A 57,155-nucleotide genomic window follows, 5' to 3' on the forward strand; every position below is an offset into this window, starting at 1 on the left:
GCCGCGACCTTCGCGAGCGAGCCGCCGAATTTGCCGACCGCGGTCCGCGCGGCCGATACGATCACTACGTCCGTCATGTTCAGTTCCTGCATTGAAATCAATGGGTCGATCCGTATCGCGTGCCGGTGCCGGTGCCGGTGCGACTTGGCGCAGCCGACGGCGGCGCATGAGCGCCGCGCGGCCCGGGATGCGGCTGCACGCTCGCGCTCCTGCGCGCCGCACATCCGCATGTTCCGGCCGTACCCGGCACGCTGCGGCGAGCCGGACGTTCGCCGATCGCCACGCGGCACACGCGGCGGCCGGCGCCCGCCGGCGCCGTTCAATCGTGTCGCGCCTGCGCGCGACACGCGGTCATGCAGCCGATTCGCGCGAAGCGGTTTCCTTGCGTGCGGCGGCTGCCGTCTGCTTGGCACCGCGCGCCGTCGTTTCGCTGACCGCCTCGAAACCGCTTTGCGCAGCCTCGATCGCCTGCCCTGCCGCAGCGCGCACGGAGTCGGCCGCGGCGCTCGCCGCGGACAGCGCCGAGTTAAACGCAGCGACCACGGGGGCCGAACCGGCCGGCGCATGCTTCGTCAGCTCGCCGAACACGTCCTTCACGCGCTTGTCGGTCTGCTCGTACTGAGCCTGCGCGACCTTCGCCCATTCGGTCTGCGTCGACACCGCGATGTCGAACAGATGGCGACCGTACGCGACGGCCTTGCCGGCGGCTTCCTGCGGCGCAGTGACCTGCTGCGCGAAACCCGCGGCCGGGTTGCTCACGTTGAACGCGTTCTTCAGCTTGTCCTCGTACTCCTCGAGCGCCGTCTTGGCCGCTTGCAGGTTGAGTTCGACGACGGCCTCGAAACCGCTGATCGCCGGACGGGCAATCGCAAACCAGGCAGCGATTCCGGACTGATAATCGGCGGTGAGTTTTTCGGGGGCAAATACGGACATCGGCACGCTCCTGTTAGCAATGCGAGAGACGACAAAAAAATGGAAGCCAGTTCGACGGCCTGCTTCCTTATTGACATCCCGCAGACCCTATTGAATGCGAGAAGTTGAGGATAGCCATTCTAAATGGATTAATTGTCAATTAAATGGCATTAATCCTAGGTGAAAACCCTTATTGAACGAATTGACCGCTACTCCACGGAGGCCACACGCACTGGGGACCTTGCTGTAACGCCCTGTCCAGACATGGCTTTTACCTTTTTACAGCATGACCCGCCAACCCCCTGCAACATTTACCTCGTCATTATTCCCGTCATTAGAAAAGAGGTACGCATTGAAAAACGGAGCGGCCGCCGATGTAATCGTTTTTCCAGATTTATTTTGAAATCGTTACCGGGTTTATTAATGAACGATTCAATGATCGTATAAATTTCCGGATACGACGCCAACACTCTCACCCGACCAGCTCGCGATGCAGCGCGCGAAACTCCTGCGCGAGCTTGTGCGCCGGCTCGAGATGGATCACCGGCTTCGACTGCTGATGCGACTCGCGGATCTTCACCGACGCCGACAGCCGCGACGCCAGCACCGGCAGCCCTTCGTCGACGAGTTCGTCGACCAGCCGCTGCGGGAGGCTCGCGCGCGGCTGGAACTGGTTGATGACGATCCCTTCGACCTCGAGCGCCGCGTTGTGGTCCTGCTGGATTTCCTTCACGTTCTCGAGCAGCGTGTACAGTGCGCGACGCGAGAAGTCGTCGCAGTCGAACGGAATCAGGCAGCGCTCGACCGCGATCAGCGCCGAGCGCGTGTAGAAGTTCAGCGCGGGCGGCGTGTCGATGTAGACGGCGTCGTAGGCATCGAGCTCGTTCAGCGCATCGCGCAGCTTGTAGATCTTGTAGCGCGACTCGAGCTTGCCGTGCAGCGCGTCGAGGTCCGGATGCGCGGGCATCACGTCGAGCCCGTCGAACGGCGTCGGATGGATGAACGACTCGACGTCGACCGGCCGGAAGTTGAACGTCAGCGCGGTCTCGAAGAATTCGGCGGCGCCCGGATGCGCGTCGGTCGCGCGTTCCCCGAGCAGGTAGCGCGTGGAATTCGCCTGCGCGTCGAGGTCGATGACGAGCGTGCGCAGCCCTTCGCTCGCGCTGATTGCCGCCAGGTTGCAGACGATCGTCGACTTGCCCACGCCGCCCTTCTGGTTGAATACGACCCGCCGCATTGTGTCTCCTCACTCGAAAACGTCGAAACAAGAAGCTTAGCCGGTCAATAATGGCTGTCGCGTGACGCAGGTCGAATTGTGCGCAATTGGGCGCGATGTGTATCAACGGCGCATCACCGGCCCCGATACATACCGGTTGCCCGGCACGCTCCACCGCCACGGCAAATCCTTGCCGACGCGAATGCCGATGCGCGGCCCACCCGCCAGATCGGTGGGCGGCGCGACACCATCGTCGACGATCGCGAACCCTTCGTGCGCGCCGATCAGGTCGACACCATCCTGCGCGCCGGCGATCCCCATCGCCTGGGTCAGCCGCGCCGGCCCCCGGCACAGGTCGCGATCAAGCGTCTGCGGCGGCCGCGCCGCACGCATTTGTTCGAGCCCTAGCAGCGGCTCGAGCGCACGAATCAGCACGCCCGTTCCCGTGCCGTCCGGGCCGCACACGCAGTTGCAGCACCAGTGCATGCCATAGGTGAAATAGACGTACAGGTGCCCCGGCGGCCCGAACATCGTCGCATTGCGCTGCGTTTTGCCGCGATAGGTATGCGCAGCCGGGTCGATCGCGCCGGCATAGGCTTCCACTTCGACGATCCGTCCGGCCCGGCCGTCCGCGGCCGCGAGGACCTTGTTCAGCAGTTGCGGGGCGACGTCGGTGGCCACGCGGTTGAAGAACGCGCGCGGCAGCACGGTGCCCGGCCACCGAGGCGCGTTTTCATGGTGACGCATCCCGCCCCTCCAGTTGAAGACCGGACCCGGCCTTCGCCTGCAAACGAAGCTGACGGTATGCGTCGACCAGATCGTCGAGACCGAACGCGAGGTTTCTCCCGCTGGGATTGGGCAGCACCCAGACCCTCGCCCCCTGCATACGGGCCGGTTGCAGCCCCCACTCGACTTCTCGCTGCCCGGAAAGCACCGCGTACGCCGCCTTGCCGAGAAATGCGACGAAGCGCGGCCCGTAACGCCCCACCTTTTGGTCGAACGCCGCAGACGCAGCGAGGAATTCCGCGCGCGAAAGCTGATTGGCACTCGCGGTCGGCCGCTTCACCACCGCCGTCAGGCCGCAACCAAACCGGAGTATCGCGTGATCGTCCTGCGGCGAAATTTCCGCCGGCGTGAAGCCCGCGAGATGGATCACGCGCCAGAAGCGGTTGTTTCTCCCCGCGAAGTGATGCCCGGTCGCGGCCGCGGTCAGGCCAGGGTTGATCCCGCAGAACAGCACGTCGAGATTCGGAGCGATGAGGTCGGGAAGTTCGTCAGCCACGTTTTACCTGGCGCACAAGGAACATTGACGTAAACGGAAAAGGGCCCGAAGACCCGGGCCAAGCGGTCGGCTTGACTCGGACATTCAGGCCCATCGTGATGCTGGATGCCGACTTGCCGATCAGAACGGGATATCGTCGTCCATCTCGTCGAAGCCGCCACCTGCCGGCGCGCTCGGACGGCTCTGGCCGCCGCTTGCGCCACCGCGCGGTGCGCCGCCGGCACGACCGCCGCCACCGCCGCGCTCCATCTGTTCGCCGCCACGACCGCCGCCGCCACCAGCGTAGCCGCCGCCATAACCGCCTTCGTCACCGCCGCCACCGCCGCCGCCCGCACCACCGCGGCCGCCGAGCATCTGCATCTGGTCGGCGACGATTTCGGTCGAGTAGCGATCCTGGCCGTCCTGGCCCTGCCACTTGCGCGTGCGGATGCGGCCTTCGATATAGACCGACGACCCCTTCTTCAGGTATTCGCTGACGATTTCGGCGAGACGGCCGAAGAACGCGACGCGGTGCCACTCGGTCATTTCCTTGAAATCGCCGCTTGCCTTGTCCTTGTAGCGATCGGTCGTCGCGAGACGGATGTTCGCAACCGCGTCGCCGCTCGGCAGGTAACGGACTTCAGGATCGGCGCCGAGATTGCCGACGAGGATGACCTTGTTGACGGATGCCATGTGTTTCTCCAGTAAATTCGATGCCGGGCCGCCCGCGAATGTCGTCGGAGCGGCCCGCCGGACAGGCCGGCGAGCGCCGCCGGTGCCTGCCCGAAAAGAGGTTCAGGCCTTGCGCGGCGGCGCTTTCATGCTGGCCGCGATTATAAGCCACGCGGCAACGAGCCCCGAGCACGCATAGAAGACGGTGTTCGCGCCGCCGTGCTTCAGCAGCCAACCGCCCACGATGCCGCCGAGCGCGAGCCCGATCGATTGCGTGGTGTTGTAGACGCCCGTGGCCGCGCCCTTGCGCGAACCGGGCGCGAGCTTCGACACGAGCGACGGCTGCGACGCCTCCAGGATGTTGAAACCCAGGAAGTACACGAACAGGATCGCCGCCACAATGAGGATGGTATGCGGTGCGCTGCCGAGCAACAATTGGCCGATCAGGATAGCCAGAATGCCGCCGAGCAGCACCGGCTTCATCTTGCCCCGTTTTTCCGCGACGATGATCGCCGGGACCATCATCACGAACGCGAGCCCCATCACCGGCAGGTAGACCTTCCAGTGCGCGGCGACCGGCAGCCCGCCGTCGACCAGCAGGCGCGGCACGACGAGGAACAGCGCCGTCTGCGTCGCGTGCAGCACGAGCACGCCGAAGTTCAAACGCAGCAGCTCGCCGTTGTGCAGCACCTCGGCGAACGGCGCAGGCACGTGCACGGGCTTCGCCGCGTCGGGCACGATCCACACGACGACGCCGATCGCGAGGATCGACAACACGCCGACGATCGCGAACAGCCCGCTCATCCCGACCCAGTGGAACACGATCGGCGCGCCGACGATCGCGACCGCGAACGACACGCCGATCGAGCCGCCGACCATCGCCATCGCCTTCGTGCGGTTCTGCTCGGAGGTCAGGTCGGCGATGAACGCGAGCACCGCGGACGACACGGCACCCATCCCCTGGATCACGCGGCCGACGATGATCCACGTGATGTCGTGCGCGAACGCGGCGACGAAGCTGCCGAGCGCGAAGATCAGCAGGCCGGTGGCGATCACGGGCTTGCGCCCGAACTTGTCCGATGCCCATCCGTAGAAGATATACAGCAGCGACTGCGTGACGCCGTAGGCCCCGAGCGCGATGCCGACCAGCAGCACGTTGTCGCCGCCCGGGATGGTTTTCGCGTAGACCGAGAACACCGGCATGATCATGAACAGGCCGAGCATGCGCAGCGCGAAGATCGCCGCGAGCGACGTGGTCGCGCGCAATTCGGGCGCACTCATGCGGGAAGACGTGGCGGACGGATTGGACATCGGGAATGAATTTCGAATGATCGGAATGTCCGCCCGGCGGCGGGCGGCGGAAGATCAGGGCCACCGGCCCGGCACGCCTGGCAGGCGCTTTCCGGGGCCGCTTTCCGGGACGTCCCGAGGCAGCCCGCGGGCAGCCCGGAGCCGTGCGGCGCGGCCGCTTTCCCCGGCGTGGGCACCGCCTTGCTGCCAGCTGCTGCAAAGGCTGGGGCCCCCAACGACGGCCTCGAAAAGCCGTTATAGTAGCAGGTTTGGTTCCCTCCATTTTCGCCAGGTTCATGGAACAGATCCGTATCCGTGGGGCACGCACCCACAACCTGAAAAACGTCAATCTCGACCTGCCGCGCCACAAGCTGATCGTGATTACCGGGTTGTCCGGGTCGGGCAAGTCGTCGCTCGCGTTCGATACCCTTTACGCCGAGGGCCAGCGCCGCTATGTCGAAAGCCTGTCCGCGTACGCCCGCCAGTTCCTGCAGTTGATGGAGAAACCCGACGTCGACCTGATCGAGGGCCTGTCGCCCGCGATCTCGATCGAGCAGAAGGCGACGTCCCACAACCCGCGTTCGACCGTCGGCACGGTCACCGAAATCCACGACTACCTGCGACTTTTGTTCGCACGTGTCGGCACGCCCTACTGCCCCGACCACGACATCCCGCTCGAGGCGCAGAGCGTGTCGCAGATGGTCGACGCGGCGCTCGCGCTGCCCGAGGAAACCAAGCTGATGATCCTCGCGCCCGTCGTCGCGAACCGCAAGGGCGAGCACGCCGAGCTGTTCGAGGACATGCAGGCGCAGGGCTTCGTGCGCTTTCGCGTGCGCTCGGGCGGCGGCACCGCGAACGAAGGCGTCGCGAAGATCTACGAGGTCGAGTCGCTGCCGAAGCTCAAGAAGAACGACAAGCACACGATCGACGTCGTCGTCGACCGCCTGAAGGTGCGCCCGGACATGAAGCAGCGCCTCGCGGAATCGTTCGAGACCGCGCTGCGCCTCGCCGACGGCCGCGCGATCGCGCTCGAGATGGAGTCCGATCACGAGCACCTGTTCAGCTCGAAGTTCGCGTGCCCGATCTGCTCGTACTCGCTGCAGGAGCTCGAGCCGCGCCTGTTCTCGTTCAACAACCCGATGGGCGCGTGCCCGGAATGCGACGGCCTCGGCCAGATCACGTTCTTCGACCCGAAGCGGGTCGTCGCGCACCCGTCGCTGTCGCTCGCCGCGGGCGCCGTGAAGGGCTGGGACCGCCGCAACCAGTTCTACTTCCAGATGCTGCAGAGCCTCGCGGCGTTCTACGATTTCGACATCGACGCCGCGTTCGAGGATCTGCCGGAAAAGATCCGCAAGGTGCTGCTGTTCGGTTCGGGCAAGCAGACGATCCCGTTCTCGTACATCAACGAGCGCGGTCGCACGACGATCCGCGAGCACGTGTTCGAAGGGATCATCCCGAACCTCGAACGCCGTTACCGCGAGACCGATTCGGTCGCGGTGCGCGAGGAACTGTCGAAATACCAGAACAACCAGCCGTGCCCGTCGTGCGACGGCACGCGGCTGCGCCGCGAGGCGCGCCACGTGCGGGTCGGCACCGGCGACTACGCACGCGGCATCTATGAAATCAGCGGCTGGCCGCTGCGCGACGCGCTCGGCTATTTCGACGGGCTGACGCTCGACGGCGCGAAGCGCGAGATCGCCGACAAGGTGATCAAGGAAATCGTCGCGCGCCTGACCTTCCTGAACAACGTCGGCCTCGACTACCTGTCGCTCGAGCGCAGCGCCGAAACGCTGTCCGGCGGCGAGGCGCAGCGGATCCGGCTCGCGTCGCAGATCGGCTCGGGTCTGACCGGCGTGATGTACGTGCTCGACGAGCCGTCGATCGGCCTGCACCAGCGCGACAACGACCGCCTGATCGGCACGCTCAAGCACCTGCGCGACCTCGGCAACTCGGTGATCGTCGTCGAGCACGACGAGGACATGATCCGCACGGCCGACTACGTCGTCGACATGGGCCCCGGCGCGGGCGAGCACGGTGGCGTGATCGTGGCCGAAGGCACGCCGAAGCAGGTGCAGTCGAATCCGCAGTCGCTGACCGGCCAGTACCTGGTCGGCAAGCGAACGATCGAGTATCCGGACGAGCGGCTCGCGCCCGATCCCGAGCGGATGCTGCGCATCGTCGACGCGCACGGCAACAACCTGAAGCACGTCGATCTCGAGCTGCCGGTCGGCCTCTTGACCTGCATCACCGGCGTGTCGGGTTCCGGCAAGTCGACGCTGATCAACGACACGCTGTATCACGCAGTCGCACGCCACCTGTACGGCTCGTCGGCCGAACCGGCGCCGCACGAAGCGATCGAAGGCCTCGAGCACTTCGACAAGGTGATCAACGTCGACCAGTCGCCGATCGGCCGCACGCCGCGCTCGAACCCGGCTACCTACACGGGCCTGTTCACGCCGATCCGCGAGCTGTTCTCGGGCGTGCCGGCCGCGAAGGAGCGCGGCTACGATCCGGGCCGCTTCTCGTTCAACGTGAAGGGCGGCCGCTGCGAGTCGTGCCAGGGCGATGGCGTGCTGAAGGTCGAGATGCACTTCCTGCCTGACGTCTACGTGCCGTGCGACGTGTGCCACGGCAAGCGCTACAACCGCGAAACGCTCGAAGTGCAGTACAAGGGCAAGAACATCAGCGAAGTGCTCGACATGACCGTCGAGCACGCGTACGAATTCTTCAGCGCGGTGCCGGTGATCGCGCGCAAGCTGAAGACGCTGCTCGACGTCGGCCTCGGCTACATCCGCCTCGGCCAGTCGGCCACGACGCTGTCGGGCGGCGAGGCGCAGCGTGTGAAGCTGTCGCTGGAGCTGTCGAAGCGCGACACGGGCCGCACGCTGTACATCCTCGACGAGCCGACCACCGGCCTGCACTTCCACGACATCGCGCTGTTGCTGGAAGTGATCCACCGGCTGCGCGACCAGGGCAACACGGTCGTGATCATCGAGCACAACCTCGACGTGATCAAGACGGCCGACTGGGTGATCGACCTCGGCCCCGAGGGCGGTGCCGGCGGCGGGCAGATCATCGCGCAGGGCACGCCGGAGCAGGTCGCGAAGACCAAGGCGAGCTTCACCGGCAAGTACCTCGCTCCGCTGCTCAAGCGTCCGACCCGCAAGGCGGCGGCCGGCTGACAGCTTTCGTTCCCGCGCGCGGCTGCCGGCCGCGCGCCCCCGCCGCTCGCGGCGGCGCCGGTTTCCTCGTTTTCCCTTCTGCGGTTTTCCCCTCTACGTTTACACCACGAGCCAAACAGCCCCGTGGCGGACCATAATGGCAGCTATACTTTACGGTCGTAAGGTTCGCCATCCGCACCAACCCGGTGCGACGCCGGGCGACCGCCGTCCTGCCGCCCACCGCGCGGCACGACACACGAACGACAGGAATCCACGATGGAGAAGCAACAAGAGTCGCGCGACGCGCAGAACCGCGAGCCGCACCTGCGCAGCGTGCGGCTGACGAGCGACTTCAGCCTGCCGAAGCTGTCGGCGATCGAGATCGGCAGCTATCTGTTCGCCCTCATCGCGATGGTGCTCGTCATCGAACTCAAGCTGCTGGGCGGGCTGCTGGCCGGCATGCTGGTCTATCAGCTGATCCACACGATCGCCCCGGTGATCGAACGCCACACGACGAGCATGCGCGCGCGCTGGGTCGCCGTCGTGCTGCTGTCGATTGCGATCGTCGGCGGGCTCACGGGCCTGACGATCGGCATCATCGAACACTTCGAGCACACGGTGCCGAACCTGCAGAGCCTGCTCGACCAGCTGATGCAGATCGTCGAGCAGACCCGCGCGCGCACGCCTTCCTGGATCGCGAACCTGCTGCCCGTCGACGTCGAACAGATGAAATCCAAGGCGGCGCTGCTGATGCACTCGCACATGGATCAGCTCCAGCAAGGCGGCAAGAGCGTCGCGCGCGGCTTCGGCCATGTGCTGTTCGGGATGATCATCGGCGCGATGATCGCGATCGGCGTCGAGCACGGCAAGGTGCGCCGGCCGCTGTCGACCGCGCTCGTCACGCGCGTGTCGCGCTTCGCCGAGTCGTTCCGCCGGATCGTGTTCGCGCAGATCAAGATCTCGGCGATCAACGCGGCCTTCACCGGCATCTACCTGCTCGTCGCGCTGCCGCTCTTCCACCAGCGGCTGCCGCTGTCGAAGACCCTCGTGCTCGTCACGTTCATCGTCGGGCTGCTGCCGGTGATCGGCAACCTGATTTCGAACACGCTGATCGTCGCGGTGTCGCTGTCGGTCAGCATGGGCACGGCGATCGCATCGCTTGCGTTCCTCGTCGTGATCCACAAGCTCGAATACTTCCTGAACGCGAAGATCATCGGCGGCCAGATCGAGTCGCGCGCGTGGGAGCTGCTGCTCGCGATGCTGATCATGGAAGCCGCGTTCGGGCTGCCGGGCGTGATCGCCGCGCCGATCTTCTATGCATACCTGAAGCGCGAGTTGTACATGCTGCGGCTGATCTGACGGCCGCGCCCCCGCCCTGCCCGTCACACGCATCACGCGATAAAAAAACGCCGCGCCCCGTGAAGGGCGCGGCGTTCTTGTTTGCAGCAATCGACGGCCGGCACAGGCCGACCGACGCAACCCGCGGATCAGCGGAACACGACGGTCTTCGTCCCGTTCAGCACGATCCGGTGCTCGACGTGCCACTTCACCGCGCGCGCGAGCGTCACGCACTCGACGTCGCGGCCGATCGCCGTGAGCTGGTCGGGCGTCATGCTGTGGTCGACGCGCTCGACTTCCTGCTCGATGATCGGGCCTTCGTCGAGGTCGGTCGTCACATAGTGCGCGGTCGCGCCGATCAGCTTCACGCCGCGGTCGAACGCCTGGTAGTACGGCTTCGCGCCCTTGAAGCTCGGCAGGAACGAATGGTGGATGTTGATCGCGCGGCCGGCGAGCTGCTCGCACATGTTCGGCGACAGGATCTGCATGTAGCGCGCGAGCACGACGAGATCGGCCTGGTGTTCGTCGATCACGCCCAGCACGCGCGCTTCCTGCGCGGCCTTCGCCGCATCGGACGACCCGCCGACGAGCGGAAAGTGATGGAACGGGATGTTGTAGCTCGCGGCGAGCTGGTAGAACTCCTTGTGGTTCGACACGATCGCCGGGATCTCGATCGGCAGCTGGCCGGTGCGATAGCGGAACAGCAGGTCGTTCAGGCAATGGCCGATCTTCGACACCATGATCACGACGCGCGGCTTCACCGCCGCGTCGTGCATTTCCCAGCGCATCGCGAACTGCTCGGCGAGCGGCGCGAATTCCTTGCGAAGCGTGTCGAGCGCCGACGCGGCATCCGCGCCGTCGGCATCCTGCTCGAAGTGCACGCGCATGAAAAACTCGCTGGTGCGGCTGTCGCCGAACTGCGCCGAGTCGAGGATGTTGTTGCTGCGCTCGAACAGGAAGCCCGAGACCGCGTGAACGATGCCGTGCCGGTCGGGGCACGACAGTTTCAAGATAAAGCTGTGATCGGTCGACATGACCGCTACTCCCTTCGTTTCGGTATTCGTCAAATAGGCCGTTCAGCGCGTTACGCGGCCGGCGCGAACAGCGCGTCGATGCCCGCGGCTTCCGCCGCCGCGAGCCAGCGGTGGCGCAGCAGCGTGTCGAGCATCGCGAGGCTCGCATCCATCGTCGCGCGGCCTTCGCGCAGCCAGCCGATCACCTCGGGCACGCCGGCCAGCAGGTGCTCGGCCACTTCGCCGTCCTGGTTGTGCGGCGCGAAGTCGCGCGGCAGCGGCAGGTCGTACACGAAGATCAGTTCGGACTGAGTGCCTTCCGGCAGCGAGCACAGCACCTGCACCGCCCGGCCCGCGATCGCGCGCGCCGCCAGGTCGTCCGGCATGCCGGCCTCTTCCCAGCACTCCTTCGTGAGCGTCTCGTGAACGCCCAAGCCCCAGCCGATGCCGCCTGCGACGACGTTGTCGAGCATGCCGGGGTCGGTGGCCTTGGTCACGCTGCGGCGGCCGAGCCACATCTGCGGCACGGCGGGCGAACCCGGCGCAGCCGCATATTCTACGATGCCGTTCAGGTGCACCGCATAAGTCTGCGTGCCGAAGAAGCGCGACGCGGCGCGCTCGATATACGCGAGCGGCGGATCGTCGAAGCGGTTGCGGATCGCATAAATCTCGTCGCGCCAGCCGGGAATCGCACCTTCGGCCGCCAGCGCGCCGATCGCGCTCGCGAGCGCCATGCTGCGCGCGTCGACCGTGTCGTAGCGCGCCGACAGCACGACACGCTCGTCCGTCAGCTCGAACACGTCGGGCCAGCGGGCGAGCTTCGCGACGTCCTGGCGACGCACCCAGCCGACCTGCTCGCCGGCGATCTCGAAACGCAGGTGCGCGGCCGGATCGAAGCGGCGCGCGGCCGCAATGCACGGAAACGTCATCGGGTTCAGTCCTTCAGCGCCACGCGGATGCCGATCGCGATGAAGGTCGCACCGGCAATCCGGTCGAGCCACACGCCGGCCTTCGGGCGGCGCTTCAGCCATGCGCCGATCGCGCCCGCGCCGATGCCGAACAGCGAGAAGATCGCGGCCGTCTGCAGCATGAACAGCGCGCCGAGTTCGAACATCTGCAGCGTCACGCCCTGCACGCCGTGCGGATCGACGAACTGCGGCAGGAACACGACGAAGAACAGCGTGACCTTCGGGTTCATCAGGTTGCCGATCACGCTCTGCCGGAAGATCGCGCCAAGCGGCTGCGGCTCACGCGCATGCGCATTCGCAAGACCCTGGCTGCGCAGCGCCTTGATGCCGATCCACACGAGGTACGCGGCGCCCGCGAGCTTCAGCGCCTGGAACGCGACCGGCGACGAACGCAGCACGGCCGCGACGCCGAGCGCCGCGAGCGTCGTATGGAACAGGATCCCGGCCGTGAAGCCGAGCGCGGCGACGAAGCCGGCCGCGCGGCCCTGCGAGATGCCGCGCGCGAGCACCTGCAGGTTGTCGGGACCCGGCGCGAACGTGATCGCGATCGACGTGGCGAGAAACAGCATGAAGTTGGGCATCGTGACCTCGCGGCGAGGGCCGGCGTTCAGTGGTTCAGTGGCCGGAGAATTCGGTGACGGTATAGACGGGCAGCCCCGCGTTGCGCAGCAGCGCCGAGCCGCCGAGATCGGGCAGGTCGATGATCGCCGCGCCTTCGACGACGACCGCGCCGAGCCGCTGCAGCAGGTTGCGCCCCGCCATCATCGTGCCGCCGGTTGCGATCAGGTCGTCCATGATGATCACGCGGTCGCCGGGGCGGCACGCGTCTTCGTGGATCTCGACCGTCGCGCTGCCGTATTCGAGGTCGTACGATTCCGAGCGCGTCTTGTACGGCAGCTTGCCGACCTTGCGGATCGGCACGAAGCCGACGCTCAGCTCGTACGCGACGATCGGCGCGATGATGAAGCCGCGCGCGTCGAGCCCCGCGACGTAGTCGAGCTTCGCATCGACATAGCGTTCGACGAACAGGTCGACCAGGATGCGCAGCGCCTTCGGGCTCTGCAGCAGCGTCGTGATGTCGCGGAACATCACGCCCGACTGCGGCCAGTCGGGCACGGTGCGGATCTGGCTGTGAATGAAGGCGACCGGATCGAGCGGTGCGCCCGACGACGAATGCGGCATGAAACTCTCCGAAAAAAACGGTGCGCGAAGATCGGGCACCGTTTCGAATAAATACGGGTCAGGTTATCGAATCGCGACTCAGGCGACCGCGGCCGGCGGCTCGCGCCGATGGCGCGACAGCCGCTCCTCCGCAAGCGCGAGCGCTTCGGGCAGCCCGCGCAGCACGACGATGTCGCTCGCGCGCAGCTTGGTCTGCGGATCGGGTTCGACGCCGCGGATCCCGTGCCGGCGGATCGCCGTGACTTCCAGCCCGAGCGCATACAGCCCGAGCTCCTCCAGCGAGCGCCCGACCGCGTCCGCGCGCGCGTCGACCGGCACCGATTGTAGCCGCACCTGCTCGTGATCGTCGTCGTCCGCATCGTCCGCGCCGCGGAAATAGCCGCGCAGCAGGCTGTAGCGCTCGTCGCGCATCTCCTCGACGCGCCGCACGACCTTGCGCATCGGCACGCCGACCAGCACCAGCGTGTGCGACGCGAGCATCAGGCTGCCCTCGACGATTTCCGGGATCACCTCGGTCGCGCCGGCCGCGAGCAACTTCTCGAGATCGGCGTCGTCGACCGTGCGCACGATCGCCGGCAGCGTCGGCTCCAGCTCGTGCACGTGGTGCAGCACGCGCAGCGCCGACGGCGTGTTCGCATACGTGATCGCGACAGCCGCCGCGCGATGGATACCGGCCGCGAGCAGCGACTCGCGCCGCGCCGCATCGCCGAACACGACCGATTCGCCGGCCGTCGCGGCCGCGCTCACGCGATCGGGGTCGAGGTCGAGCGCGACGTACGAAATGCCTTCCTGCTCGAGCATGCGCGCCAGGTTCTGCCCCGCGCGGCCGTAGCCGCAGATGATCACGTGGCCGCGCTGCTTGAGGCTTTGCGTCGCGATCCGCGTCATCTGCAGCGACTGCTGCATCCATTCCGTCGACGACAGCCGCATCACGATCCGGTCGGCGTTCTGGATCAGGAACGGCGCGGCGAGCATCGACAGCAGCATCGACGCGAGGATCGCCTGCAGCAGCGTCGAATCGACGAGATGCCGGTCGAGGATCAGGTTCAGCAGCACGAAGCCGAACTCGCCGGCCTGCGCGAGCCCGATGCCGGTGCGCATCGCGACGCCCGGCGTTGCGCCGAACAGGCGCGCGAGCCCGGCGATCATCGTCCCCTTGAACAGGATCTGCCCGACGAAGAAGCCGAGCACGAGCAACGGGTGCTCCCAGATCACGCGCGGATCGAGCAGCATCCCCGTCGTCACGAAGAACAGCCCGAGCAGCACGTCGCGAAACGGCTTGATGTCCTCTTCCACCTGGTGACGGAACGGCGTCTCGGAGATCAGCATCCCTGCGATGAACGCGCCGAGCGCGAGCGACAGGCCGAAGCGGTCGGTGATGAACGCGGCGCCGAGCGTGACGAGCAGCAGGTTCAGCACGAACAGCTCCTGCGAGCGGCGCCGCGCGACGACGTTGAGCCAGCGCGTCATGAAGCGCTGGCCGACGATCAGCAGCAGCGCGAGCGCGATCACGATCTTGACCGCCGCAAAGCCGAGCGTGATCGCGAGATCCTTCGACGACTCGGCACCGAACGCGGCGATCACGATCAGGAGCGGCACCACCGCAAGATCCTGGAACAGCAGCACGCCGAAGATGTTGCGGCCGTGCGCGGTCTCGATCTCGAGCCGCTCGGCGAGCATCTTCGACACGATCGCCGTCGACGACATCGCGAGCGCGCCGCCGAGCGCGACGCTGCCCTGCCACGTGATGTGCATCCAGCGCTCGAACAGCGCGCCGAGCACGACCGCGAGCACGAGTGTCGCGACCACCTGCAGCAGCCCGAGCCCGAACACGAGCCGCTGCATCGCCCTCAGCTTCGCGAGCGAGAACTCGAGGCCGATCGAGAACATCAGGAACACCACGCCGAATTCCGCAAGATGCTCGGCCCGCTCGAGGTCCGCGGCGATGCCGAACGCGTGCGGGCCGACCAGGATGCCGACGGTCAGGTAGCCGAGCATCGGCGGCAGGTTCAACGAGCGAAATACGACGACGCCCACCACCGAGGCCAGCAGCAGCAGCAGGGTCATTTCGAGCGGGGAAATCACGGGCGAAGCGTCCTCGTTCGTCGGGGCCACGGCAATGCGGGCGCGGGTGGTGGCGATGGACAGGCGTCCTCGGACGAGTCCGAGAGCCCGGCGCGGCGAACAAACGCCTTTGCTATACTCCGCGCATGATAGCGAAAATCAATGATGATCGGGCGCTCGCGCTCGCCCGCGACGTGCTCGACATCGAGGCGGACGCCGTGCGCGCGCTGCGCGACCAGCTCGACGGCGACTTCGTCCAGGCCGTCGCGCTGCTGCTCGGCTGCCGCGGCCGCGTCGTGGTATCGGGCATCGGCAAATCGGGGCACATCGCCCGCAAGATCGCGGCCACGCTCGCGAGCACCGGCACGCCGGCCTTCTTCGTCCACCCGGCCGAGGCCAGCCACGGCGACCTCGGCATGGTTACGTCGGACGACGTCTTCATCGGCATCTCCTATTCAGGCGAGTCGGAAGAACTCGTCGCGATCCTGCCGCTCGTCAAGCGGATCGGCGCAAAGCTGATCGCGATCACGGGCCGTGCCGAATCGAGCCTCGGCACGCTCGCCGACGTGAACCTGAACGCCGCGGTGTCGAAGGAAGCGTGCCCCCTGAACCTCGCGCCCACCGCGAGCACGACCGCCGCGCTCGCGCTCGGCGACGCGCTTGCGATCGCCGTGCTCGACGCTCGCGGCTTCGGTTCGGAAGATTTCGCGCGCTCGCACCCGGGCGGTGCACTCGGCCGACGCCTGCTCACCTACGTGCGCGACGTGATGCGCTCGGGCGACGACGTCCCGTCCGTCGGGCTCGACGCAACGCTGTCTGACGCGCTGTTTCAGATCACCGCGAAGCGCCTCGGCATGACCGCCGTGGTCGACGCCGACGGCAAGGTCGTCGGCATCTTCACGGACGGCGACCTGCGCCGCGTGCTCGCACGCGACGGCGACTTCCGCACCTTGTCGATCACCGAAGTGATGACGCGCGACCCACGCACGATCGCACCGGATCACCTGGCGGTCGAGGCCGTGGAACTGATGGAGCGCCACCGGATCAACCAGATGCTGGTCGTCGATGCCGACGGCGCGCTGATCGGCGCGCTGAACATGCACGACCTGTTTTCGAAGAAGGTGATCTGATGAGTGCAGCGCTGACTGCGGCCGAACGCGCAAGCCGCGTGAAGCTGATGATTTTCGACGTCGACGGCGTACTGACCGACGGCGGCCTGCTGTTTACCGCGGCCGGCGACGCGATGAAGTCGTTCAATTCGCTCGACGGCCATGGCGTGAAGCTGCTCGGCGAAGCCGGCATCGCGACCGCGATCATCACCGGCCGCCGCTCGGAGATCGTCGCGGCGCGCGCGAAGGAAATGAAGATCGCGCACCTGTTCCAGGGCGTCGAGAACAAGCTCACGGTGTTCGCCGACCTGATCGCGTCACTCGGCATCGGCGCCGACGCCTGCGGCTACATGGGTGACGACTGGCCCGACCTGCCGGTGATGCTGCGCTGCGGCTTCGCGACTGCGCCGGCCAACGCGCACCCCGAAGTGATCGCCCGCGCGCACTGGGTGGCCGAGGCCCGCGGCGGCCAGGGCGCCGTGCGCGAAGTCTGCGACGCGATCCTGCGCGCGCAGCGCCGCTACGATGCGCTGCTCGCGGCTGCCTGCGGAGCCTGACGGATGAACACGCATTTCCGCTGGACCCAGCTGCTGCCGCTCATCGCGGTCGCCGCGCTCGCGGGCATCACGTGGTGGCTGCTGCAGGCGACGCTGCCGCCGCCCGGCGAAGGCACCGTGCAGCCGAAACGCCATACGCCCGACTATTTCGCGGACAACTTCTCGGTCACCGAGCTCGACCAGTCGGGCACGACCCAGTACCGGCTGACGGCCGCGAAACTGGTCCACTACGAAGACACGGAAAACAGCGACCTGACCGATCCGGCCATGCGCGCATTCCAGCCCGGCAAACCGGTCGTCACGACCACCGCGAAGCGCGGCACCGTCAACGGCGACGTGTCGATCGTCGATTTGTACGACGACGCGCGCATCCTGCGCGTGGCCGGCGGCGGCGATCCGCAGATGCAGGCCGATTCCCAGCATTTCCGGATCTTCGTCAATGACGATGTGATCCAGACCGAAAAGCCGGTTAAACTTCAGCGCGGCCTGTCGCTCGTCAACGCGACCGACGGCATGAAGTACAACAACGTCACCCGGGTCATCGAGCTTTACGGCAACGTGCGCGGCACGATCGCCGCGGCGGACACGTCCGGCGGCTCGAAAGGTCAATCCAGGTGACGCATCCCTCACGTGACTGCATGAACGAACCGTTCCCTCGACAGAATTCCGGCGGCGCTGCGCGCGCCGTCCGCGCCGCGCTCGCCGCGACGCTCGTGGCGCTCCCGCTCGTCGGGCTGGCGCCGCTCGCCCATGCCGAGAAGGCCGACCAGAACAAGCCGATCAACGTCGAGGCGGACAACCTGACCTATGACGACCTGAAGCAGGTGACGGTCGCGACCGGCAACGTCGTGATCACGAAGGGCACGATCATCATCAAGGGCGATCGCGTCGAAGTGCGCCAGGATCCGGAAGGCTACCAGTACGCAACGTCGTTCGGCAGCGGCAAGAAGCACGCGACGTTCCGCCAGAAGCGCGAAGGTCTCGACGAATACATCGACGGCGACGCCGAGCGCATCGACTACGACGGCAAGCAGGACCTGACGACGCTGACCACCGCCGCGACCGTGCGCCGCCTGCAGGGCACGTCGACCGTCGCCGACACCGTGCACGGCAGCGTGATCACGTACGACGGCCAGCGCGACTTCTACACCGCGAAGGGCGGCAAGGACGTCGCGGCGCCGGGCAACCCGAACGGCCGCGTGCGCGCGATGCTCTCGCCGAAGAACGGCGGCCCCGGGCAGTTGAACGGCGCGCCGGCGAAGCTGTCGCCGTCGACCACGATCCAGGGAGCGCCGGGCCAATGAACGCGCTACCGAACCGCCAGCCGGCCGGCACGACGAGCTCGCTCGTCGTCCGCAACCTGAAGAAACGCTATGGCTCGCGCACGGTCGTCAAGGACGTGTCGCTCGACGTGAAGAGCGGCGAAGTCGTCGGCCTGCTCGGCCCGAACGGCGCCGGCAAGACGACGTCGTTCTACATGATCGTCGGCCTCGTGCCGCTCGACGCGGGCGAGATCTCGCTGAACGGCAGCTCGATCAGCCTGCTGCCGATCCACAAGCGTGCATCGCTCGGCCTGTCGTACCTGCCGCAGGAAGCGTCAGTGTTCCGCAAGCTGACCGTCGAGGAAAACATCCGCGCGGTGCTCGAACTGCAGCACGGCGAAGACGGCAAGCGGCTGTCGAAGGACGCGATCGCGTCGCGCACCGAGGCGCTGCTCGACGAGCTGCAGATCGGCCATCTGCGCGAGAACCCGGCGCTGTCGCTGTCGGGCGGCGAACGCCGTCGCGTCGAGATCGCGCGTGCGCTCGCGACCAACCCGAACTTCATCCTGCTCGATGAACCGTTCGCCGGCGTCGACCCGATCGCAGTGCTCGAGATCCAGAAGATCGTCAAGTTCCTGAAGCAGCGCAACATCGGCGTGTTGATAACCGATCACAACGTCCGCGAAACGCTCGGCATCTGCGACCACGCATACATCATCAGCGACGGCTCGGTGCTTGCCGCCGGCGCGCCGAGCGACATCATCGAAAACGAAAGCGTGCGCCGCGTGTACCTCGGCGAACACTTCCGCATGTAACGTCCCCCTGTGGCTGGCTGCACCCCGCCCGGCATCGCCGCGCGGGGTCGCGCCCGCGTGCTCCGCCGCACGGCGGCTCCTGTCCGCGGCCAAGCGCCGCGCCGCGCGTAATCGCGGATGGCTCAATACGCCTGGGTCGTGGCAAACTGCCGGTATGACTCCCTCCTCGCCATGAAAGCCAGCCTTCAACTCCGCCTGTCGCAGCACCTGGCGCTGACACCGCAACTGCAGCAGTCGATCCGGCTCCTGCAGCTGTCGACGCTCGAACTGCAGCAGGAAGTCGCGATGGCCGTCGCGCAGAATCCGCTGCTCGAGAACGATGACGAATGGATCGCGAGCCCGCTGCGTGTCGCGGCGGACGGATCGCTGATCGCGCAGACGCCTCCCGGCCAAAACACCGAACCGGGCGCCGTCAACGGCGGCAGCCAGTCGAGCGATCGCGCCGAGCGCGACGAGCCGGCCGGCGCCGACGAATACGACGGCTACGCGTCGGGTGACGCCGGCGACGGCCCGCAGTGGAATCTCGACGAGTTCGGCCGCTCGAGCGGTGCCTCGGATGACGACGACCTCCCGCCGCTGCAGGTACAGGAAGCCGCGACGTCGCTGCGCGACCACCTGTCCGCGCAATTGCGCGTCACGCAGGCCAGCCCGCGCGATCGCGCGCTCGTGATGTTCCTGATCGAATCGCTCGACGACGACGGCTACCTGACCGCCTCGCTCGACGAAGTGCTCGCCGACCTGCCGCCGGAACTGGAAATCGACTGCGACGAACTGAATGCGGCGCTCGCGCTGCTGCACAGTTTCGACCCGGCCGGGGTCGGGGCCCGTTCGGCCTCCGAATGCCTGAAGCTGCAGTTGCTGCGCCTCGATCCGTCCCCCACCCGCACGCTCGCGCTCGAGATCGTGTCGCAGCACCTCGAGCTGCTCGCCGCGCGCGACTTCACGCGGCTGCGCAAGCAGATGAAGGCGACGGACGACGCACTGCGCGACGCGCACGCGCTGATCCGCTCGCTGGAGCCGTTCCCCGGCGCCGCCTACGGCAAGGCCGAGGCCGACTACGTCGTGCCCGACATCATCGTGAAGAAGGCCGGCCAGGGCTGGCTCGCGGAACTCAATCCGGAAGTGATGCCGCGCCTGCGGATCAACAATCTGTACGCGAACATTCTGCGCAACAGCCGCGGCGATCCGTCGGCCGGATCGCTGAAACAACAGCTCCAGGAAGCGCGCTGGCTGATCAAGAACATCCAGCAGCGATTCGACACGATCCTGCGTGTCGCGCAGGCTATTGTCGAACGTCAGAAGAATTTCTTTGCGCACGGTGAAATTGCCATGCGCCCCTTGGTTTTGCGGGAAATAGCTGATACGCTGGGCCTACACGAGTCGACTGTCAGCCGTGTGACAACAGGCAAGTACATGCTGACCCCGTTCGGGACGCTTGAATTTAAGTACTTCTTCGGATCACACGTTTCGACCGACACCGGAGGCGCCGCATCGTCGACCGCCATCCGAGCCCTGATCAAGCAACTGATAGGAGCTGAAGACCCAAAATCGCCACTTTCGGACAGCCGCATTGCCGAGCTGCTGGCAGAACAGGGATTCGTGGTTGCGCGCCGCACGGTTGCCAAGTATCGCGAAGCCCTCAAAATCCCGGCAGTGAATCTGCGCAAGTCTCTTTAAGCCTGCTGCCTGCCCGGCGGCAGGCGTGTTCCGGCCACCGCGCATACGGGGAACAGGCCGGGCGACCTGTCCGCGAATTTGCCGCCATGTGCGGCAGGGGCAAGTCGACCGGAGCGCCGCCTCGATGCGGCCGCGTGGTCACTCGCTTGGAGAAGCACTATGAACCTGAAGATCAGTGGACATCATCTCGAAGTCACGCCTGCAATTCGCGAATACGTGATCACCAAGCTGGACCGGGTGCTACGGCATAGCGATCAGGTGATCGATGGCACTGTGATCCTCTCGGTCGACAATCACAAGGAAAAGGACAAGCAGCAGCGCGCGGAAATCAACCTGCACCTGAAGGGCAAGGACATCTTCGTCGAAAGCGCAAACGGTAACCTGTACGCTGCGATCGATCTGCTGATCGACAAGCTGGATCGCCAGGTCGTCAAGCACATGGAGCGTCTGCAGACCCATGCGCATGACCCGATCAAGCTGCAGCCGTCGATCGACCAGATCGAACTGCCGCCGCAATAACGTTCACCGCAACATACACGCCGCCCGGTTCGCCGGGCGTTTTTTTTGTGTCCGAGCGGCAGTGGTGCGACCGGTCCGTCCATGCTGCGCCACGCACGCGGCTGTGCTCTATAATGTTCCGGTTATCGCCGGGGGGCGTTGGGTGCGGTAGCTGCCTTGCAGGTTGCCGATGCCGAACGCCTTGATATCGCCGAACATGGAAAATCAGTCTGCCGCCGCAAGGAGACCCCAGGCCGCCCAATCGCCTGCCAACATGAATCGCCTAGCCAAAATCCTGCCCATCGAGAACGTCGTCATCGACCTCTCCGTTACCAGCAAGAAACGCGTCTTCGAACAAGCCGGGCTGATCTTCGAGAATCAGAACGGCATCGCCCGCAGCACCGTCACGGACAACCTGTTCGCGCGCGAGCGCCTCGGCTCGACCGGGCTCGGCGAAGGCGTCGCGATTCCGCACGGGCGCATCAAGGGGCTCAAGCACCCGCTCGCCGCGTTCGTGCGGCTCGCCGACGCGATCCCGTTCGAAGCCCCCGACGGCCAGCCGGTCGGTCTCCTGATTTTCCTGCTCGTCCCCGAGCAAGCCACCCAGCAGCACCTCGAGATCCTGTCGGAAATCGCGCAACTGCTGTCCGATCGCGACGCGCGCGAGCGTCTGCACAACGAAACAGATCTCGCCGAGTTGCATCGCCTGCTCACTCAGTGGCAACCTTGAGTTGATCCGGACGGAATATTTTCCCGAACGAGGCGGCACGCGCCGCCGTCCAGGGCCGCCCGGCGCCGGTCCGGCATGGCGACGCCCGTCGCCAAGCGCATGCACCGGCTCATTGGAGTGACGAGAGTCATGGATACGTCCAGCATCAACGCCCAGAGCATCTTCGACGACAACGCGGCCACGCTGAAACTGAGCTGGCTGACGGGGCATGAAGGCTGGGAGCGCGGTTTTTCGGCCGACACCGTCGGCAACGCGACGTCGAGCGCCGACCTCGTCGGCCACCTGAACCTGATCCACCCGAACCGGATCCAGGTGCTCGGCGAAGCCGAAATCGACTACTACCAGCGGCAGACCGACGAAGACCGTTCGCGCCACATGGCCGAGCTGATCGCGCTCGAACCGCCGTTCCTCGTCGTCGCCGGCGGCGCCGCCGCGCCACCCGAACTCGTGCTGCGCTGCACGCGCTCGTCCACGCCGCTGTTCACGACGCCGATGTCGGCCGCCGCGGTGATCGACAGCCTGCGGCTCTACATGTCACGCATCCTCGCGCCGCGCGCGACGCTGCACGGCGTGTTCCTCGACATCCTCGGGATGGGCGTGCTGCTCACCGGCGACTCCGGGCTCGGCAAGAGCGAGCTCGGCCTCGAACTCATCAGCCGCGGCCACGGCCTCGTCGCCGACGACGCCGTCGACTTCGTCCGACTTGGCCCCGATTTCGTCGAAGGCCGCTGCCCGCCGCTGCTGCAGAACCTGCTCGAAGTGCGCGGCCTCGGCCTGCTCGACATCAAGACGATCTTCGGTGAAACCGCCGTGCGCCGGAAAATGAAGCTGAAGCTGATCGTCCAGCTCGTGCGCCGCCCGGACGGCGAATTCCAGCGGCTGCCGCTGGAAAGCCAGACGGTCGACGTGCTCGGCCTGCCGATCAGCAAGGTCACGATCCAGGTGGCGGCCGGCCGCAACCTCGCGGTGCTGGTCGAGGCGGCCGTGCGGAACACGATCCTGCAGTTGCGCGGCATCGATACGTTGCGCGATTTCATGGATCGGCAACGACTCGCGATGCAAGATCCCGACAGTCAGTTCCCCGGCAAGCTCGTGTAACTTCTCCGCGCCGGCCTCGCAGCGCCGACGCGTCGAGCCGGTGCTATGATGAAACGTCAGGATTCTCTGCTTCCCATGCGCATCGTCCTCATCACCGGCATCTCCGGCTCAGGCAAGTCTGTCGCGCTGAACGCGCTAGAAGACGCAGGCTATTACTGCGTCGACAACCTGCCGCCGCACGTGCTCCCCGAACTCGCCCGCTACCTTGCTGATGGCGGTCAGCACCGGCTCGCGGTCGCGATCGATGCGCGTTCGAGCGCGTCGCTGGACGAATTGCCCGGCCTGATCCGCGCGCTGTCGCTCGAGCACGATGTCCGCGTGCTGTTCCTCAATGCGAGCACGCAGGCGCTGATCCAGCGCTTCTCCGAAACACGCCGGCGCCACCCGCTGTCCGGCTCGCCGTCGCACGACGCGAACGTCGGGCTGCTGTCGTCGCTCGAGGAAGCGATCGAGCGCGAGCGCGACCTGGTCGCGCCGCTCGCCGAATTCGGTCACCAGATCGATACCAGTACGCTGCGCGCGAACGTGCTGCGCACGTGGGTCAAGCGATTCATCGAGCAGAAGAGCAACGACCTGATGGTGATGTTCGAGTCATTCGGCTTCAAGCGCGGCGTGCCGCTCGATGCCGACCTGATGTTCGACGTGCGCGCACTGCCGAATCCGTACTACGACCATGAGCTGCGCCCGCTCACTGGGCTGGACCAGCCGGTCATCGCCTTTCTCGACGCACTGCCGATCGTCCACCAGATGATCGACGACATCCATGCGTTCCTGATGAAATGGCTGCCGCACTTTCGCGAAGACAACCGCAGCTACCTGACCGTCGCCATCGGCTGCACGGGCGGTCAGCATCGCTCGGTGTTCATCGCGGAAACGCTCGCCGCGCGCCTCGCGCACGATGCGAACGTGATCGTGCGGCATCGTGACGCGCCCGTGGATGTCGACGCGTCGTCGCGGCTCGTCACCGAGGTCGCCCGACCTTAGCGACACCGCCCTCTCGCCGGCGCACCATGTCCACCCTATCGACCACCCTGATCGACCTGCCGCTGTTTCCGTTGCACACGGTGCTGTTCCCCGGTGGCTGGCTGCCGCTCAAGGTGTTCGAGGCACGCTATCTCGACATGTGCCGCGCCTGCCTGCGCGACGACGCGCCATTCGGCGTATGCCTGTTGAAGAGCGGCCCCGAAGTCGCGCAGGACGGGGCCGTGTCCGTGCCCGAGACCATCGGCTGCATGGCGCGCATCACCGAGTGCGACACCGGCGAATTCGGGATGCTGTACCTGCAGGCAATCGGCACGCAGCGTTTTGAGCTGCTGTCGCATCGCGTCGAAGGCAACGGGCTGCTGGTCGGCATCGCGGAGCCGCTGCCCGACGACATCCCGCTCGAAGGCGAGCAGGCGCTCGCGCAATTCGGCTCGTGCGCCGAGGTGCTCGAGCGAATCATCGAAGCGCTGAAGAAATCCGAACCCGGCAAGCTGCCGTTCGGCGAACCGTTCCGCCTCGACGACCCGAGCTGGGTGTCGAACCGCCTCGCGGAACTGCTGCCGCTCGACCTGCGCGCGCGACAGAAGCTGATGGAGTTTCCGGATGTCGGTGCGCGGATCGATGCCGTGCACCATGTGCTCGACCGGCACGGATGGCTGTAGGCGCCGACCGACCTGTCGCGTCGCACCGGCATCGCCGCGCGCATCATCCTGACGGACGAAACACTCGCGGCGGCCCGGCGCTTCCGTAAGCGCGGCCCGCGCGGTGCCTTCCCCCTTTCGTTACAGCAGCGGTCCGCTCAGCGCATCGAGCAGCTTGCGCACTGGCGCCGGCACGCCGTACGCATCGAGCCCGGCGAGCGGCACCCACGCCGTCTCGGCATCCTGCGCGTGCGCAGCCGGCAGCCCGCCGTTCGTCATGTCGCTCAGCCGCGGTTCGATCTCGAGCCGGAAATGCGTGAACGTGTGCGTAAACGGCGCGAGCGGCACCGGGCCGCCGCCGCCGAAGCCGCGTGCGAGTTCCGCGAGTGCGGCGTCGCCGTCCGCCTGCGGCAGGCACCACAGGCCGCCCCAGATGCCGGCCGGCGGACGCCGCTCGAGCAGCACGGCGTCGCCGTCGCGCAGCACGAGCATCCAGGTCTTGCGCGTCGGCACGGCCTTCTTCGGCCGCGCGGCCGGCAGTTCGCGCTGCCGGCCCGTCGACTGCGCAACGCAGTCGACCGCGAACGGACAGCGCGCGCAATCCGGCTTGCCGCGCACGCACAGCGTCGCGCCGAGATCCATCAGCCCCTGCGTATAGGCGCTCACGTCGGCCGCGTTCGCGGCATCCGGCAGCAGCGATTCGGCCAGCGCCCACATGTCGTTCTCGACCCGCTTCTCGCCTGGAAAACCTTCGACGCCAAACACCCGCGCCAGCACGCGCTTCACGTTGCCGTCGAGGATCGTCGCACGCGCACCGTACGCGAACGACGCGATCGCCGCGGCCGTCGAGCGGCCAATGCCCGGCAGTTCGGCGAGCGCGTCGGGCGTCGACGGGAATGCACCGCCATGCTCGGCGACGACGACCTGCGCACAGCGGTGCAGGTTGCGTGCGCGCGAGTAGTAGCCGAGGCCGGCCCACAGCGCCATCACGTCGTCTGCCGGCGCGGCCGCGAGCGCGGCGACGTCGGGAAAGCGCTCGAGAAAGCGCATGTAATACGGGACGACCGTCGAGACCTGCGTCTGCTGCAGCATGATTTCCGACAGCCAGATCCGGTACGGATCGCGGGTGTTCTGCCACGGCAGGTCGTGGCGGCCGTGCACGCGCTGCCATGCGATCAGGCGCGTGGCGAACGTACGGTGCAGCGGCGTGACGGGGAACGGAGCGGGAGCGATGCGGGGCGGCTTCAAGTGTTCGAATCTTTGGAAAAGGGTTTTAACGCGGGGCTCAACGCTGGCAGGTCGGGCAGAAATAGGTCGAGCGCTGACCCTGCACGATCTGGCGGATCGGCGTGCCGCATACGCGGCAAGGCAGCCCCGCACGGTCGTAGACGAAGCAGTCGAGCTGGAAATAGCCGCTTTCGCCGTTGCTGCCGACAAAATCGCGCAGCGTGCTGCCGCCGCGCTCGATCGCGTCGGCGAGCGTCGCGCGCACCGCGTCGGCCAGTCGCTCGTAGCGTGGCAGCGATACCTTGCCGGCGGCGGTCGTCGGCCGGATGCCGGCGCGAAACAGGCTCTCCGACGCATAGATGTTGCCGACGCCGACGACCATGTCGCCCGCGAGCAGCGCCTGCTTGACCGACACCGTTCGGCCGCGCGTGCGCGCGTGCAGCAGCGCGCCGGTGAACGCCGGCGAGAACGGCTCGACGCCGAGGCTCGCGAGCAACGGATGCGCATGCACGTCGCCCGCTTCGCGCGGGTGCCACAACACGGCGCCGAAGCGGCGCGGATCGCGGAACCGCAGCACGAATTCGTCGAAGATCCAGTCGATGTGGTCGTGTTTCGCGGCGACCGGCACGCCGGCCGCGGGCAGCACGCGCAGCGTGCCCGTCATCCCGAGATGAACGATGAACCAGCCCGCGTCGACCTCGAACAGCAGGTACTTGCCGCGACGCTCGACGGCGAGCACTTCGCGCGCGCGCAATTGCTCCGCGAGCCCGGCCGGCACGGGCCAGCGCAGCATCGCGGTACGGACGTCGACACGCTCGACGCGGCGGCCCGCGACAAAGGGCTCGATGCCCCGGCGCGTGACTTCGACTTCTGGCAACTCTGGCATGTTTTGCGGGTCTGAGACGGGATTCACGATCGTGCGTGTATTGTAGCGAGCGCGTTACAATCGGTTGAAACATCGAACGGATTTCCATGACCCTGCCCTCGAAGCTGCTTCTGAAGCGCCCCGCCGCCGAGCGCGGCGCGCGCGCCTTCCCGGTCCGCCGTGCGCTCGGCGCCGCGCTGTTCGCCGCCTGGACCCTCACCGCCTTCCCGGCTCACGCGCAGGCTCCGGCATCGGATGACGCGGAGCCGCAGGGCGCGTTCGAGCACGTGATGCCGGACGAGAAAAAGGATCTCCCGGGCGTCCCGCTGACGAGTCAGATCGTCTACCAGGTGCTGGCCGCCGAAGTCGCGCTCCAGCGCAACCAGCCGGCGCCGGCCTACCAGACCTACCTCGCCCTCGCCCGCGACACGCGCGATCCGCGTATGGCGCAGCGTGCGACCGAGATCGCACTCGGCGCACAAAGCCCGGCCGACGCGCTGTCCGCGGCCAATCTGTGGCGCCAGTACGCGCCCGATTCGAACCGCGCGTCACAAGTCGACGCCGCACTGCTCGTGCTCGCCGGCAAGCCGGCCGACGCGCAGCCGATGCTCGCGCGCGAGCTGGCCCGCGCGACCGGCGAAACGCGCGGCCCCGCGATCCTCGCGCTGCAGGCGCTGCTCGTGCGCGGCTCCGACCGCGTCGGCGGCCTCGCGGTGCTGAAGGACATGCTGAAGAACGACATGAACCGCCCGGAGGCGCAGCTCGCGATCGCGCGGCAGCAACTCGCGGTTGACGACAAGGAAGGCGCCGCGCAGTCGCTGAAGCACGCGCTGCAGATCCGCCCCGACTACCTGCCGGCAGCGCTGATGCTGTCGCAGATGGGGCCCGCTGAGCGGGCGGCCGGCATCGCGTCGTTCGAGAAATATGTTCAGCAGAATCCGAAGTCGCGCGATGCGCGGCTCGCGCTGTCGCAGCTCTATCTCGCCGACGACCGCCTCGACGACGCGCAGAAGCAGTTCGAGACGATGCGCAAGCTCGACTCGAAGGACCCGACGCCGCTGATGGCGCTCGCGCTGATCAAGATCCAGCAGAAGAAGCTCGACGACGCGAGCGCGTACCTGAAACAGTACGTGCAGCTCGGCGACAAACAGCCGAACCTCGACGTCGGCCAGGGCTACATCTATCTCGCGCAGATCGCGATCGAGCAGGGCAACGACGCGCAGGCGTCGCAATGGCTCGACAAGGTCGACCAGACGAGCCAGCACTACCTGCCCGCGCAGATCACGCGCGCGCAGCTGCTGCAGAAACAGGGCAAGACCGACGAGGCGCGCAAGGTGCTCGACGACCTGCCGATCAGCGATCCGCGCGATGCGGCCGTGGTCGCACGCACCGATGCGTCGATCCTGTTCACTGCGAAGCGCTATCCGGAAGCCGAGGCGCGACTCGCGCAGGCGGTCCAGGACTTCCCGGACGATCCCGACCTGCGCTACGACTATGCGATGGCGGCCGAGAAAACCGGCCACTACGCGGCGATGGAGAAGGAGCTGCGCGAGTTGATCCGCACGCAGCCCGACAACCCGCAGGCGTACAACGCGCTCGGCTATTCGCTGGCCGATCGAAACCAGCGCCTGCCCGAAGCCAGCAAGCTAATCGACAAGGCAACGTCGCTCGCACCGAACGACGCATACATCATGGACAGCCTCGGCTGGGTGAAGTATCGGATGGGCGACACGACCGGCGCGGCAAAGGTGCTGCGGCGCGCATACGAGCTGCAGCCGAACGCCGAGATCGGCGCGCACCTCGGCGAAGTGCTGTGGAAGAGCGGCGCGCAGGACGACGCGCGTACCGCGTGGCGTGCCGCGCAGAAGCTCGAGCCCGACAACGACACGCTCGTGCAGACGCTGAAGCGCCTCCAGATCAACGGCCTCTGATGCGGATGTTCCCGATGCTTTCCTTGTCTTCCCGCGCGCTGCGCACGCTGGCCGCAGCCGGCGCGGCGCTCGCGCTCGCCGGCTGCGCGAGCACGCCACCGTCGGCGAATGCGCCGGCCGGCGCCGTGCTGCAAACGACCGCGACGCATGCGTACCACGGCCGCTTCGCGGTGCAATACAACGACCGCCTCGGCCGACAGCAGAACGTGTACGGCAACTTTGACTGGCAGGAGCACGGCGACGACGTGTCGCTGGAACTGCGCAGCCCGCTCGGCCAGACGCTCGCGGTCGTGAAATCGACGCCGCAGGCCGCGTCGCTCGAACTGCCGAACCGCCAGCCGCAGTACGCGACCGATGTCGGCGAACTGATGCAGAACACGCTCGGCTTCTCGCTGCCGCTGGCTGGCCTGCGTTACTGGCTGCTGCCGACACCGGCGCCCGCGACGCCCGCCCAGACGATGCGCGACCCGGCCGACACGACGCACGTCAAGCAGATCCGCCAGGACGGCTGGACGATCGACTATCTTGCCTACGCGGACGCACCGGCCACCGGCGTCAAACGCGTCAACCTCGTGCGCGCAACACCGCCGCTCGACATCAAGCTCGTGCTCGACCAGTAAGCACGTGAACCTAGCCCCGACATACGCATGACCGATTCGACCCGCTCGCTGCGCAACTGCCTTGCGCCCGCGAAACTCAACCTGTTCCTGCACATCACCGGCCGTCGCCCGAACGGCTATCACGATCTGCAGAGCGTGTTCCAGTTGCTGAACTGGGGCGACACGCTGCACTTCACGCTGCGCGACGACGGTCGCGTCGCACGCGTCACCGACGTGCCGGGCGTGCCCGAGCAAAGCGATCTCGTCGTGCGCGCGGCCAACCTGCTGAAGGCGCACACGGGCACCGCGGCCGGCGTCGACATCGAGATCGACAAGTGTCTGCCGATGGGCGCGGGCCTTGGTGGCGGCAGCTCCGACGCGGCGACGACGCTGCTTGCGCTGAATCGACTGTGGCAGCTCGACCTGCCGCGCGCGGAACTGCAGTCGCTCGCGGTAAAACTCGGCGCCGACGTCCCATTTTTCGTTTTTGGAAAAAATGCGTTCGCAGAGGGTATCGGAGAAGAATTAGCTGAGGTAGAATTGCCGACTCGCTGGTTCTTGGTTGTGACGCCGCGAGTTCATGTCCCCACCGCTGAAATTTTTTCAGATGAGTTGTTGACAAGAGATACGAAGCCAGTCACAATTACGGACTTTCTTGTACAGCAAAACAGCGATGCGGGATGGCCAGACAGCTTCGGTCGGAACGACATGCAGAAAGTTGTGACAAGTAAGTACGCGGAAGTTGCGCAGGTGGTCAAATGGTTGTATAATGTGACCCCCGCGAGGATGACCGGCTCCGGAGCAAGCGTGTTTGCAGCGTTTCATAGCAGGCACGAGGCAGAAGCGGCAAAAGCCAAGCTGCCCACCAGTTGGAACGGTGCAGTTGCCGAGAGCTTGAACGAGCATCCGCTCTTCGCTTTCGCGTCATGAAGTTTCACTTTGCCGGATGGCCTACAAGTCCGGTGAAGTTATCAGTTGAGTGTAGGGGAGTCGCCAAGTTGGTCAAGGCACCGGATTTTGATTCCGGCATGCGAGGGTTCGAGTCCTTCCTCCCCTGCCAAAAATTTTCCCGCATTTCCCGCCTAAGCCTGAAGCAGGTGCACGATGAGCAGCCACAGCCATGATGGCTTGATGGTCTTTACTGGCAACGCGAATCCCGCGCTCGCCCAGGAAGTCGTCAATATCCTTGGAATCCCCCTCGGCAAAGCAATGGTCAGCCGTTTCTCCGACGGCGAGATCCAGGTCGAGATCCAGGAAAACGTGCGCGGCAAGGACGTCTTCGTCCTGCAATCCACGTGCGCGCCGGCGAACGACAACCTGATGGAACTGATGATCATGGTCGACGCGCTCAAGCGTGCGTCCGCCGGCCGGATCACTGCCGCCATCCCCTACTTCGGCTATGCCCGCCAAGACCGACGCCCGCGTTCGGCGCGCGTCGCGATCTCGGCGAAGATCGTCGCGAACATGCTGGAAATCGCCGGCGTCGAGCGGATCATCACGATGGATCTGCACGCCGACCAGATTCAGGGCTTCTTCGACATCCCGGTCGACAACATCTACGCAACGCCGATCCTGCTGGGCGACCTGCGCAAGCAGAACTACTCGGATCTGCTGGTCGTGTCGCCGGACGTCGGCGGTGTGGTGCGTGCCCGGGCACTCGCGAAGCAGCTCAACTGCGATCTCGCGATCATCGACAAGCGTCGTCCGAAGGCGAACGTCGCCGAAGTGATGAACATCATCGGTGAAGTCGAAGGCCGCACCTGCGTGATCATGGACGACATGGTCGATACGGCCGGCACGCTCTGCAAGGCCGCGCAAGTGCTGAAGGATCGCGGTGCGAAGCAGGTGTTCGCGTACGCGACGCACCCGGTTCTGTCGGGTGGCGCCGCCGAGCGTATCGCCGCATCGGCACTCGACGAGCTGGTCGTCACCGATACGATCCCGCTGTCGGCCGAATCGCTGGCCTGCTCGAAGATCCGCTCGCTGACGAGCGCGAGCCTGCTGGCCGAAACGTTCTCGCGGATTCGCCGCGGCGACTCGGTGATGTCGCTGTTCGCGGAATCCTGATCGCGGAACGACACGACAAAGCATGCGCAGAAAGCGAAGCGGCAACGCTTCGCTTTTTGCACAATCGGGCGGGATAGACGAAACCCCGCCCGTTTTCATCGGGGGCCGCCATTTCACCGGCCCCGTTTTACTGCCTGGTCGCGGGCAGCTAATGGAGAATCACATGAAAGTCGTCGCTTTCGAGCGCCAACAGCAAGGTACGGGTGCGAGCCGCCGCCTGCGCAACGCCGGTAAGACCACGGGTATCGTCTACGGTGGCGAAGCAGCCCCGCAAAAGATCGAACTCGATCACAACGCGCTGTGGCACGCACTGAAGAAGGAAGCCTTCCACTCGTCGATCCTCGACCTCGAAGTGGCTGGCCAGTCGCAACAGGTTCTGCTGCGCGACGTGCAATACCACCCGTTCAAGCAACTCGTGCTGCACGTGGACTTCCAGCGCGTCGACGCGAAGAAGAAGCTGCACACGAAGGTGCCGCTGCACTTCCTGAACGCTGAAATCAGCCCGGCAGTGAAGCTGTCGAGCGCAATCGTCTCGCACGTCGCGACGGAAATCGAAGTCGAGTGCCTGCCGTCGGCTCTGCCGGAATTCCTCGAAGTCGACCTGTCGAAGATCGAAGCAGGTCAGTCGCTGCACGCGAAGGACATCGCACTGCCGAACGGCGTGACGCTGGTCGCGCACGTCGACGCGGAAAACCCGGTTGTCGCATCGGCGACGGTCCCGGCTGGTGCCGTGTCGGACGCAGCAGGCGAAGGCGAAACGCCGGCTGCCTAAGGGCTGCCTAAGGGCTGCCCACGCGCCCGTTCGACCCGTTTCACGAAACGGTCGACACAACCCGCCGCGGCTTGCCCGGCGGGTTTTTCTTTTTCTGCGCCCAGGCGGGCGCTGCCGCCTACGAAACGTCATGATCAAACTGATCGTTGGCCTCGGCAATCCCGGGGCGGAATACACTGCGACGCGCCACAACGCCGGCTTCTGGCTGATCGACCAGCTCGCCCGCGACGCCGGCACGACGCTGCGCGACGAGCGCCGCTTCCACGGCTTCTACGCGAAAGCGCGTCTGCACGGCGAGGAAGTCCATCTGCTCGAGCCGCAAACCTACATGAACCGCTCTGGCCAGTCGGTCGTCGCGCTCGCGAGTTTCTTCAAGATCCTGCCCGACCAGATCCTCGTCGCGCACGACGAGCTCGATCTGCCGCCCGGCACCGTCAAGCTGAAGCTCGGCGGCGGCAGCGGCGGCCACAACGGCCTGAAGGACATCTCCGCACACCTGTCGTCGCAACAGTACTGGCGCCTGCGCATCGGCATCGGCCATCCGCGCGACCTGATCCCGGAAGGCGCGCGCGCCGGGGCGAAACCCGACGTCGCGAACTTCGTGCTGAAGCCGCCGCGCCGCGAAGAGCAGGACGTGATCGACGCATCGATCGAGCGCGCGCTCGCCGTGATGCCGATGGTCGTCAAGGGCGAACTCGATCGCGCAACGATGCAGCTGCATCGCAACTGACCCGCACCGGCATGGTGCGACGTGCCGTCCGGCAGCGCCGGGCGGCATCTCCGTCTCGCGCAATTGCGCACCGCAGCGCTCACATGCGGTAATCTGGTCGTTTTTGCCTGTCAGGAGCCAAGCGGTGAGCCGTTACTGGAGCGACGTCGTTCAGCAACTCGTGCCTTACGTGCCGGGCGAACAGCCCGCGCTCGCACACCCCGTCAAGCTGAACACCAACGAGAATCCCTATCCGCCTTCGCCGCGCGTCGTCGCGGCGATCGCACGCGAACTGGGCGACACCGGCGACACGCTGCGCCGCTACCCCGACCCGCTCGCGCGCGCACTGCGCGAGACGGTCGCGGCTCATCACCGCATCAAGCCCGAGCAGGTCTTCGTCGGCAACGGCTCCGACGAGGTCCTCGCGCACGCATTCCAGGCATTGCTCAAGCATGACCGGCCGCTGCGCTTTCCGGACATCTCGTACAGCTTCTACCCCACCTACGCACGCCTGTACGGCGTCGAGACCACGATCGTGCCGCTTGCGGACGACTTCTCGATCCGCGTCGAAGACTATCTCGACGATGCCGGCGGCGTGCTGTTCCCGAATCCGAATGCGCCGACCGGGCGCGCGCTGCCGCTCGCGGACGTCGAACGGATCGCGGCCGCGAACCCGTCGTCGGTCGTGCTGATCGACGAAGCGTATGTCGATTTCGGCGCGCAATCCGCGATCACGCTGATCGATCGCCATCCGAACCTGCTCGTCGTGCACACGACGTCGAAGGCTCGCTCGCTCGCGGGCATGCGCGTCGGCTTCGCGTTCGGCGATGCGGCGCTGATCGACGCGCTGAATCGCGTGAAGGACAGCTTCAATTCCTATCCGCTCGACCGGCTCGCGCAGGTCGCCGCGCAGGCGGCATACGAAGACACCGACTATTTCGACGCGACCTGCCGGCGCGTGATCGACAGCCGTGCGCGGCTCACGCACGCGCTCGAGGCGCTCGACTTCGACGTCGTGCCGTCGGCCGCGAATTTCGTGTTCGCGCGCCATCCCGCGCACGATGCGGGCACGATCGCGGCAAAGCTGAAGGATCGGGAAATTTTCGTGCGGCACTTCCGCGCGCCGCGCATCGACCAGCACCTACGCATCACCGTCGGCACCGATGCCGAATGTGATGCGCTCGTCGCGGCGTTGCGCGACCTGATCGGCTGAACCGCAAGCGGGAAGCGAAACCGGCGCCGAACGGCGCCGGCCGAGGAAATCGTGACGCGTGGTGACGCACGCGCGTCACCGCAAGGTCACTGCGCGTCGTCGCCCTTCGCGGCGGTCAACGCGTGATACTTCTCCATCAACTGCACGTGCGATTCTTCATGCTGCGGATCGCGCGGAATGCACTCGACCGGACATACCTGCTGGCACTGCGGCTCGTCGAAATGGCCGACGCACTCGGTGCACTTGTGCGGGTCGATCACGTAGATATCCGGGCCCATCGAAATCGCGCCGTTCGGGCACTCGGGCTCGCACACGTCGCAATTGATGCACTCGTCGGTAATCATCAAAGACATACTGATCTCACTTCTTCAGGCCGGCGGCCGGCTTCGCAACGAAACCGGCCGGCGCCGCGTCACGCGGCCGGGCCTCCCATCGCAGCGACTTTCTCGGTCAGCCACTTCTCGACGGACGGGAACACGAACTTGCTGACATCGCCGCCCAACTGTGCGATTTCGCGCACGATCGTCCCCGAGATGAACTGGTACTGATCGGACGGCGTCATGAACATCGTCTCGACGTCGGGCAGCAGATAGCGGTTCATCCCCGCCATCTGGAACTCATATTCGAAATCGGACACGGCACGCAGGCCGCGCACGATCACGCGTGCATTGTTGGTGCGGACAAAGTCCTTCAACAGGCCCTTGAACCCCATCACCTTCACGTTCGGATAATGGCCGAGCACCTCGTTCGCAATCTTCAGACGTTCTTCCAGCGAGAAGAACGGCTTCTTCGCGCGGCTGTCGGCCACACCGACCACCAGCGTATCAAAAATGCTCGACGCACGCCGCACGAGGTCTTCGTGCCCGCGCGTCAGCGGATCGAACGTACCGGGATACACGGCGACTACCATGTCGCTCCTCCTGTCATTACGCAAACGGGGTAGCAGCCGTGCAACGCGCACGCCACTGCCGAGATGGGCATGCGTCGCCTTTGCAGCGCGCCGCCTCGTATGGAACGCGCATTATTCATCATTTTCGCGCCGCAGCAAATGATAGTGAACCGCACCGGCCTTGCCGTGCTTCACCACCTGCCAGCCGGCGAGCGCTTCGTGCGCGTCGGGGTCGAGCTCCGCCCCCGTCTCGACGTACAGCGCGCCATCGGGCGCGACGAGCGGCGCGGCCAGCGCGATCGCGCGATCGAGCACGGCCGGCTCGCCGAACGGCGGATCGAGGAACACGACGTCGAACGCGCCCGGGGTCAGCCCGGCCGCCAGCCGCAGCGCATCGGCTTCCGCGACCTCGACCGAGCGCGCGCCGAGCTTGTCCTTGATCGCACGCAGTTGTTGCGCCGCGCGCGGGTGGCGCTCGACCATCACGACACTCGCCGCGCCGCGCGACGCGGCCTCGAACCCGAGCGCGCCGGTGCCCGCGAACAGGTCGAGGCAGCGCCGGCCTTCGAGATCCTGGCCGAGCCAGTTGAACAGCGTCTCGCGCACGCGATCGGGCGTCGGCCGCAGGCCGTCGAGATCGAGCACGGCGAGCGGCGTGCGTTTCCAGTCACCGCCGATGATGCGGATCGTGTGCGGCTTGCCGCGGGCGGAGGGGGCCGCGGGGCGGCCGGAAGCGGAACGGGACATACGGAATATCGACAACGGAGGGACCGGGTGCGCACGAGGGCGCACCGCCAAACAGGCGCACGTTACCACAGCGGCGGCACCGGCTGACGCGAGTGCCTCGCCGCACTGATAAAATGCACGGTTTCGGCCGCCGTGCGCACGCCCGACGGCCCCTGCGGCGCTCCGCCCTCTTCCCGACGTCAGACCATGTTCAGCTTCTTCAAACGATTCAAGAAAACGCAGGAGCCCGACTCCGCGGAATCGCAATCGGCCGACGTGCCGCAACCGGACGAGCCGTCCGACGCGCCCGCCCCAGATGCCCGCCAGGCGGTCGAAGCACCGCGAGCACCCACCCCATCCGCCGCGCCGGCCGTCGTGGTGACGGTCACGCCGACCAACGACGGCAGCAACGAAGTCGTCGAAGCGGTCGAGATCGTGCCGCCGCCGACGCAGGATGCCTCCGCGAAGAAGTCGTGGCTCGCGCGCCTGAAGTCGGGGCTCGCGAAGACGGGTTCGAGCATCACCGGCGTATTCGTCAACACGAAGATCGACGAGGATCTGTACGAGGAACTCGAAACCGCGCTGCTGATGTCGGACGCCGGCGTCGACGCGACCGAATACCTGCTCGGCGCGCTGCGCGAGAAGGTGCGCGCGGGCCGGCTGACCGATCCGCAGCAGGTGAAGGGCGCGCTGCACGATCTGCTCGTCGAGCTGCTGCAGCCGCTCGAAAAATCGCTGATGCTCGGCCGCGCGCAGCCGCTCGTGATGATGATCACGGGCGTGAACGGCGCAGGCAAGACCACCAGCATCGGCAAGCTCGCGAAGCATTTGCAGAGCTTCGACCAGTCGGTGCTCCTGGCCGCGGGCGACACGTTCCGCGCGGCCGCGCGCGAACAGCTTGCGGTCTGGGGCGAGCGCAACAACGTGACGGTCGTCCAGCAGGAAAGCGGCGACCCGGCCGCGGTGATCTTCGATGCGGTCAGTGCCGCGCGCGCGCGCAAGATCGACGTGATGATGGCCGACACGGCCGGCCGCCTGCCGACGCAACTGCACCTGATGGAAGAGCTGAAGAAGGTGAAGCGCGTGATCTCGAAGGCGCACGACGGCGCACCGCACGAGGTGCTGCTCGTGATCGACGCGAACACGGGCCAGAACGCGCTCACGCAAGTGAAGGCCTTCGACGATGCGCTCGGCCTCACAGGCCTGATCGTCACGAAGCTCGATGGCACTGCCAAGGGCGGGATTCTCGCCGCAATCGCGCGGCAGCGTCCGGTGCCCGTCTACTTCATCGGCGTCGGCGAGAAGGTCGAGGACCTGCAGCCGTTCAGCGCCGTGGAATTCGCGGACGCGCTGCTCGGCTGAACACCGCCGGGCCGCATCGCACAGGGCGCCTTCGGGCGCCCTTTTTCATGCGCGGCCGCAAGCCGCAAGCCACCAGCCGGCGGCCGCGGCGGCGCTCGGCATCACTCGACATCACTCGGCGTCGGGCTGCACGCCGGGCTCCGCGGCCTTGAACGCATCGAGCGTCGACGCATGATCGGCGATCCGCTGGATCGTCGGGAAGCGCGTCGTGTCGACCGAGAAGCGGTTCGCGTTGAACACCTGCGGCACGATGCAGATGTCGGCGAGCGTCGGCGTGTCGCCGAAGCACAGCTTGCCGGTGCGCGGATCGTTCGCGAGGCGCGTCTCGAGCGACGCGAAACCCGCCTCGATCCAGTGCCGGTACCACTCGTTCTTCGCATCCTCGGGCACCTTCAGCGTGTGCTTCAGGTACTTCAGCACGCGCAGGTTGTTCAGCGGATGGATCTCGCACGCGACCTGCAGCGCAATCGCCCGCACATACGCGCGGTCGACCGGCTGCTTCGGCAGCAACGCGGGTTCGGGATGCGTTTCCTCGAGATATTCGATGATCGCGAGCGATTGCTGCAACGTGGCATCGCCGTCGATCAGCGTCGGCACGACCGCATCGGGGTTCACCGCGCGGTACGCGTCCTTCAGTTGCTCGCCGCCGTCGCGCAGCATATGCACGGGGACCGTGTCGTACGGCAGCTGCTTCAGGTTCAGGGCGATCCGCACGCGGTACGACGCGGAACTGCGGAAATAGCTGTAGAGCTTCATGGGATGTCTCTCTTGATCGTATTCGGCCGGCGGCGGCGTCCGCAGCGCACATGCGGCACCGCCGGGAACCCGAGTTTAGCGCGCCGCGCCGCGTCGGCGCGCGCGACCGTGCTTGGGCGAGCCGCGCCCGTGCGATACTCGGGGCATTCCTTACCGCTCACCGCGCGGCCCGATGCCGGCCGACGCCCCACGCCCCGATGACCGCTCCTCACGACTCCGCCGCCTCGCCGTTCCCTTGCGCCCGCTTCATCAAGGAAATCGGCCGCGGCCCGCACGGCGCACGCGCGCTGTCCGCCGAAGACACGTTCGAGCTCTATCGCGCGATGCTCGATGCGCGCGTGTCGGACGTCGAACTCGGCGCGATCCTGATCGCCTATCGCCTGAAGGGTGAAAGCGCCGACGAACTGGCGGCGATGCTCGCCGCCGCGCAGGCATCGTTCGAACCCGTGCACGTGCAGGATGCCGCGTTCCGCCCGGTGTCGATCCCGAGCTACAACGGCGCGCGCAAGCAGCCGAATCTCGTGCCGCTGCTCGCGCTGCTGCTCGCGCGCGAAGGGGTGCCAGTGCTCGTGCACGGCGTCGAGCGCGATCCGGGCCGCGTGACGAGCGCGGAGATCTTCACGGCGCTGTCGATCGCGCCGTCGACCTCACACGATGCGATCGAGGACACGCTCGCCGAGCGCCGCGTCGCGTTTGCGCCGATCGATGCGCTGGCGCCGCGCATCGCGCACCTGCTGTCGCTGCGCGGCGTGCTCGGCGTGCGCAACTCCACGCACACGCTCGTGAAGATCCTGCAGCCGTTCGCGCCGGCCGGGCTGCGGCTCGTCAACTACACGCATCCGCCGTACCGCGACAGCCTCGCACAACTGTTCCGCGATCATCCGAATGCCGCGCTCGGCGGCGCGCTGCTCGCGCGCGGCACCGAAGGCGAAGCGGTGGCCGACACGCGGCGCCAGGTGCAGGTCGACTGGCTGCACGACGGCGTGTGCGACACGCTGATCGATGCCGAGCGCTCGTCGAGCGACGCGCCGCCCGTCGCGCTGCCCGAATCGCGCGACGCGGCGACGACGGCCGCGTGGACGGACGCCGTGCTGCGCGGCGAAATGCCGGTGCCCGACACGCTTGCACGGCAAGTCGCGACGATCGTGCAGATCGCCCGGATTGCACCGTGACCGATATCCCGGGTCGGCCCCCTTTCGGGCCGACTTCGGGCCGACCTTTGAACCGACCATTTGACACGCACACGCATCCTGGCATAGAGTTGTCGCCATGCGTTCCTTTCCGAACACCCTCCGAATTACCTCCGGCCGCCTAGCGCGGTCGCTATCGCTACGACTAGCCTAAGGCTGTCTTAGCGCCGTGTGCTGTCCGCACGGTCCCTCCCTGCAGTTCCTCGCAGCACCCTTCTCGCAGTTTTTACAACCCGAAGTCGTCAGCATTCGTCCGTCTATCCGTCGGTCGATTCGCGAAGATCATCCGCATCCGCGGCGCGTTTCCAGCGCCACGGTGCGAGGCAGCGCCAACCGTCGCCCATGCCGCCCGTCTTCGCTCGCGACTTGAGACCCGAGGTCCCGAAGATGAAGCGCAACCCGCAAGACAAGTACCGTCCGTTCGAACCCGTCCGCCTCAATGGCCGCCGCTGGCCGACCCGCACCATCGAGCGTGCGCCGGTCTGGATGAGTACCGACCTGCGCGACGGCAACCAGTCGCTGATCGAGCCGATGAGCATCGAACAGAAACTGGAATTCTTCGACATGCTGGTCGCGATCGGTTTCAAGGAGATCGAAGTCGGTTTTCCGTCGGCGTCGCAAACCGACTTCGATTTCGTCCGCAAGCTGATCGACGAGAAGCGCATTCCCGACGACGTGACGATCGAAGTGCTCGTGCAGTCGCGCGAAGACCTGATCGCGCGCACCTTCGACGCGCTCGAAGGCGTGCCGCGCGCGATCGTGCACCTGTACAACGCGATCTGCCCGTCGTTCCGGCGCATCGTGTTCGGGATGTCGAAGGACGACGTGAAGGCGCTCGCGGTCGAGGGCACGCGCATGATCAAGGAACACGCGGCGGCCCGCCCGGACACGCACTGGACCTACCAGTACTCGCCGGAAACCTTCAGCATGACCGAGCTGACGTTCGCGCGCGAAGTGTGCGACGCGGTCGCGCAAGCCTGGCGGCCGACCCGCGATCACAAGATGATCGTCAACCTCCCGGCGACCGTCGAAGCCGCGGGCCCGAACGTGTTCGCCGACCAGATCGAGTGGATGGACCGCAATCTCGCGTATCGCGACAGCATCGTGCTGTCCGTGCATCCGCACAACGATCGCGGCACCGCTGTGGCAGCCGCCGAACTCGCGCTGCTCGCAGGCGCCGACCGCATCGAAGGCTGCCTGTTCGGCAACGGCGAGCGCACCGGCAACGTCGATCTCGTCACGCTGGCGCTGAACCTCTACACGCAGGGCATCGACCCGGGCCTCGACTTCTCCGACATCGACGCGGTGCGCCGCGTGGTCGAGCGCTGCAACCAGATTCCGGTGCATCCGCGCCATCCGTACGCGGGCGACCTCGTATTCACCGCGTTCTCCGGCTCGCACCAGGATGCGATCCGCAAGGGCTTCGCGCAACAGCGTCCCGACGCGGTGTGGGAAGTGCCGTACCTGCCGATCGACCCGGCCGACCTCGGCCGCAGCTATGACGCGGTGATCCGCGTGAACAGCCAGTCCGGCAAGGGCGGCGCGACGTTCCTGCTCGAACGCGGGATGGGTTTCACGCCGACGCGCCGCGTGCAGATCGAATTCAGCCACGCGGTGCAGACGCTCGCCGACGCATCCGGCGAGGAAGTGACCGGCGACGCGATCTGCGCGCTGTTCGCCCGCGAATTCTTCGAGACCGACGGCCCGGCCGCGCGCCACGGCGACAGCGCGCACTGGCGGAACCGCGATATCGCGGGTGTGCCGCCAGCCGGCGCAACGCCCGAAGACGTCGTGCAACGCGTGGCCACGGCCTTCGCGACGGCGGCCGGCACGACGATCGACGTCGCCTCGTGCGAACACGCGCGCACGGCGGACGGCCGGATCGCAGTATCGGTCGGCTGCCGGGTCGGCGATGCGCCGCCGCGGCACGGTGTCGGCGTGCATGCCGATGCGGCGAGCGCCGCGCTCGATGCGGTCGTGAGCGCGGTCAACCGCTCGGCCTGGCATTGCGCCGACCGCCGTGCGGCGGCCTGACCGGCAGGTTTCGCTTCAGGGTTTGAACGTCAGCGAGCGGTGCGTGACCGCCCGTGCGCCGCGCGATCCGCGCCGCACGGGCCAATGAAAAGCGGCCCAGAAGGCCGCTTCGGTCGGGACATGAAAACGAGCGCCACGCGCGCTCATGTCTCGGTCGCGCACCGCGTCGCCTGCCACGCCAGCAGGCGCCAATGGCCCTGCTCGTGGGTATGGACGGCGGTATAGGCGATCGGAAACACCAGCCCGCCGTTGTTGGTCTCCATCTCGATCAGCGCGCGCCCGGTGACGACGCAGGTTGCGTCGCCGACGGGCAGCAGGTCCTGCGACTGGATTTCGATCTGACGATAGCGGCGGCGGCCGGCAACGATCGCGTCAATGAACTGCTGCTTGGTTTCGCGTTTGCCGTTGGTGTGCACGAAGAACACCTTGTCCGACAATTGCGCATCGAGCGCCTCGCCGTCCCCGTCGACCATCGCCCGGAACCGATCGCGCTCGAGTGCGCGAATCGCATCGACCACCTTCGCCATCGCCTGACTCCTCGGCAACGCGCCCGCCGTGCGCGGGCGTGCGGATCAGAAGTTGTATTGCACGTAGAACTGGTGGAAATTTATACCAGGATTCGGCTCTTTGATACCCGCGTTAGACACATGTTCAAAACGGTAGCCGACCTGATACTGTTGCCGTTGGCCGAACTGCACGCCGACACCCGCAGTCGGCGCGAACTGGAATGCGGTCGACAGCGAGAAATTGTCCGAGATCGTCGGGTGCGTCAGAAGCCGGACGCCGCCGCCGGCCTCAATGAACGGGCGAACCTGCCCCGCGCTCTTGATGAAGCGGAACATTGGCGTCACCCCGAATTCGCCGATGCTGCTATGGACGTTGCCGCCCGTGTGCCAGTAGCCGACGTGCCCCTCCACCACGAACGCGAAGTGCCAGCCGCCGATTTCCCACCAGTTCCAGCCCGGATCCCACACCACGCCGAGATCACCCTTGTCGATCCCGTGGCGGTCGGAAAACCCGCCGCCCGCCTGGATCCCCCACCGGTCCGCGAACGCGGCCCCCGATCCGCCCAGCAGCGACGCCGCGAGCAACGCATGCAGCGCAAGCCGGCTACGGGTCCGGCGATTCTTCTTATTGTTCATCTGACACTCCAACTTTGTGGGTTGAATGGAGCCCAGCCGCAACGGCTGGGCCCGAGCGAACTGAATGGTATGGTAAAGGACTTTTCGGATCGGCATCACGAAGCGAAATTGTTTGCTTCCAAAACTACAAAAATCGAAATCGTCTACTGATTACCATCAGAAACAACGGCTTACGGAACTTCCTCCGACCAACCCGGTCGCAAATTAGACTATCGACTCGAGTAGTTCGATAGAAAACCGGGAACTTGGATGCCCACGTGCCCTCTAAGGAATTAGCACTCGGATTGTGGGAGTGCTAAGATGACCCCCGGAATCTCATCCGAGACCAAGGGTTTGTCCCTGATTCCAAAGGAGTTTTTTAGTGAGCCACGCCCTGACCCTTCCGAACACCCTGAGCCCGACGCCGGCCAAGGCCGAATCGGCAGGCTCGCTGGCGCTCGCAACTCAATCGATGTTGCCGGGCCAGCTTGGCAACATCGATGCGTACATCCAGGCCGTCAACCGGATCCCGCTGTTGAGCGCCGAAGAGGAACGCCAGTACGCGACCGAATTCCGCGAAGACAACAACCTCGACTCGGCACGCCGCCTCGTGCTGTCGCACCTGCGGCTCGTCGTGTCGATCGCGCGCAACTATCTCGGCTACGGCCTGCCGCACGGCGACCTGATCCAGGAAGGCAACATCGGCCTGATGAAGGCGGTGAAGCGTTTCGACCCGGCGCAGAACGTGCGCCTGGTGTCGTACGCGATCCACTGGATCAAGGCCGAGATCCACGAGTACATCCTGCGCAACTGGCGGATGGTGAAGGTCGCGACGACGAAGGCGCAGCGCAAGCTGTTCTTCAACCTGCGCAGCCACAAGAAGAGCATGCAGGCGATGACGCCCGAGGAAATCGACGGCCTCGCGCAGGAGCTCAACGTCAAGCGCGAAGACGTGACCGAAATGGAAACGCGCCTGTCGGGCGGCGACATCGCGCTCGAAGGGCAAGTGGAAGACGGCGAGGAGTCGTACGCACCGATCGCCTACCTGGCCGACTCGCACAACGAGCCGACCGCCGTGCTCGCCGCGCGTCAGCGCGACATGCTGCAGACGGACGGCATCGCGCAGGCGCTCGAGGCGCTCGACGCGCGCAGCCGCCGGATCATCGAGGCGCGCTGGCTGAACGTCGACGACGACGGCTCGGGCGGCTCGACGCTGCACGATCTCGCGGCCGAATTCGGCGTGTCGGCGGAACGCATCCGCCAGATCGAAGCGAGCGCCATGAAGAAGATGCGCACTGCGCTGGCCGAATACGCATAAATCCCGGCAATTCAGAGCGCTTCATCCAAAACCGCTGCCTACTGGCAGCGGTTTTTTTTCGCCCATCCTTTCTCCCGTTTTTTTCGTATTAATCGACCTTATTGATCGGATATCGGGCGGTTTCGGGCCCCTTCCGCATAACCTTGATCTACCTCAAGTTTCAACCCTCGGTTCGCGACGGTCTGCCGCAGCGCAGCACTCGGCATCGGAATGCCGGCATTTTAAAATTGGCATGTCGGCTTAAAAGGATTAAAACAGCTTAAGTGCCGTCATAAATCCGACGTAAAGTCGCCCCAAAACCATGTAAATCGATTCAGGATAATCGCCTTGATCTCGATCAATAAAGAGCCTGCGCCGCCTCCCCCGCAGGCCGCCGGCACGCCCGGCTGGCGCGCGCGCATCGGCGCGTGGGCACGCGGGCCAACCCTCGCCCGCGACATCACGCTGGTACTGATCGTCAAGCTGGTTCTCTTGATGTCGCTCAAATACGCATTCTTCAATCATCCGCAGGCTGAGCACATGTCGCTGCCGCCTGCCGCCGTCGCCGAGAAGCTGCTCTCGGTGCCGGTGCCTGCATCTACCGAGGGAGACCACCATGATAAGTAGCGAAGTCGTCGATCTGTCGCGTCTGCAGTTCGGCATCACGGCGCTCTACCACTTCCTGTTCGTGCCGCTGACGCTCGGCCTGTCCTGGCTGCTCGTCATCATGGAAGCCGTCTACGTGATGACCGGCAAGCAGGTCTACAAGGACATGACCCAGTTCTGGGGCAAGCTGTTCGGGATCAACTTCGCGATGGGCGTGACGACCGGCATCACGCTCGAATTCCAGTTCGGTACGAACTGGTCGTACTACTCGCACTACGTCGGCGACATCTTCGGCGTGCCGCTCGCGGTCGAAGGCCTGATGGCGTTCTTCCTCGAATCGACGTTCGTCGGCCTGTTCTTCTTCGGCTGGAACCGCCTGTCGAAGGTCAAGCACCTGATGGTCACGTTCCTCGTCGCGCTCGGCTCGAACCTGTCCGCGCTGTGGATCCTCGTCGCGAACGGCTGGATGAACAACCCGGTCGGCGCCGAGTTCAATTACCAGACGATGCGCATGGAGATGACGAGCCTGTTCGACGTGCTGTTCAACCCGGTCGCGCAGGTGAAGTTCGTGCACACCGTGTCGGCCGGCTACGTGTCGGCGGCGATGTTCGTGCTCGGCGTGTCGTCGTGGTACCTGCTGAAGAAGCGCGACGTCGACTTCGCGCTGCGCTCGTTCGCGGTCGCAGCCGGATTCGGCCTCGCGGCGACGCTCTGCGTGATCGTGCTCGGCGACGAATCGGGCTATACGACGGGCGAAGTGCAGAAGATGAAGCTCGCCGCGATCGAGTCGGAATGGGAAACGCAACCGGCGCCCGCATCGTTCACGCTGATCGGCATCCCGAACCAGGAAGCGCAGCGCACCGACTACGCGATCAGGATCCCGTACGCGCTCGGCCTGATCGCGACGCGCTCGATCGACGAACCGGTGATCGGCCTGCGCGAGCTCGCGAAGCACAGCGAGGAGCACATCCAGAGCGGGATGGTCGCGTACGGCGCGCTGCAGAAGATCAAGCAGGGGGACACGAGCGAGGCAACCCGCGCGTTGTTCGACCAGCACAAGCAGTATCTCGGCTACGGGCTGATGCTCAAGCAGTTCACGCCGAACGTGGTCGATGCGACGCCCGAGCAGATCAAGGCCGCCGCGAAGAAGACGATCCCGCCTGTTGCGCCCGTGTTCTTCTCGTTCCGGATCATGGTGGCCCTCGGCTTCCTGTTCGTCGCGACGTTCGTCGCCGCGTTCTGGTTCTGCGCGCGCCGCGAGCTGCTGCATGACAACCGCCGCTGGTTCCTCCGCTACGCGGTGTGGGCGATCCCGCTGCCGTGGATCGCGATCGAATTCGGCTGGATCGTCGCCGAGCTCGGCCGCCAGCCGTGGACGATCGCGGGCGTGCTGCCGACGCACCTGTCCGCGTCGAGCCTGCAGCCGAGCGACCTGTACCTGAGTCTCGCCGGCTTCATCCTGTTCTACACCGCGCTGTTCGTCATCGAGATCAAGCTGATGTTCAAGTACGCGCGCCTCGGCCCGTCGTCGCTGCATACCGGCCGCTATCACCACGAACTCGCCGCAGCCGGCGAGCGTGCCGCGGTTTGAGCACGCCCCCGCAACGGAACAAGGAATCGCTATGGACTATGCAACTCTCAAGCTGATCTGGTGGCTGCTGGTCGGCGTGCTGCTGATCGGCTTCGCCGTCACCGACGGCTTCGACATGGGCGCGACCGCGCTGCTGCCGTTCCTCGGCAAGACCGACGACGAGCGCCGCATCATCGTCAACACGGTCGGCGCGACGTGGGAAGGCAACCAGGTGTGGCTGATCACGGCCGGCGGCGCGATGTTCGCCGCGTGGCCGCTCGTGTACGCCGCGTCGTTCTCCGGCTTCTACTTCGCGATGCTGCTCGTGCTGTTCGCGCTGTTCTTCCGGCCGGTCGGCTTCGACTATCGCAGCAAGCGGCCCGACCCGCGCTGGCGCGCGGGCTGGGACTGGGGCCTGTTCGTCGGCGGCTTCGTGCCGGCGCTGGTGTTCGGCGTCGCGTTCGGCAATCTGCTGCAGGGCGTGCCGTTCAAGTTCGACAGCGACCTGCGGGTGACCTACTACGGCGGCTTCTGGGCACTGCTGAACCCGTTCGCGCTGCTCTGCGGGCTCGTCAGCCTCACGATGCTCGTCGCGCACGGCGCCGCGTTCATCAAGATGAAGACCGACGGCGCGATCGCGCGCCGCGCGTCGATCGCGCTGCGCGTGTCGGCGCTCCTCGCGGTCGTGCTGTTCGTGCTGGCCGGCGTGCTGGTCGCGTCGACGATCGGCGGCTTCCACATCACGCACGCCGCACCGAACGATACGGTCGCGAACCCACTGCTGAAGGACGTCGCCGCCGGCTCAGGCCTGTGGCTCGCGAACTACGGCGAATATCCGTGGATGATCGCGGCACCGGTGGTCGGGATCGCAGGCGGCCTGCTCGCGCTGCTGCTCGCCGGCTCGAAGCAGGAAAAGACGGCGTTCCTCTGCACCGGCCTGATGATCGCCGGCGTGATCCTGACCGCGGGCTTCTCGATGTTCCCGTTCATCATGCCGTCGTCGCTCGACCCGCGCAGCAGCCTCACCGTGTGGGATTCGACGTCGAGCCATATGACGCTGCAGGTGATGCTGTTCGCGGTGATCGTGTTCTTGCCGATCATCCTGCTCTACACGAGCTGGGTCTATCGCGTGATGCGCGGCAAGGTCACGCATCAATCGCTCGAAGAGAACAAGCACTCGATGTATTGAACCCGGCCGGGGCGCACATGCGCCCTCGCCCACCGTTTCGCAAGGAGTCGGACCATGTGGTATTTCAGCTGGATTCTCGGTATCGGCGTCGCGCTGTCGTTCGGCATCGTCAACGCGATGTGGCTCGAAGCACGGCAGAAGTCGCCGGAAACGCCGGTGCGCGCACGCCGCGACTGACGCGTGACACGGCGGATCGCACCGCCGCCCCAAGGAAAAACGGCTTGCGACGCATCGCAAGCCGTTTTCGTTTTACTGCCCTGCGGCCCGGACCCGCTACGCGAACCGGCCCCGCCTCATCGCGTCATGCCTGATCAGGCCGGTTGCGCGGCCGCACCGCCGCCCGTCGGCGGCAGGCGTGCGCCGAGCTGTTCCGCATAGCGTGGCGCCGCGTTGCCGCAGACGATGTGTAACGTGTCCGGCGACACCCATGCGACGTCGAGCGCACCGAGTCGATCGCGATCGACCGCCGATGCGTCGCGCACGACGACACGCAGGCGCGTGGTCGCGATCGCGTCGAGCGATGCGACGTTGGTCGCACCGCCGAACACCGCGAGCCAGCGCAGCGGATCGGGATCGAGCGGGCCGGCCGCCGCGCCCGTGACTGGCTGCGCAGCCGCGGTCGTTGCCGTCGCCGCGGCACCCGTCGCGCCGCTGCCGATCGCCGAACGCATCTCGTCGGCAATGATGTCGGCCTCGGGCCCGATGATCACCTGCACGCTGTTGCCGCCGCGCTTGAGCACGCCGCGCGCGCCGATCGACTTCAGTTCAGGCTCCGACACCTTCTCCGGATCGACGACGGTCAGGCGCAGGCGCGTCGTGCATGCGTCGACGACCGTCAGGTTGCCCGCACCGCCGAGCGCGGCGATGTAGCGCTGCGCACGCGGCGCGGCCGCCGCGGCACCGCCAGCCGGTGCGACGAAACCGCCCGATGCGTACGACTCGGTCGCTGCATCGGCCGAGGCCGGCTCGCGGCCCGGCGTCGCCATGTTGAACTTGCGGATGAAGAAGCGGAACAGCCCGTAATACGCGGCGCCGTACGCGATGCCGAGCGGAATCGCGATCCAGCCCTTCGTCGACAGCCCGTAGTTCAGCACGTAGTCGATCGCGCCGGCCGAGAACGTGAAGCCGAGCTTCACGCCGAGGATCTGGCAGATCGCGAGCGACAGCCCCGTGAGCACCGCATGAATCACGTACAGCACCGGCGCGAGGAACATGAAGCTGAATTCGATCGGCTCGGTCACACCGGTCAGGAACGACGTGAGCGCCATCGAGAACAGCAGGCCGCCGACCATCGCGCGGCGCTCCTTCGGCGCTTCGTGCAGCATCGCGAGACACGCGGCCGGCAGGCCGAACATCATGATCGGGAAGAAGCCGGCCATGAAGGTGCCCGCGGTCGGATCACCCGCGAAGAAGCGGTGCAGGTCGCCGTGCACGATCTCGCCGCCGGCCGGCGGCGTGAAGTTGCCGAACACGAACCACGCGAGCGAGTTGATGATGTGGTGCAGGCCCGTGACGAGCAGCAGGCGGTTCAGGAAGCCGAACACGAACGCACCGATCGCGCCCGCCGTCGTCAGCCACTGGCCGGCCGCGTCGATCGCATGCTGGATCGGCTGCCATACGTATCCGAATACGATGCCGAGTATCACGCACACGAGCCCCGTGATGATCGGCACGAACCGCTTGCCGCCGAAGAACGCGAGGTAGTCCGGCAGCTTGATGTCCTTGTAGCGGTTGTACAGCAGGCCCGCGACCACGCCCGCGATGATCCCGGACAGCACGCCCATGTTCAGCTTGGGATCGATGTCCTTCATGATCGCGGTTTCGATCAGGTAGCCGATCGCGCCCGCGAGTGCCGCCACGCCGTTGTTGTCCTTCGCGAAGCCGACCGCCACGCCGATCGCGAACAGGAGCGGCAAGTTGTCGAAGATCGCGCCGCCGGCGTCGGCGATCATCTTGATGTTGAACACGTCCGGCTGTCCGAGCCGCAGCAGGATGCCGGCGACCGGCAACACCGCGATCGGCAGCATCAGCGCCCGGCCCAGCCCCTGTATCTTCAGAAACGGATTCCCGTCCATTCAGTCCTCCAATCCATGTCTCGTCATTAATCGTCGTTGACCTAATTGCTTTCGTAGTGAAACGGGTCGCGCGCCCGCCGCCGACGTTCAGTCGAGCGGCCAGACCTCGCGGCTTGCTGCCCTTACCGCCTGTGCCGAGTCGAGTGCGAGCAGGTCCTGCGCACGCTGGCGACACAGCTGGTAATCGAGACGGCGCACGCGCGCCTTGATGCCCGGCACCGATACGGGGTCGACCGACAGCTCGGTCACACCGAGGCCCACCAGGATCGGCACCGCGAGCGGATCGCCGCCCAGCGCGCCGCACACGCCGACCCACTTGCCGTGCTTCGCGGCACCGCGCACCGCGATATCGATCAGGCGCAGCACGGCCGGATGCAGGCCATCGGACTGCGCGGCCAGATCGGCCTGGCAGCGGTCCATCGCGAGCGTGTATTGCGTCAGGTCGTTGGTGCCGATCGACAGGAAATCCGCGTGCTGCGCGAGCTGGTCGGCGAGCAGCGCCGCCGACGGCACCTCGATCATCACGCCGACCTCGATCGGCTCGGTGCGGCCCTGTGCACGCGCGAATTCGTCGATGCGCTTGCGCAGCCGCACGATCTCGCCCGCATCCGTCACCATCGGCAGCAGGATGCGCACCGCGCCGAACGGCTTCACCGCGAGCAGGCCCTGCAGCTGATCGTCGAGCAGATCGGGGCGCACCTGCGCGAGGCGGATGCCGCGCAGGCCGAGCGCCGGGTTCGGTTCGGGCGGCAGCGTCAGGTAGTCGACTTCCTTGTCGGCGCCGACGTCGAGCGTGCGGATGATCGCGGTGCGGCCCTGCAGCGCATCGACGATCGACTGGTAGCTCTGCTGGTGCTCGACGACGCTCGGCGCGGCCTGGCGATGGATGAACATCAGCTCGGTGCGCAGCAGGCCGACCGCGTCCGCGCCGTTGTCGACCGCGGTGTTCGCGTCGTCGAGCGTCGCGATGTTCGCGGCAACCTCGATCGCGCGGCCGTCGACGGTCGCGGCGCCGGTGCCGGCCATCTGCCGGTTCGCTTCGCGCACGCCGTCCAGGCGCTGGCGTTCGTGGCGCGCGCGCTCGACGTCGAGCGCGGTCGGCGCGTGTTCGAGACGGCCCGCGCTCGCATCGACGACAACCTGCGTGCCGTCCGGAATCGCGTAGAGCGCGTCGCCGACCGCGACAAGCGCCGGAATGCCGAGCTGGCGCGCGATGATCGCCGCATGCGACGTCGCGCCGCCGCGCGCCATCACGAGCGCGGTCACGCGCTGGCGATCGAGCGACGACAGGTCCGACGGCGTGAATTCCTCGGCGGCGAGCACGGCCTCGTCGGGCAGCGTGCGCGTCGCGCCGCTCGTATGACCGAGCGCGCGCAACACGCGCTTCTCGATGTCACGCAGGTCGGCCGCGCGCTCGGCGAGCAGCGCGTCGTCGAGCTTCGACAGCGTGTCGATCTGCGCGCGGATCGTCGCGCGCCACGCGAAGCCCGCGCTCTTGCCGAGGCTGATCTGGTCGCGCGCCGCGTCGACCAGCGTCGGGTCTTCGAGCAGCACACGATGCACCGCGAAAATCCCCGCCTCGCCGACCGCGCCGCGCGCCGATGCGTTGCGCACCGTTTCGTCGAGTTCGGCGTCGACCGCCTTCAGCGCCTGATCGAGCTGTCGGCTTTCCGACGCGGGCGTGCCGGTCGCCTGCTCGGGCGGCACGATGTCCGCATCGTCGAGACGCACGAGCGTGCCGACCGCGATGCCGGGTGCCGCGCACACACCCGCGAGCGTGTTCGGATCGAGCGACGCGCCGGTATGGTGCACGACCATCTGCGGCGCGGGCGACTTGAGCCTAGCCGGCGTTTCCTCGACTTCGCCGTGCGCTTCACGCAGCAGTTCGTGCTCGACCGCTTCGACGGCTTGCTGCGCGTGCGCGCCGCGGCCGACCAGTTCGATCGTCGCACCTTCGCCGGCGCCGAGGCCGAGCAGGCCGACCACGCTTGCGATCGGCGCCTTGCGGCCGTCGAAATGCACGTCGACATGTGCGTCGAGCCCGCGCGCGGCTTCGCGCGCCCGCGCGGCCGGCCGTGCATGCAGGCCGCCCGGCTGCGTCAGCACGATCTCGCGGCGCACTTCGTTCATCGCCGCGGCGCCGGCCTGCGCCGCCTGCGCGGCGGCTTCGCCCTTGCCGCGCAGCGTCAGGAGCGGCGTCTCGCCGGCCGTCGCGAAACCGCTCGCGCGCTCGACGACGTCGAACGCATCGGAGTTCGCGATCGCGATCACCGAGACCAGCGAATGCGCACTGCGTGCGACCGCGTCCTGGTCGAATTCGATCAGCAAGTCGCCCGCTTCGACACGCGCGCCGGCCTCGACGCGCGCGGTGAAGCCCTGCCCGTTCAGCTCCACGGTGTCGATGCCGATGTGCAGCAGCACTTCCGCGCCTTGCGGCGTCGTGATGGTCACCGCATGGCCGGTACGCGCGAGATGCGACACGATGCCGGCGCACGGCGCGACGAGCTTGCCCGCGAGCGGGTCGATGCCGATGCCGTCGCCGAACATCCCGCCGGAGAACACCGGATCGGGCACATCGGCCAGTGCGACGATCGGCCCGGTCAAGGGGCTCAGCAGAACGATCGGATCATGGGTGGAACTCTTCAACTGGGACTCCTCGGCGCGTCTCATCGGCTGTCTCGGCTATCAGTGCGTTTCGGTGACTTTGTTCAGGTGGCGCGGCGTGTCGGGATTGCGGCCGCGCGCGACGGCGAGATCCGCCGCCATCACGTAGAACGAAAGAATGGCGGCGATCGGGTCGAGCGCCGAATGGGCGGACTGCGCAAGCGGCAGCGTCGCGCCGGGCGTGCCGGCGGGGGCCGCGAGCAGCACCGCGGCGCCGCGTGCGCGCATGTCCTGCGCGAGCTGCAGCAGCCCGGCCTGCTCGGGCCCCGGCGGTGCGAACACGAGCAGCGGATAGTCGCGGTCGATCAGCTCCATCGGGCCGTGACGGACTTCGGCGCTCGAGAACGCCTCGGCCTGGATGCCGGAGGTTTCCTTCAGCTTCAGCGCGGCTTCCTGCGCGATCGCGAGGCCCAGGCCACGGCCGATCACGATCATCCGCTCGACGCCCGCGAGCGCGGCGACGGCCGACGACCAGTCGAGCCGGCCGGCTTGCGCGAGCACGTCGGGCAGGCCGCGCAATGCGGTCATCAGCGCGGCGTCGCGCTGCCAGTACGCGACGATCTGCGCGGACAGCGACAGCATCGCGATATAGCTCTTGGTCGCGGCGACCGACAGTTCGGGGCCGGCCAGCAGCGGCAGCTGGTGCTCGCACGCGTCGGCGAGCGGCGACGGCAGCACGTTGACGGCGGCGACGGTGCGCGCGCCGGCTTCGCGCAGCGCGGCCATCGTATTGACGAGATCGGGGCTCTTGCCCGACTGGGAGAAGGCGATCGCAAGTTGGTCCTGCACCAACAGCTTCGCCTGCTGCAGCGTCGCGACCGACATCGGCAGCGACGCGACCGGCACGCCGAGGCGGCTCATCGTCAGGCTCGCGAAATAACTCGCGGCGTGATCCGAGCTGCCGCGCGCGACCGTCAGCGAGACGGCCGGCGGATGATCGAGCAGTTGGCCGGCGAGCGCTTCGACGCGCGTCGTATCGGCGAGCTGCGCGGCGACGACCTGGGCGGACTCGCGCGCTTCCTTAAGCATATTCGACAATCGATTCTCCTTCGACGTAGGTCGCGGTGAGGTTCAGGTCGCGATCGAACACCACGAGGTCGGCCCATGCGCCGCGCTCGAGGCGGCCGCGATCGGCAACGCCGAGATAGTCGGCCGCATAGCGCGACATCCGGTTCGACACGTCGGCGATCGGCAGGCCGAGCGACACGAGGTTGCGCAGCGCCTGGTCCATCGTCAGCGTGCTGCCGGCGAGCGTGCCGTCGGCGAGCCGCACGCCGCCGAGGCACTTCGTCACGTGCTGGCTGCCGAGACGGTATTCGCCGTCGGGCATACCGGTGGCGGACGTGCTGTCGGTCACGACGTACAGGCGCGGAATCGCGCGCAGCGCCGCACGAATCGCGCCCGGGTGCACGTGCAGCAGGTCGGGAATGATTTCCGCGTATTCGGCATGCGCGAGCGCGGCGCCCACCAGGCCCGGGTTGCGGTGATGCAGCGGCGACATCGCGTTGAACAGGTGCGTGAAGCCGCACGCGCCGTGCTTGAGCGCGGCCACCGCGTCGTCGTAGGTCGCGAGCGAGTGACCGAGCTGCACACGCACGCCGCGCGCGGCCATCTCGCCGATGATCTCGATGTGGCCGGCGATTTCCGGTGCGAGCGTGACGACCCGGATCGGCGCGATCGACAGGTACTTCAGCACTTCGTCGAGCACGGCCGACACGGCCGCGTCCGGCTGCGCGCCGAGCTTGCCGGGGTTGATGTACGGCCCTTCGAGGTGCACGCCGAGCACGCGCGCGCCGCCCGGCGAGCGGGTGCGCGCGACGGTGCCGAGGTTCGCGACGACCTGCATCAGTTCGTCGCGCGGCGCGGTCATCGTCGTCGCGAGCAGGCTCGTCGTGCCGAATTGCGCGTGCGTGCGCGCAATCGTCTCGATCACGTCGCCGCCTTCCATCACGTCGGCGCCGCCGCCGCCGTGCACATGCAGGTCGATGAAGCCGGGCAGGATGTACGGCGCGTCGTTCTTCGCGGGATCGGCGGGCGTGCCGTCGAGCGTGGTGATGCGGCCGTTCTCGCTGTCGAGCGAACCGTGAATCCAGCCGTCGGGGGTAAGGATGTTTCCAGTCAGCATGACGTTTCTCTAGATGATCTGGTGACGCGGACATCCGCGTCGCGATTTGCAAATCCGTTGTGCTTCGTTGCGTTCCGTTGCGCGTGGCGCGCGGGCAGTCTCGCGCGTCAGCGTTTCAGTTCGGCGACGAAGTCGTAATAGTCGTCGCGGCAATACGTTTCGGTCACTTCGATCGCACGCTGGTCGACGCCGTAGCCGATGCGCGTGATCACGAGCAGCGCCGAGCCCGGCTTCACCGCCATCCACTTCGCGATCTCGTGCGTCGCGTTTGCCGCGCGAAAGTGCTGCAGCGCGCGCACGACGGTCATCCCGCGCGCGTCGAGGTATTCGTACAGCGACGTGCCGAGCGCCTGCGGATCCGGCACCACCGCGGCCGGCAGCGTCGAATGCTCGACGGCCATCACGATGCCGTCCGCGCGGCGCAGACGTTCGAGCCGCGCGACCGTCGCGCCCGGCGCGAGACCGAGCCGCGTGATCTCGTCGCGGCTCGCGGCGCGCAGCGTGCGCGACAGCCACACCGAATCGGGCGTGAAGCCGCGCTGCTGCATCTTCGCGGTGAAGCCGACGAGACGCGACAGCGGATCGGCGACACGCGGCGTGATGAAGCTGCCCGCACCGCGCGCCCGCTTGATCAGCCCCTGCTCGACCAGCAGCGCGAGCGCACGGCGGGCCGTGATCCGCGACACGCCGACCGCCCCCGACAGCAGCCGCTCCGACGGCAGCGCCTCTCCGGCCCGCCACGCGCCGGCGTGAATCGCGCTCGCCAGGTTGCGGGCGAGCTGCAGATACAGCGGTGTGTCGTCGAGGGAATCGGGCGCCAGTTCGGACCAGCCGGTTTCCATGTGCCTCCGGGTGTCGGGCGACGATCTCGGACCGTCGAAAGTGAACGCATTATATAACCACAATAATACCAGTCAACGAACTGGTATTAGCGTCGCGAAAATCGCCGGAAGCCTTGCCACACAAGCGTTTTAGTAGCGGGAAAGCCTTTGTTTACAATGCGATGCAGGATAGGGATTTACCCGAAGTGGTATGCAAGGGGACCGTTCCGGTGCCGGATTCGGCGGGCTTCGTGTGGCGAAAACGATACCTGAATAGAACCAATTTGATCGACTGGTATGCATCCGGCGGCAGCGCGCGAGCGGCGTGCCGGCGCGCTGCGTCAATGGAACTCGCGGCTCGACGTGCGCAGGCCGCCGAGCAGCGGCGTCAGATCCTCGAAATACTGCGCGACGAGGTGCCTCACGCCGCTGACGACCTGCCATACGCCCGACGCCGCGAGCAGCCGCGAATCGAGCGTTTCGCGGCGCTGCCGCGCGAGCAGCTCGGGCCGCACGATCACGTTCACGCAGCCCGTTTCGTCCTCGAGCGTCATGAACATCACGCCCTTCGCGGTGCCCGGCATCTGCCGCGCGATCACGAGCCCGCACGCTCGCGCGAGCCGGCCGTCGGGACGGTCGCGCAACTCGGCCGAGGACGACAGCCGATGCGCGCGCAACGCGGGCCGCAGCAGCGCGACCGGGTGGCGGTTCAGCGTGAGGCCGGTGGTGTGATAGTCGGCGAGGATGTCGTCGGCTTCCGACGGCGCGCCGAGCACGGGTCGCTCCGTTTCGTCGATCGACGCGGCGGCGAGCAGGTCGCGCTCGGGCGCCGCTGCGACGGCCTGCCACAGCGCATCGCGCCGATGACCGGCGAGCGTCGCGAGCGCATTCGCGGCGGCGAGCGCTTCGAGATCGCGCCGTTCGAGCTGTGCGCGGCGCGCGAGCGCGTCGACGCTCTCGAACGGGCCAGCCGCGCGCGCGGCCTCGATGCGCCGCGCGGCGGCCTCGCCGAGCCCGCGCACGAGCAACAGGCCGAGCCGCACCGCCGGCTGGCCGTATGGCGGCGGCTGACCGGGCAGCGCTTCGAGCGACGCTTCCCAGCCGCTACGCGTGACGTCGGCCGGAAAGACCTTCACGCCATGACGCTTCGCGTCCTGCACGAGCTGCGACGGTGGATAGAAACCCATCGGCTGGCTGTTCAGCAGCGACGCGACGAAAATCGCCGGTTCGTGGCATTTGAGCCAGCTGCTCGCATAGGCGAGTTTCGCGAAGCTGGCCGCGTGGCTCTCGGGGAAACCGTATTCGCCGAAGCCCTTGATCTGCTCGAAGATCTGTTCGGCGAATTCGCGCGTGTAGTTGCGTTCGAGCATCCCGTCGACGATCTTGTCGTGATACTTCTCGAGGTTGCCCTTGCGCTTCCACGCGGCCATCGCGCGGCGCAGCTCGTCGGCCTCCCCTGGCGTGAAGCCCGCCGCGACGATCGCGATCTGCATCACCTGTTCCTGGAAGATCGGCACGCCGAGCGTGCGTTCGAGCACTTCCTTGAGCGCGTCGCTCGGATACGTGACCTCGCCGTCCTCTTCGCCGGCCACGATCCTGCGCCGCTTCAGGTACGGATGCACGGCGCCGCCCTGGATCGGCCCGGGCCGCACGATCGACACCTGAACGACGAGGTCGTAGTAGTTGCGCGGCCGCAAGCGCGGCAGCATCGACATCTGCGCACGCGATTCGATCTGGAACACGCCGACCGTATCGGCGCCGCAGATCATGTCGTAGGTTGCTTCGTCATCCTGCGGAATGTGCTTCAGCGTGAACGGCTCGCCGTCCTCCTGCGGCCCGCGCCACGCTGTGCGCATGTCGAACGCGCGATGCAGCGCCGACAGCATGCCGAGCGCAAGCACGTCGACCTTCATCAACTCGAGCGCCTCGAGATCGTCCTTGTCCCACTGGATCACGCGCCGCCCGTCCATCGCCGCGTTCTCGACCGGCACGAGCCGCGTGAGCTTGCCGCGGCTGATCACGAAGCCGCCCGAGTGCTGCGACAGGTGACGCGGAAAGTTCAGCAAGCGCCCGGCCAGTTCGGCCCATGCGCGAATGATCGGTGTCGCCGGGTCGAGGCCGGTCGATGCGAATTGCTGCAGCAGGTTGCGGCTGCCGTCGAACCAGCGATGCCCCTTCGCAACGCGGTCGACCAGCATCGGATCGACACCGAGCGCCTTGCCGGTTTCTCGCAGCACGCCGCGCGGGCGGTACGTCGAGACGGCCGCCGCGAGTGCGGCGCGATCCTTGCCGTATTTTTCGTAGATATGCTGAATGACCTCTTCCCGGCGCTGATGCTCGAAGTCGACGTCGATGTCGGGCGGCTCGCCGCGCTTCTCGCTGATGAAGCGCTCGAACAGCATCGTGCTCTGATCGGGATTGACCTCGGTGATGCCGAGGCAATAGCAGACGACCGAGTTCGCGGCCGAGCCGCGACCCTGACACAGGATGTTCCGGCTGCGTGCGTATTTGACGATGTCGTAGACGGTCAGGAAGAACGGCTCATAGCTCAGCTTCGCAATCAGGTCGAGTTCATGCTTGATCAGCCCCGCGACCTTTTCCGGAATACCCTGCGGATAACGCGCGGCCGCGCCTGCCCGGGTTTCCTGTTCCAGGTAGCTCGTCGGCGTGTGCCCCGCTGGCACGATTTCGTCCGGATACTCGTAGCGAAGCGTGTCGAGTTCGAAATCGCACGCGTCGAGAATCGCGCACGTCTGCGCGATCTCCTCCGCCGAAAACAGCTGCGCGATCCGGTTGCGCGCGCGCAGATGCTGTTCCGCATTCGGCGCGAGCGCATATCCGCACTCCGAAACCGGCATCCCGACGCGGATCGCCGTCATCACGTCCTGCAGCGGCTTGC

General features: G+C 66.6%; 53 protein-coding genes, 1 tRNA gene and 1 pseudogene (1 of these 55 running past the window's edge). 29 read left to right on the forward strand and 26 right to left on the reverse strand.

The window, feature by feature from the left end:
* The 7 genes and pseudogenes from DIE15_RS20730 to DIE15_RS20760 all read right to left on the reverse strand — a co-directional run.
* A pseudogene (locus DIE15_RS20730) lies at window positions 1-224 on the reverse strand (hypothetical protein); the annotation flags it as partial.
* Window positions 225-351: 127 nt separating this feature from the next.
* Window positions 352-933, reverse strand: a complete 582-nt coding sequence (phaP, locus tag DIE15_RS20735) for a TIGR01841 family phasin (RefSeq protein ID WP_057926543.1) — start codon at window positions 931-933, stop codon at window positions 352-354.
* Between the two features lie 451 nt (window positions 934-1,384).
* Window positions 1,385-2,149 carry a ParA family protein gene (locus DIE15_RS20740; protein ID WP_057926542.1) on the reverse strand — a complete coding sequence of 255 codons (765 nt, stop codon included), beginning with the start codon at window positions 2,147-2,149 and terminating at the stop codon, window positions 1,385-1,387.
* Window positions 2,150-2,251: 102 nt separating this feature from the next.
* Window positions 2,252-2,875 (reverse strand): DNA-3-methyladenine glycosylase, encoded by a 624-nt coding sequence (locus DIE15_RS20745; protein ID WP_057926541.1) that lies wholly within the window; start codon window positions 2,873-2,875, stop codon window positions 2,252-2,254.
* Window positions 2,862-3,410: a G/U mismatch-specific DNA glycosylase gene (gene mug, locus DIE15_RS20750; protein WP_057926540.1), complete on the reverse strand. Its 549-nt coding sequence runs from the start codon at window positions 3,408-3,410 to the stop codon at window positions 2,862-2,864. Before mug ends, DIE15_RS20745 begins: the two co-directional genes overlap by 14 nt.
* Window positions 3,411-3,530: 120 nt before the next feature.
* A complete protein-coding gene (locus DIE15_RS20755; protein WP_124834240.1) occupies window positions 3,531-4,082 on the reverse strand; it encodes a single-stranded DNA-binding protein in 552 nt (183 codons plus the stop codon).
* A 102-nt stretch (window positions 4,083-4,184) separates the two neighbouring features.
* Window positions 4,185-5,372, reverse strand: a complete 1,188-nt coding sequence (locus tag DIE15_RS20760; RefSeq protein ID WP_057926538.1) for an MFS transporter — start codon at window positions 5,370-5,372, stop codon at window positions 4,185-4,187.
* 275 nt (window positions 5,373-5,647) lie between these two features.
* Between DIE15_RS20760 and uvrA the strand changes: the two genes are divergently transcribed.
* Together uvrA and DIE15_RS20775 are read left to right on the forward strand one after the other, a co-directional pair.
* Window positions 5,648-8,533: an excinuclease ABC subunit UvrA gene (uvrA, locus tag DIE15_RS20770; protein ID WP_057926537.1), complete on the forward strand. Its 2,886-nt coding sequence runs from the start codon at window positions 5,648-5,650 to the stop codon at window positions 8,531-8,533.
* Window positions 8,534-8,788: 255 nt separating this feature from the next.
* Window positions 8,789-9,871 carry an AI-2E family transporter gene (locus DIE15_RS20775; protein WP_057926536.1) on the forward strand — a complete coding sequence of 361 codons (1,083 nt, stop codon included), beginning with the start codon at window positions 8,789-8,791 and terminating at the stop codon, window positions 9,869-9,871.
* Between the two features lie 128 nt (window positions 9,872-9,999).
* Here the strand turns inward: DIE15_RS20775 and purU are convergent, their stop codons facing one another.
* The 5 genes from purU to DIE15_RS20800 all read right to left on the reverse strand — a co-directional run bounded on the left by purU (window position 10,000) and on the right by DIE15_RS20800 (window position 15,098).
* Window positions 10,000-10,884, reverse strand: a complete 885-nt coding sequence (purU, locus tag DIE15_RS20780; protein WP_057926535.1) for a formyltetrahydrofolate deformylase — start codon at window positions 10,882-10,884, stop codon at window positions 10,000-10,002.
* 50 nt (window positions 10,885-10,934) lie between these two features.
* Entirely contained in the window at window positions 10,935-11,792 is an 858-nt protein-coding gene (locus tag DIE15_RS20785; protein WP_124834241.1) for a DUF4743 domain-containing protein, read from the reverse strand.
* Window positions 11,793-11,797: 5 nt separating this feature from the next.
* Window positions 11,798-12,412 carry a LysE family translocator gene (locus tag DIE15_RS20790; RefSeq protein WP_057926533.1) on the reverse strand — a complete coding sequence of 205 codons (615 nt, stop codon included), beginning with the start codon at window positions 12,410-12,412 and terminating at the stop codon, window positions 11,798-11,800.
* A gap of 34 nt (window positions 12,413-12,446) precedes the next feature.
* Window positions 12,447-13,013 carry an adenine phosphoribosyltransferase gene (locus DIE15_RS20795; RefSeq protein WP_124834242.1) on the reverse strand — a complete coding sequence of 189 codons (567 nt, stop codon included), beginning with the start codon at window positions 13,011-13,013 and terminating at the stop codon, window positions 12,447-12,449.
* Between the two features lie 78 nt (window positions 13,014-13,091).
* A complete protein-coding gene (locus DIE15_RS20800) occupies window positions 13,092-15,098 on the reverse strand; it encodes a monovalent cation:proton antiporter family protein (RefSeq protein WP_057926673.1) in 2,007 nt (668 codons plus the stop codon).
* Between the two features lie 125 nt (window positions 15,099-15,223).
* On the opposite strand from DIE15_RS20800, the gene kdsD reads away from it, so the two are divergent.
* The 11 genes from kdsD (at window position 15,224) to DIE15_RS20855 (ending at window position 24,469) form a co-directional block, all read left to right on the forward strand.
* A complete protein-coding gene (gene kdsD, locus DIE15_RS20805; protein WP_057926532.1) occupies window positions 15,224-16,207 on the forward strand; it encodes an arabinose 5-phosphate isomerase KdsD in 984 nt (327 codons plus the stop codon).
* The gene (locus tag DIE15_RS20810) at window positions 16,207-16,743 is read left to right on the forward strand and encodes an HAD family hydrolase (RefSeq protein WP_124834243.1); all 537 of its coding nucleotides are present in this window, start codon (window positions 16,207-16,209) and stop codon (window positions 16,741-16,743) included. The genes kdsD and DIE15_RS20810 overlap by 1 nt, the downstream gene beginning before the upstream one ends.
* A gap of 3 nt (window positions 16,744-16,746) precedes the next feature.
* Window positions 16,747-17,361 carry an LPS export ABC transporter periplasmic protein LptC gene (gene lptC, locus DIE15_RS20815; RefSeq protein WP_057926530.1) on the forward strand — a complete coding sequence of 205 codons (615 nt, stop codon included), beginning with the start codon at window positions 16,747-16,749 and terminating at the stop codon, window positions 17,359-17,361.
* Between the two features lie 20 nt (window positions 17,362-17,381).
* Window positions 17,382-18,047, forward strand: coding sequence for a lipopolysaccharide transport periplasmic protein LptA (gene lptA, locus DIE15_RS20820; protein WP_057926529.1), 666 nt, complete (start codon window positions 17,382-17,384; stop codon window positions 18,045-18,047).
* Complete coding sequence (gene lptB / locus DIE15_RS20825; protein WP_039321689.1) at window positions 18,044-18,820, forward strand: LPS export ABC transporter ATP-binding protein; 777 nt, start codon at window positions 18,044-18,046, stop codon at window positions 18,818-18,820. The genes lptA and lptB overlap by 4 nt, the downstream gene beginning before the upstream one ends.
* A gap of 171 nt (window positions 18,821-18,991) precedes the next feature.
* Window positions 18,992-20,497: an RNA polymerase factor sigma-54 gene (locus DIE15_RS20830; protein WP_124834244.1), complete on the forward strand. Its 1,506-nt coding sequence runs from the start codon at window positions 18,992-18,994 to the stop codon at window positions 20,495-20,497.
* A 159-nt stretch (window positions 20,498-20,656) separates the two neighbouring features.
* Complete coding sequence (gene hpf / locus DIE15_RS20835) at window positions 20,657-21,016, forward strand: ribosome hibernation-promoting factor, HPF/YfiA family (RefSeq protein WP_006477786.1); 360 nt, start codon at window positions 20,657-20,659, stop codon at window positions 21,014-21,016.
* A gap of 169 nt (window positions 21,017-21,185) precedes the next feature.
* Window positions 21,186-21,725, forward strand: a complete 540-nt coding sequence (locus DIE15_RS20840; RefSeq protein WP_082664695.1) for a PTS sugar transporter subunit IIA — start codon at window positions 21,186-21,188, stop codon at window positions 21,723-21,725.
* A 129-nt stretch (window positions 21,726-21,854) separates the two neighbouring features.
* A complete protein-coding gene (gene hprK / locus DIE15_RS20845) occupies window positions 21,855-22,823 on the forward strand; it encodes an HPr(Ser) kinase/phosphatase (RefSeq protein ID WP_006483133.1) in 969 nt (322 codons plus the stop codon).
* 75 nt (window positions 22,824-22,898) lie between these two features.
* Complete coding sequence (gene rapZ / locus DIE15_RS20850) at window positions 22,899-23,807, forward strand: RNase adapter RapZ (RefSeq protein ID WP_057926527.1); 909 nt, start codon at window positions 22,899-22,901, stop codon at window positions 23,805-23,807.
* 26 nt (window positions 23,808-23,833) lie between these two features.
* Window positions 23,834-24,469, forward strand: coding sequence for an LON peptidase substrate-binding domain-containing protein (locus DIE15_RS20855; protein WP_057926526.1), 636 nt, complete (start codon window positions 23,834-23,836; stop codon window positions 24,467-24,469).
* Window positions 24,470-24,589: 120 nt separating this feature from the next.
* On the opposite strand, the gene mutY is transcribed toward DIE15_RS20855, so the two are convergent.
* Both mutY and mutM read right to left on the reverse strand, forming a co-directional pair.
* A complete protein-coding gene (gene mutY / locus DIE15_RS20860; protein WP_124834245.1) occupies window positions 24,590-25,696 on the reverse strand; it encodes an A/G-specific adenine glycosylase in 1,107 nt (368 codons plus the stop codon).
* Window positions 25,697-25,733: 37 nt separating this feature from the next.
* Window positions 25,734-26,561 carry a bifunctional DNA-formamidopyrimidine glycosylase/DNA-(apurinic or apyrimidinic site) lyase gene (mutM, locus tag DIE15_RS20865; RefSeq protein WP_041491280.1) on the reverse strand — a complete coding sequence of 276 codons (828 nt, stop codon included), beginning with the start codon at window positions 26,559-26,561 and terminating at the stop codon, window positions 25,734-25,736.
* 86 nt (window positions 26,562-26,647) lie between these two features.
* Between mutM and DIE15_RS20870 the strand changes: the two genes are divergently transcribed.
* From DIE15_RS20870 to hisC, 8 genes are all read left to right on the forward strand, one after another.
* A complete protein-coding gene (locus DIE15_RS20870) occupies window positions 26,648-28,471 on the forward strand; it encodes a tetratricopeptide repeat protein (RefSeq protein WP_057926524.1) in 1,824 nt (607 codons plus the stop codon).
* On the forward strand, window positions 28,471-29,091 hold the full coding sequence (lolB, locus tag DIE15_RS20875) for a lipoprotein insertase outer membrane protein LolB (RefSeq protein ID WP_124834246.1): 621 nt from the start codon (window positions 28,471-28,473) through the stop codon (window positions 29,089-29,091). The genes DIE15_RS20870 and lolB overlap by 1 nt, the downstream gene beginning before the upstream one ends.
* A 27-nt stretch (window positions 29,092-29,118) precedes the next feature.
* Window positions 29,119-30,000, forward strand: a complete 882-nt coding sequence (gene ispE, locus DIE15_RS20880) for a 4-(cytidine 5'-diphospho)-2-C-methyl-D-erythritol kinase (protein ID WP_124834247.1) — start codon at window positions 29,119-29,121, stop codon at window positions 29,998-30,000.
* A 53-nt stretch (window positions 30,001-30,053) separates the two neighbouring features.
* Window positions 30,054-30,130, forward strand: a tRNA-Gln gene (locus DIE15_RS20885).
* Between the two features lie 44 nt (window positions 30,131-30,174).
* The gene (locus DIE15_RS20890) at window positions 30,175-31,137 is read left to right on the forward strand and encodes a ribose-phosphate pyrophosphokinase (RefSeq protein WP_011886066.1); all 963 of its coding nucleotides are present in this window, start codon (window positions 30,175-30,177) and stop codon (window positions 31,135-31,137) included.
* A 163-nt stretch (window positions 31,138-31,300) separates the two neighbouring features.
* Complete coding sequence (locus DIE15_RS20895; RefSeq protein ID WP_124834248.1) at window positions 31,301-31,909, forward strand: 50S ribosomal protein L25/general stress protein Ctc; 609 nt, start codon at window positions 31,301-31,303, stop codon at window positions 31,907-31,909.
* A 130-nt stretch (window positions 31,910-32,039) separates the two neighbouring features.
* On the forward strand, window positions 32,040-32,639 hold the full coding sequence (gene pth, locus DIE15_RS20905; RefSeq protein ID WP_057926521.1) for an aminoacyl-tRNA hydrolase: 600 nt from the start codon (window positions 32,040-32,042) through the stop codon (window positions 32,637-32,639).
* Window positions 32,640-32,763: 124 nt separating this feature from the next.
* Window positions 32,764-33,831, forward strand: coding sequence for a histidinol-phosphate transaminase (gene hisC / locus DIE15_RS20910; RefSeq protein WP_124834249.1), 1,068 nt, complete (start codon window positions 32,764-32,766; stop codon window positions 33,829-33,831).
* A gap of 86 nt (window positions 33,832-33,917) precedes the next feature.
* Here hisC and DIE15_RS20915 read toward each other — a convergent pair whose 3' ends face one another.
* The 3 genes from DIE15_RS20915 to rsmD form a co-directional block, all read right to left on the reverse strand.
* Window positions 33,918-34,184, reverse strand: coding sequence for a YfhL family 4Fe-4S dicluster ferredoxin (locus tag DIE15_RS20915; protein WP_124834250.1), 267 nt, complete (start codon window positions 34,182-34,184; stop codon window positions 33,918-33,920).
* Between the two features lie 59 nt (window positions 34,185-34,243).
* Window positions 34,244-34,741: a pantetheine-phosphate adenylyltransferase gene (gene coaD / locus DIE15_RS20920; RefSeq protein ID WP_006398238.1), complete on the reverse strand. Its 498-nt coding sequence runs from the start codon at window positions 34,739-34,741 to the stop codon at window positions 34,244-34,246.
* A gap of 111 nt (window positions 34,742-34,852) precedes the next feature.
* On the reverse strand, window positions 34,853-35,467 hold the full coding sequence (gene rsmD, locus DIE15_RS20925; protein ID WP_124834251.1) for a 16S rRNA (guanine(966)-N(2))-methyltransferase RsmD: 615 nt from the start codon (window positions 35,465-35,467) through the stop codon (window positions 34,853-34,855).
* A gap of 186 nt (window positions 35,468-35,653) precedes the next feature.
* Between rsmD and ftsY the strand changes: the two genes are divergently transcribed.
* Window positions 35,654-36,808: a signal recognition particle-docking protein FtsY gene (gene ftsY, locus DIE15_RS20930; protein WP_057926517.1), complete on the forward strand. Its 1,155-nt coding sequence runs from the start codon at window positions 35,654-35,656 to the stop codon at window positions 36,806-36,808.
* 111 nt (window positions 36,809-36,919) lie between these two features.
* On the opposite strand, the gene maiA is transcribed toward ftsY, so the two are convergent.
* Complete coding sequence (maiA, locus tag DIE15_RS20935; RefSeq protein WP_057926516.1) at window positions 36,920-37,564, reverse strand: maleylacetoacetate isomerase; 645 nt, start codon at window positions 37,562-37,564, stop codon at window positions 36,920-36,922.
* Between the two features lie 197 nt (window positions 37,565-37,761).
* Here maiA and ybiB point away from each other — a divergent pair, with 197 nt between their 5' ends.
* Window positions 37,762-38,736 (forward strand): DNA-binding protein YbiB, encoded by a 975-nt coding sequence (gene ybiB, locus DIE15_RS20940; protein ID WP_124834252.1) that lies wholly within the window; start codon window positions 37,762-37,764, stop codon window positions 38,734-38,736.
* Between the two features lie 405 nt (window positions 38,737-39,141).
* A complete protein-coding gene (leuA, locus tag DIE15_RS20945) occupies window positions 39,142-40,788 on the forward strand; it encodes a 2-isopropylmalate synthase (RefSeq protein WP_124834253.1) in 1,647 nt (548 codons plus the stop codon).
* 143 nt (window positions 40,789-40,931) lie between these two features.
* Here the strand turns inward: leuA and DIE15_RS20950 are convergent, their stop codons facing one another.
* Both DIE15_RS20950 and DIE15_RS20955 read right to left on the reverse strand, forming a co-directional pair.
* The gene (locus DIE15_RS20950; RefSeq protein ID WP_057926513.1) at window positions 40,932-41,315 is read right to left on the reverse strand and encodes a nuclear transport factor 2 family protein; all 384 of its coding nucleotides are present in this window, start codon (window positions 41,313-41,315) and stop codon (window positions 40,932-40,934) included.
* Window positions 41,316-41,360: 45 nt separating this feature from the next.
* On the reverse strand, window positions 41,361-41,930 hold the full coding sequence (locus DIE15_RS20955) for an acyloxyacyl hydrolase (protein ID WP_057926512.1): 570 nt from the start codon (window positions 41,928-41,930) through the stop codon (window positions 41,361-41,363).
* A gap of 361 nt (window positions 41,931-42,291) precedes the next feature.
* Between DIE15_RS20955 and rpoH the strand changes: the two genes are divergently transcribed.
* The 5 genes from rpoH (at window position 42,292) to cydX (ending at window position 46,748) form a co-directional block, all read left to right on the forward strand.
* Window positions 42,292-43,227, forward strand: coding sequence for an RNA polymerase sigma factor RpoH (gene rpoH / locus DIE15_RS20960; RefSeq protein WP_044847484.1), 936 nt, complete (start codon window positions 42,292-42,294; stop codon window positions 43,225-43,227).
* A gap of 327 nt (window positions 43,228-43,554) precedes the next feature.
* Complete coding sequence (cydP, locus tag DIE15_RS20965; protein ID WP_124834254.1) at window positions 43,555-43,833, forward strand: cytochrome oxidase putative small subunit CydP; 279 nt, start codon at window positions 43,555-43,557, stop codon at window positions 43,831-43,833.
* A complete protein-coding gene (locus DIE15_RS20970; protein WP_057926510.1) occupies window positions 43,823-45,403 on the forward strand; it encodes a cytochrome ubiquinol oxidase subunit I in 1,581 nt (526 codons plus the stop codon). The genes cydP and DIE15_RS20970 overlap by 11 nt, the downstream gene beginning before the upstream one ends.
* Before the next feature lie 31 nt (window positions 45,404-45,434).
* On the forward strand, window positions 45,435-46,571 hold the full coding sequence (gene cydB, locus DIE15_RS20975; RefSeq protein ID WP_124834255.1) for a cytochrome d ubiquinol oxidase subunit II: 1,137 nt from the start codon (window positions 45,435-45,437) through the stop codon (window positions 46,569-46,571).
* A 54-nt stretch (window positions 46,572-46,625) separates the two neighbouring features.
* Window positions 46,626-46,748 carry a cytochrome bd-I oxidase subunit CydX gene (gene cydX, locus DIE15_RS20980; RefSeq protein WP_057926508.1) on the forward strand — a complete coding sequence of 41 codons (123 nt, stop codon included), beginning with the start codon at window positions 46,626-46,628 and terminating at the stop codon, window positions 46,746-46,748.
* Between the two features lie 134 nt (window positions 46,749-46,882).
* Here the strand turns inward: cydX and nagE are convergent, their stop codons facing one another.
* The 6 genes from nagE to DIE15_RS21010 form a co-directional block, all read right to left on the reverse strand.
* A complete protein-coding gene (nagE, locus tag DIE15_RS20985) occupies window positions 46,883-48,646 on the reverse strand; it encodes an N-acetylglucosamine-specific PTS transporter subunit IIBC (RefSeq protein ID WP_057926507.1) in 1,764 nt (587 codons plus the stop codon).
* Between the two features lie 87 nt (window positions 48,647-48,733).
* Window positions 48,734-51,316: a phosphoenolpyruvate--protein phosphotransferase gene (gene ptsP / locus DIE15_RS20990; protein ID WP_124834256.1), complete on the reverse strand. Its 2,583-nt coding sequence runs from the start codon at window positions 51,314-51,316 to the stop codon at window positions 48,734-48,736.
* 15 nt (window positions 51,317-51,331) lie between these two features.
* Complete coding sequence (locus tag DIE15_RS20995; protein WP_057926505.1) at window positions 51,332-52,339, reverse strand: SIS domain-containing protein; 1,008 nt, start codon at window positions 52,337-52,339, stop codon at window positions 51,332-51,334.
* On the reverse strand, window positions 52,332-53,435 hold the full coding sequence (nagA, locus tag DIE15_RS21000; RefSeq protein ID WP_057926504.1) for an N-acetylglucosamine-6-phosphate deacetylase: 1,104 nt from the start codon (window positions 53,433-53,435) through the stop codon (window positions 52,332-52,334). The genes DIE15_RS20995 and nagA overlap by 8 nt, the downstream gene beginning before the upstream one ends.
* A gap of 107 nt (window positions 53,436-53,542) precedes the next feature.
* On the reverse strand, window positions 53,543-54,277 hold the full coding sequence (locus tag DIE15_RS21005) for a GntR family transcriptional regulator (protein WP_124834257.1): 735 nt from the start codon (window positions 54,275-54,277) through the stop codon (window positions 53,543-53,545).
* A gap of 320 nt (window positions 54,278-54,597) precedes the next feature.
* Window positions 54,598-57,155: the 3' portion of an error-prone DNA polymerase gene (locus DIE15_RS21010; RefSeq protein ID WP_124834258.1), read on the reverse strand. Its footprint extends 658 nt past the window's final position; only the last 2,558 of its 3,216 coding nucleotides appear in the window; its start codon lies beyond the right edge, outside the window; the stop codon is at window positions 54,598-54,600.

Source organism: Burkholderia sp. Bp9031 (genome assembly GCF_003857965.1).
GTDB lineage: Bacteria > Pseudomonadota > Gammaproteobacteria > Burkholderiales > Burkholderiaceae > Burkholderia > Burkholderia ambifaria_A.

Coding starts and splice junctions, on each gene's coding strand:
- phaP (WP_057926543.1), bottom strand. CDS start 933: ATGTCCGTATTTGCCCCCGAAAAACTCACCGCCGATTATCAGTCCGGA.
- DIE15_RS20740 (WP_057926542.1), bottom strand. CDS start 2,149: ATGCGGCGGGTCGTATTCAACCAGAAGGGCGGCGTGGGCAAGTCGACG.
- DIE15_RS20745 (WP_057926541.1), bottom strand. CDS start 2,875: ATGCGTCACCATGAAAACGCGCCTCGGTGGCCGGGCACCGTGCTGCCG.
- DIE15_RS20755 (WP_124834240.1), bottom strand. CDS start 4,082: ATGGCATCCGTCAACAAGGTCATCCTCGTCGGCAATCTCGGCGCCGAT.
- DIE15_RS20760 (WP_057926538.1), bottom strand. CDS start 5,372: ATGTCCAATCCGTCCGCCACGTCTTCCCGCATGAGTGCGCCCGAATTG.
- uvrA (WP_057926537.1), top strand. CDS start 5,648: ATGGAACAGATCCGTATCCGTGGGGCACGCACCCACAACCTGAAAAAC.
- DIE15_RS20775 (WP_057926536.1), top strand. CDS start 8,789: ATGGAGAAGCAACAAGAGTCGCGCGACGCGCAGAACCGCGAGCCGCAC.
- purU (WP_057926535.1), bottom strand. CDS start 10,884: ATGTCGACCGATCACAGCTTTATCTTGAAACTGTCGTGCCCCGACCGG.
- DIE15_RS20785 (WP_124834241.1), bottom strand. CDS start 11,792: ATGACGTTTCCGTGCATTGCGGCCGCGCGCCGCTTCGATCCGGCCGCG.
- DIE15_RS20790 (WP_057926533.1), bottom strand. CDS start 12,412: ATGCCCAACTTCATGCTGTTTCTCGCCACGTCGATCGCGATCACGTTC.
- DIE15_RS20795 (WP_124834242.1), bottom strand. CDS start 13,013: ATGCCGCATTCGTCGTCGGGCGCACCGCTCGATCCGGTCGCCTTCATT.
- kdsD (WP_057926532.1), top strand. CDS start 15,224: ATGATAGCGAAAATCAATGATGATCGGGCGCTCGCGCTCGCCCGCGAC.
- DIE15_RS20810 (WP_124834243.1), top strand. CDS start 16,207: ATGAGTGCAGCGCTGACTGCGGCCGAACGCGCAAGCCGCGTGAAGCTG.
- lptC (WP_057926530.1), top strand. CDS start 16,747: ATGAACACGCATTTCCGCTGGACCCAGCTGCTGCCGCTCATCGCGGTC.
- lptA (WP_057926529.1), top strand. CDS start 17,382: ATGAACGAACCGTTCCCTCGACAGAATTCCGGCGGCGCTGCGCGCGCC.
- lptB (WP_039321689.1), top strand. CDS start 18,044: ATGAACGCGCTACCGAACCGCCAGCCGGCCGGCACGACGAGCTCGCTC.
- DIE15_RS20830 (WP_124834244.1), top strand. CDS start 18,992: ATGAAAGCCAGCCTTCAACTCCGCCTGTCGCAGCACCTGGCGCTGACA.
- hpf (WP_006477786.1), top strand. CDS start 20,657: ATGAACCTGAAGATCAGTGGACATCATCTCGAAGTCACGCCTGCAATT.
- DIE15_RS20840 (WP_082664695.1), top strand. CDS start 21,186: ATGCCGAACGCCTTGATATCGCCGAACATGGAAAATCAGTCTGCCGCC.
- hprK (WP_006483133.1), top strand. CDS start 21,855: ATGGATACGTCCAGCATCAACGCCCAGAGCATCTTCGACGACAACGCG.
- rapZ (WP_057926527.1), top strand. CDS start 22,899: ATGCGCATCGTCCTCATCACCGGCATCTCCGGCTCAGGCAAGTCTGTC.
- DIE15_RS20855 (WP_057926526.1), top strand. CDS start 23,834: ATGTCCACCCTATCGACCACCCTGATCGACCTGCCGCTGTTTCCGTTG.
- mutM (WP_041491280.1), bottom strand. CDS start 26,561: ATGCCAGAGTTGCCAGAAGTCGAAGTCACGCGCCGGGGCATCGAGCCC.
- DIE15_RS20870 (WP_057926524.1), top strand. CDS start 26,648: ATGACCCTGCCCTCGAAGCTGCTTCTGAAGCGCCCCGCCGCCGAGCGC.
- lolB (WP_124834246.1), top strand. CDS start 28,471: ATGCGGATGTTCCCGATGCTTTCCTTGTCTTCCCGCGCGCTGCGCACG.
- ispE (WP_124834247.1), top strand. CDS start 29,119: ATGACCGATTCGACCCGCTCGCTGCGCAACTGCCTTGCGCCCGCGAAA.
- DIE15_RS20890 (WP_011886066.1), top strand. CDS start 30,175: ATGAGCAGCCACAGCCATGATGGCTTGATGGTCTTTACTGGCAACGCG.
- DIE15_RS20895 (WP_124834248.1), top strand. CDS start 31,301: ATGAAAGTCGTCGCTTTCGAGCGCCAACAGCAAGGTACGGGTGCGAGC.
- pth (WP_057926521.1), top strand. CDS start 32,040: ATGATCAAACTGATCGTTGGCCTCGGCAATCCCGGGGCGGAATACACT.
- DIE15_RS20915 (WP_124834250.1), bottom strand. CDS start 34,184: ATGTCTTTGATGATTACCGACGAGTGCATCAATTGCGACGTGTGCGAG.
- coaD (WP_006398238.1), bottom strand. CDS start 34,741: ATGGTAGTCGCCGTGTATCCCGGTACGTTCGATCCGCTGACGCGCGGG.
- rsmD (WP_124834251.1), bottom strand. CDS start 35,467: ATGTCCCGTTCCGCTTCCGGCCGCCCCGCGGCCCCCTCCGCCCGCGGC.
- ftsY (WP_057926517.1), top strand. CDS start 35,654: ATGTTCAGCTTCTTCAAACGATTCAAGAAAACGCAGGAGCCCGACTCC.
- maiA (WP_057926516.1), bottom strand. CDS start 37,564: ATGAAGCTCTACAGCTATTTCCGCAGTTCCGCGTCGTACCGCGTGCGG.
- ybiB (WP_124834252.1), top strand. CDS start 37,762: ATGACCGCTCCTCACGACTCCGCCGCCTCGCCGTTCCCTTGCGCCCGC.
- leuA (WP_124834253.1), top strand. CDS start 39,142: ATGAAGCGCAACCCGCAAGACAAGTACCGTCCGTTCGAACCCGTCCGC.
- DIE15_RS20950 (WP_057926513.1), bottom strand. CDS start 41,315: ATGGCGAAGGTGGTCGATGCGATTCGCGCACTCGAGCGCGATCGGTTC.
- DIE15_RS20955 (WP_057926512.1), bottom strand. CDS start 41,930: ATGAACAATAAGAAGAATCGCCGGACCCGTAGCCGGCTTGCGCTGCAT.
- DIE15_RS20970 (WP_057926510.1), top strand. CDS start 43,823: ATGATAAGTAGCGAAGTCGTCGATCTGTCGCGTCTGCAGTTCGGCATC.
- cydB (WP_124834255.1), top strand. CDS start 45,435: ATGGACTATGCAACTCTCAAGCTGATCTGGTGGCTGCTGGTCGGCGTG.
- cydX (WP_057926508.1), top strand. CDS start 46,626: ATGTGGTATTTCAGCTGGATTCTCGGTATCGGCGTCGCGCTGTCGTTC.
- nagE (WP_057926507.1), bottom strand. CDS start 48,646: ATGGACGGGAATCCGTTTCTGAAGATACAGGGGCTGGGCCGGGCGCTG.
- ptsP (WP_124834256.1), bottom strand. CDS start 51,316: ATGAGACGCGCCGAGGAGTCCCAGTTGAAGAGTTCCACCCATGATCCG.
- DIE15_RS20995 (WP_057926505.1), bottom strand. CDS start 52,339: ATGCTTAAGGAAGCGCGCGAGTCCGCCCAGGTCGTCGCCGCGCAGCTC.
- nagA (WP_057926504.1), bottom strand. CDS start 53,435: ATGCTGACTGGAAACATCCTTACCCCCGACGGCTGGATTCACGGTTCG.
- DIE15_RS21005 (WP_124834257.1), bottom strand. CDS start 54,277: ATGGAAACCGGCTGGTCCGAACTGGCGCCCGATTCCCTCGACGACACA.